This window comes from Acrocarpospora phusangensis (assembly GCF_016862995.1).
GTDB classification, from domain to species: Bacteria; Actinomycetota; Actinomycetes; order Streptosporangiales; family Streptosporangiaceae; genus Acrocarpospora; species Acrocarpospora phusangensis.
On sequence record NZ_BOOA01000028.1, the window covers coordinates 1 to 56,894 of the forward strand.

At 69.9% G+C, this 56,894-nt stretch carries 51 protein-coding genes and 1 tRNA gene (1 of these 52 running past the window's edge); 31 read left to right on the forward strand and 21 right to left on the reverse strand.

The genetic code is table 11. The features are described from left to right. Positions 1-1,337, reverse strand: a 1,337-nt coding sequence (locus Aph01nite_RS18065) for a serine/threonine-protein kinase (protein ID WP_204042082.1), incomplete at its 3' end; no start/stop codon positions are given. A gap of 153 nt (positions 1,338-1,490) precedes the next feature. On the opposite strand from Aph01nite_RS18065, the gene rsmA reads away from it, so the two are divergent. Then, the gene (gene rsmA, locus Aph01nite_RS18070) at positions 1,491-2,339 is read left to right on the forward strand and encodes a 16S rRNA (adenine(1518)-N(6)/adenine(1519)-N(6))-dimethyltransferase RsmA (protein ID WP_239161780.1); all 849 of its coding nucleotides are present in this window, start codon (positions 1,491-1,493) and stop codon (positions 2,337-2,339) included. On the opposite strand, the gene Aph01nite_RS18075 is transcribed toward rsmA, so the two are convergent. Both Aph01nite_RS18075 and Aph01nite_RS18080 read right to left on the reverse strand, forming a co-directional pair. Then, positions 2,329-3,681 carry an FG-GAP repeat protein gene (locus Aph01nite_RS18075; protein ID WP_204042084.1) on the reverse strand — a complete coding sequence of 451 codons (1,353 nt, stop codon included), beginning with the start codon at positions 3,679-3,681 and terminating at the stop codon, positions 2,329-2,331. The genes rsmA and Aph01nite_RS18075 overlap by 11 nt on opposite strands. A gap of 17 nt (positions 3,682-3,698) precedes the next feature. Further along, the gene (locus Aph01nite_RS18080; protein WP_239161781.1) at positions 3,699-5,063 is read right to left on the reverse strand and encodes a serine/threonine-protein kinase; all 1,365 of its coding nucleotides are present in this window, start codon (positions 5,061-5,063) and stop codon (positions 3,699-3,701) included. 111 nt (positions 5,064-5,174) lie between these two features. On the opposite strand from Aph01nite_RS18080, the gene Aph01nite_RS18085 reads away from it, so the two are divergent. Further along, positions 5,175-6,074 (forward strand): 4-(cytidine 5'-diphospho)-2-C-methyl-D-erythritol kinase, encoded by a 900-nt coding sequence (locus Aph01nite_RS18085; RefSeq protein ID WP_239161782.1) that lies wholly within the window; start codon positions 5,175-5,177, stop codon positions 6,072-6,074. 16 nt (positions 6,075-6,090) lie between these two features. Further along, positions 6,091-7,881: an ABC-F family ATP-binding cassette domain-containing protein gene (locus tag Aph01nite_RS18090; protein ID WP_204042085.1), complete on the forward strand. Its 1,791-nt coding sequence runs from the start codon at positions 6,091-6,093 to the stop codon at positions 7,879-7,881. A gap of 111 nt (positions 7,882-7,992) precedes the next feature. On the opposite strand, the gene Aph01nite_RS18095 is transcribed toward Aph01nite_RS18090, so the two are convergent. Further along, positions 7,993-9,495, reverse strand: coding sequence for a trypsin-like serine peptidase (locus Aph01nite_RS18095; RefSeq protein ID WP_204042086.1), 1,503 nt, complete (start codon positions 9,493-9,495; stop codon positions 7,993-7,995). A 327-nt stretch (positions 9,496-9,822) separates the two neighbouring features. Beyond that, a complete protein-coding gene (locus tag Aph01nite_RS18100) occupies positions 9,823-10,335 on the reverse strand; it encodes a MarR family winged helix-turn-helix transcriptional regulator (RefSeq protein ID WP_204042087.1) in 513 nt (170 codons plus the stop codon). Between the two features lie 84 nt (positions 10,336-10,419). Between Aph01nite_RS18100 and Aph01nite_RS18105 the strand changes: the two genes are divergently transcribed. The 3 genes from Aph01nite_RS18105 to Aph01nite_RS18115 all read left to right on the forward strand — a co-directional run bounded on the left by Aph01nite_RS18105 (position 10,420) and on the right by Aph01nite_RS18115 (position 13,035). After that, on the forward strand, positions 10,420-11,172 hold the full coding sequence (locus Aph01nite_RS18105; protein WP_204042088.1) for a trans-aconitate 2-methyltransferase: 753 nt from the start codon (positions 10,420-10,422) through the stop codon (positions 11,170-11,172). Then, positions 11,173-11,520, forward strand: a complete 348-nt coding sequence (locus Aph01nite_RS18110) for a VOC family protein (protein WP_204042089.1) — start codon at positions 11,173-11,175, stop codon at positions 11,518-11,520. Positions 11,521-11,589: 69 nt separating this feature from the next. Beyond that, entirely contained in the window at positions 11,590-13,035 is a 1,446-nt protein-coding gene (locus Aph01nite_RS18115) for a CYTH and CHAD domain-containing protein (RefSeq protein WP_204042090.1), read from the forward strand. Positions 13,036-13,191: 156 nt separating this feature from the next. On the opposite strand, the gene Aph01nite_RS18120 is transcribed toward Aph01nite_RS18115, so the two are convergent. The 4 genes from Aph01nite_RS18120 to Aph01nite_RS18135 form a co-directional block, all read right to left on the reverse strand. Further along, positions 13,192-14,052 carry an NUDIX hydrolase gene (locus Aph01nite_RS18120; protein ID WP_204042091.1) on the reverse strand — a complete coding sequence of 287 codons (861 nt, stop codon included), beginning with the start codon at positions 14,050-14,052 and terminating at the stop codon, positions 13,192-13,194. Next, a complete protein-coding gene (locus Aph01nite_RS18125) occupies positions 14,049-16,154 on the reverse strand; it encodes an RNA degradosome polyphosphate kinase (RefSeq protein WP_204042092.1) in 2,106 nt (701 codons plus the stop codon). The genes Aph01nite_RS18120 and Aph01nite_RS18125 overlap by 4 nt, the downstream gene beginning before the upstream one ends. A gap of 283 nt (positions 16,155-16,437) precedes the next feature. Next, entirely contained in the window at positions 16,438-17,439 is a 1,002-nt protein-coding gene (locus Aph01nite_RS18130) for a TetR/AcrR family transcriptional regulator (protein WP_239161783.1), read from the reverse strand. A 91-nt stretch (positions 17,440-17,530) separates the two neighbouring features. After that, on the reverse strand, positions 17,531-18,472 hold the full coding sequence (locus Aph01nite_RS18135) for an acyl-CoA desaturase (RefSeq protein WP_204042093.1): 942 nt from the start codon (positions 18,470-18,472) through the stop codon (positions 17,531-17,533). Between the two features lie 255 nt (positions 18,473-18,727). Here Aph01nite_RS18135 and Aph01nite_RS18140 point away from each other — a divergent pair. The 5 genes from Aph01nite_RS18140 to pth all read left to right on the forward strand — a co-directional run bounded on the left by Aph01nite_RS18140 (position 18,728) and on the right by pth (position 22,846). After that, positions 18,728-18,800 (forward strand) — tRNA-Gln (locus Aph01nite_RS18140). Between the two features lie 150 nt (positions 18,801-18,950). Then, on the forward strand, positions 18,951-20,399 hold the full coding sequence (glmU, locus tag Aph01nite_RS18145; RefSeq protein ID WP_204042094.1) for a bifunctional UDP-N-acetylglucosamine diphosphorylase/glucosamine-1-phosphate N-acetyltransferase GlmU: 1,449 nt from the start codon (positions 18,951-18,953) through the stop codon (positions 20,397-20,399). A 67-nt stretch (positions 20,400-20,466) separates the two neighbouring features. Then, positions 20,467-21,444 (forward strand): ribose-phosphate diphosphokinase, encoded by a 978-nt coding sequence (locus Aph01nite_RS18150; RefSeq protein WP_204042095.1) that lies wholly within the window; start codon positions 20,467-20,469, stop codon positions 21,442-21,444. A gap of 96 nt (positions 21,445-21,540) precedes the next feature. After that, positions 21,541-22,161 carry a 50S ribosomal protein L25/general stress protein Ctc gene (locus Aph01nite_RS18155; RefSeq protein ID WP_204042096.1) on the forward strand — a complete coding sequence of 207 codons (621 nt, stop codon included), beginning with the start codon at positions 21,541-21,543 and terminating at the stop codon, positions 22,159-22,161. Positions 22,162-22,255: 94 nt separating this feature from the next. Continuing rightward, a complete protein-coding gene (pth, locus tag Aph01nite_RS18160) occupies positions 22,256-22,846 on the forward strand; it encodes an aminoacyl-tRNA hydrolase (protein WP_204042097.1) in 591 nt (196 codons plus the stop codon). 2 nt (positions 22,847-22,848) lie between these two features. On the opposite strand, the gene Aph01nite_RS18165 is transcribed toward pth, so the two are convergent. Beyond that, on the reverse strand, positions 22,849-23,421 hold the full coding sequence (locus Aph01nite_RS18165) for a 3'-5' exonuclease family protein (RefSeq protein WP_239161784.1): 573 nt from the start codon (positions 23,419-23,421) through the stop codon (positions 22,849-22,851). Positions 23,422-23,501: 80 nt separating this feature from the next. On the opposite strand from Aph01nite_RS18165, the gene Aph01nite_RS18170 reads away from it, so the two are divergent. The 7 genes from Aph01nite_RS18170 (at position 23,502) to Aph01nite_RS18200 (ending at position 30,667) form a co-directional block, all read left to right on the forward strand. Continuing rightward, on the forward strand, positions 23,502-24,950 hold the full coding sequence (locus Aph01nite_RS18170) for a sugar transferase (protein ID WP_239161785.1): 1,449 nt from the start codon (positions 23,502-23,504) through the stop codon (positions 24,948-24,950). Between the two features lie 2 nt (positions 24,951-24,952). Beyond that, complete coding sequence (locus Aph01nite_RS18175) at positions 24,953-25,717, forward strand: 3'(2'),5'-bisphosphate nucleotidase CysQ (RefSeq protein WP_204042098.1); 765 nt, start codon at positions 24,953-24,955, stop codon at positions 25,715-25,717. A 26-nt stretch (positions 25,718-25,743) separates the two neighbouring features. Continuing rightward, a complete protein-coding gene (gene cysD / locus Aph01nite_RS18180; protein WP_204042099.1) occupies positions 25,744-26,658 on the forward strand; it encodes a sulfate adenylyltransferase subunit CysD in 915 nt (304 codons plus the stop codon). Next, positions 26,658-27,902 (forward strand): sulfate adenylyltransferase subunit CysN, encoded by a 1,245-nt coding sequence (gene cysN / locus Aph01nite_RS18185; protein WP_204042100.1) that lies wholly within the window; start codon positions 26,658-26,660, stop codon positions 27,900-27,902. Before cysD ends, cysN begins: the two co-directional genes overlap by 1 nt. 109 nt (positions 27,903-28,011) lie before the next feature. Further along, on the forward strand, positions 28,012-28,905 hold the full coding sequence (locus tag Aph01nite_RS18190) for a sulfotransferase family protein (RefSeq protein ID WP_239161786.1): 894 nt from the start codon (positions 28,012-28,014) through the stop codon (positions 28,903-28,905). A gap of 32 nt (positions 28,906-28,937) precedes the next feature. Further along, on the forward strand, positions 28,938-29,840 hold the full coding sequence (locus Aph01nite_RS18195) for a glycosyltransferase family 2 protein (RefSeq protein WP_204042101.1): 903 nt from the start codon (positions 28,938-28,940) through the stop codon (positions 29,838-29,840). Further along, complete coding sequence (locus Aph01nite_RS18200) at positions 29,840-30,667, forward strand: WecB/TagA/CpsF family glycosyltransferase (protein ID WP_204042102.1); 828 nt, start codon at positions 29,840-29,842, stop codon at positions 30,665-30,667. The genes Aph01nite_RS18195 and Aph01nite_RS18200 overlap by 1 nt, the downstream gene beginning before the upstream one ends. Before the next feature lie 198 nt (positions 30,668-30,865). Here Aph01nite_RS18200 and Aph01nite_RS18205 read toward each other — a convergent pair whose 3' ends face one another. The 6 genes from Aph01nite_RS18205 to Aph01nite_RS18230 all read right to left on the reverse strand — a co-directional run bounded on the left by Aph01nite_RS18205 (position 30,866) and on the right by Aph01nite_RS18230 (position 38,313). Further along, on the reverse strand, positions 30,866-31,738 hold the full coding sequence (locus Aph01nite_RS18205) for a sulfotransferase (RefSeq protein ID WP_204042103.1): 873 nt from the start codon (positions 31,736-31,738) through the stop codon (positions 30,866-30,868). Then, complete coding sequence (locus Aph01nite_RS42460) at positions 31,735-33,354, reverse strand: lipopolysaccharide biosynthesis protein (RefSeq protein WP_307836782.1); 1,620 nt, start codon at positions 33,352-33,354, stop codon at positions 31,735-31,737. The genes Aph01nite_RS18205 and Aph01nite_RS42460 overlap by 4 nt, the downstream gene beginning before the upstream one ends. A gap of 3 nt (positions 33,355-33,357) precedes the next feature. Further along, positions 33,358-34,209: a sulfotransferase family protein gene (locus Aph01nite_RS18215; protein WP_239161788.1), complete on the reverse strand. Its 852-nt coding sequence runs from the start codon at positions 34,207-34,209 to the stop codon at positions 33,358-33,360. Continuing rightward, positions 34,206-34,607: a hypothetical protein gene (locus tag Aph01nite_RS18220; protein ID WP_204042104.1), complete on the reverse strand. Its 402-nt coding sequence runs from the start codon at positions 34,605-34,607 to the stop codon at positions 34,206-34,208. Before Aph01nite_RS18220 ends, Aph01nite_RS18215 begins: the two co-directional genes overlap by 4 nt. Before the next feature lie 965 nt (positions 34,608-35,572). After that, positions 35,573-36,733 (reverse strand): O-antigen ligase family protein, encoded by a 1,161-nt coding sequence (locus tag Aph01nite_RS18225; RefSeq protein WP_239161789.1) that lies wholly within the window; start codon positions 36,731-36,733, stop codon positions 35,573-35,575. Positions 36,734-37,164: 431 nt separating this feature from the next. Next, on the reverse strand, positions 37,165-38,313 hold the full coding sequence (locus Aph01nite_RS18230) for a YveK family protein (RefSeq protein WP_204042105.1): 1,149 nt from the start codon (positions 38,311-38,313) through the stop codon (positions 37,165-37,167). A gap of 194 nt (positions 38,314-38,507) precedes the next feature. Between Aph01nite_RS18230 and Aph01nite_RS18235 the strand changes: the two genes are divergently transcribed. Continuing rightward, the gene (locus tag Aph01nite_RS18235) at positions 38,508-39,542 is read left to right on the forward strand and encodes a glycoside hydrolase family 26 protein (protein WP_239161790.1); all 1,035 of its coding nucleotides are present in this window, start codon (positions 38,508-38,510) and stop codon (positions 39,540-39,542) included. Between the two features lies 1 nt (position 39,543). Here the strand turns inward: Aph01nite_RS18235 and cysC are convergent, their stop codons facing one another. Beyond that, the gene (gene cysC, locus Aph01nite_RS18240; protein WP_204042106.1) at positions 39,544-40,761 is read right to left on the reverse strand and encodes an adenylyl-sulfate kinase; all 1,218 of its coding nucleotides are present in this window, start codon (positions 40,759-40,761) and stop codon (positions 39,544-39,546) included. A gap of 83 nt (positions 40,762-40,844) precedes the next feature. Here cysC and Aph01nite_RS18245 point away from each other — a divergent pair, with 83 nt between their 5' ends. Further along, positions 40,845-41,357, forward strand: coding sequence for a SigE family RNA polymerase sigma factor (locus Aph01nite_RS18245; RefSeq protein WP_204042107.1), 513 nt, complete (start codon positions 40,845-40,847; stop codon positions 41,355-41,357). Beyond that, a complete protein-coding gene (locus Aph01nite_RS18250) occupies positions 41,354-42,595 on the forward strand; it encodes a hypothetical protein (RefSeq protein WP_204042108.1) in 1,242 nt (413 codons plus the stop codon). Before Aph01nite_RS18245 ends, Aph01nite_RS18250 begins: the two co-directional genes overlap by 4 nt. Here Aph01nite_RS18250 and Aph01nite_RS18255 read toward each other — a convergent pair. After that, entirely contained in the window at positions 42,588-43,307 is a 720-nt protein-coding gene (locus tag Aph01nite_RS18255; protein ID WP_204042109.1) for a class I SAM-dependent methyltransferase, read from the reverse strand. The two genes, Aph01nite_RS18250 and Aph01nite_RS18255, sit on opposite strands and share 8 nt — an antisense overlap. Before the next feature lie 224 nt (positions 43,308-43,531). On the opposite strand from Aph01nite_RS18255, the gene mfd reads away from it, so the two are divergent. From mfd to Aph01nite_RS18300, 9 genes are all read left to right on the forward strand, one after another. Then, complete coding sequence (gene mfd / locus Aph01nite_RS18260; protein ID WP_204042170.1) at positions 43,532-47,029, forward strand: transcription-repair coupling factor; 3,498 nt, start codon at positions 43,532-43,534, stop codon at positions 47,027-47,029. Positions 47,030-47,095: 66 nt separating this feature from the next. Beyond that, positions 47,096-47,719, forward strand: a complete 624-nt coding sequence (locus Aph01nite_RS18265; RefSeq protein ID WP_204042110.1) for a SurA N-terminal domain-containing protein — start codon at positions 47,096-47,098, stop codon at positions 47,717-47,719. A gap of 31 nt (positions 47,720-47,750) precedes the next feature. After that, entirely contained in the window at positions 47,751-48,701 is a 951-nt protein-coding gene (locus tag Aph01nite_RS18270) for a nucleoside triphosphate pyrophosphohydrolase (protein ID WP_204042111.1), read from the forward strand. A gap of 51 nt (positions 48,702-48,752) precedes the next feature. Beyond that, on the forward strand, positions 48,753-50,030 hold the full coding sequence (eno, locus tag Aph01nite_RS18275) for a phosphopyruvate hydratase (protein ID WP_204042112.1): 1,278 nt from the start codon (positions 48,753-48,755) through the stop codon (positions 50,028-50,030). 66 nt (positions 50,031-50,096) lie between these two features. Next, positions 50,097-50,504, forward strand: a complete 408-nt coding sequence (locus Aph01nite_RS18280; RefSeq protein ID WP_204042113.1) for an FtsB family cell division protein — start codon at positions 50,097-50,099, stop codon at positions 50,502-50,504. Then, positions 50,501-50,998: a DUF501 domain-containing protein gene (locus Aph01nite_RS18285; RefSeq protein WP_204042114.1), complete on the forward strand. Its 498-nt coding sequence runs from the start codon at positions 50,501-50,503 to the stop codon at positions 50,996-50,998. The genes Aph01nite_RS18280 and Aph01nite_RS18285 overlap by 4 nt, the downstream gene beginning before the upstream one ends. A gap of 25 nt (positions 50,999-51,023) precedes the next feature. Then, complete coding sequence (locus Aph01nite_RS18290; RefSeq protein ID WP_204042115.1) at positions 51,024-51,998, forward strand: Ppx/GppA phosphatase family protein; 975 nt, start codon at positions 51,024-51,026, stop codon at positions 51,996-51,998. Positions 51,999-52,066: 68 nt separating this feature from the next. Continuing rightward, the gene (locus tag Aph01nite_RS18295; protein WP_204042116.1) at positions 52,067-52,393 is read left to right on the forward strand and encodes a PadR family transcriptional regulator; all 327 of its coding nucleotides are present in this window, start codon (positions 52,067-52,069) and stop codon (positions 52,391-52,393) included. Then, entirely contained in the window at positions 52,393-53,445 is a 1,053-nt protein-coding gene (locus Aph01nite_RS18300; RefSeq protein ID WP_373872305.1) for an HAAS signaling domain-containing protein, read from the forward strand. Before Aph01nite_RS18295 ends, Aph01nite_RS18300 begins: the two co-directional genes overlap by 1 nt. Here Aph01nite_RS18300 and Aph01nite_RS42180 read toward each other — a convergent pair. Further along, positions 53,369-54,625 carry a cytochrome P450 gene (locus tag Aph01nite_RS42180; RefSeq protein ID WP_275419252.1) on the reverse strand — a complete coding sequence of 419 codons (1,257 nt, stop codon included), beginning with the start codon at positions 54,623-54,625 and terminating at the stop codon, positions 53,369-53,371. The two genes, Aph01nite_RS18300 and Aph01nite_RS42180, sit on opposite strands and share 77 nt — an antisense overlap. A gap of 57 nt (positions 54,626-54,682) precedes the next feature. Between Aph01nite_RS42180 and Aph01nite_RS18310 the strand changes: the two genes are divergently transcribed. Then, entirely contained in the window at positions 54,683-55,459 is a 777-nt protein-coding gene (locus Aph01nite_RS18310; protein WP_204042118.1) for a uracil-DNA glycosylase, read from the forward strand. Here the strand turns inward: Aph01nite_RS18310 and Aph01nite_RS18315 are convergent. Next, positions 55,454-56,659 carry a sensor histidine kinase gene (locus Aph01nite_RS18315; RefSeq protein ID WP_204042119.1) on the reverse strand — a complete coding sequence of 402 codons (1,206 nt, stop codon included), beginning with the start codon at positions 56,657-56,659 and terminating at the stop codon, positions 55,454-55,456. The genes Aph01nite_RS18310 and Aph01nite_RS18315 overlap by 6 nt on opposite strands. Position 56,660: 1 nt before the next feature. Continuing rightward, positions 56,661-56,894, reverse strand: partial view of a two-component system response regulator CseB gene (gene cseB, locus Aph01nite_RS18320; RefSeq protein WP_204042120.1) — the 3' portion only. Its footprint extends 444 nt past the window's final position; only the last 234 of its 678 coding nucleotides appear in the window; the start codon falls outside the window, past its right edge; its stop codon occupies positions 56,661-56,663.

The following is a 56,894-nucleotide window of genomic DNA, read 5'->3' on the forward strand; positions in this document are numbered from 1 at the left end:
GAAGGGGGGTAAGGCGCAGCGCCGGGGGTGCCCGGGGTGGGTGAAGGAGGGTAGGGCGCAGCGCCGGCGGCACCCGGGGTGGGTGCGGGGGCATAGGGCGCAGGGCCGGAGGCAGCTGGCGAGGACGCCGGAGCGCTGGGCTGAGGGCCGGAAGGCGCGGGGGCGTAGGGTGCGGGACCCGAGGCAGCTGAGGAAGGCGCCGGAGCGTTGGACTGAGGGGTAGAAGGTGCCGGGCCTGGAGGAGCCGGGGAAGGTGCCGGGCCTGGAGGAGCTGGGGACGGGGTCGGCGCTGGGGGAGACTCCGGGGCTGGGGGTTCGGTTGTGGTGGGAGTGGGGGGTTCGACTGTGGGGGTGGGTGGGAGGGGGAAAGTCGCGGTCCGGGCGAGGATCTGAGTCACGTCGGGCTCGTCGGCGACGTTCGGAGGGGCTTCCCAGGATTCGCTGAGCATCTCGGTGGCGACCAGCGTGCGCTGAGTCCCCGCCGAAACAGAACTCAACGAAGAAGGCGCCGGAATCGCTCCGCCCACTAAAGCGATCAGAAGGTCCTGAGCGGTAGGGCGTTGGAAAGGATCGGGATCGGTCGCCCGGCGGGCCAGCTCGTTCAGGGGAGCCGGAAGCGCACCGAGATCGGGACGCCCACCCAGGACGCGGGCCGCGAGCGTGACCGCGTCCCCCCGCCCGTACGGATGCCGCCCACTCCCCGCATAAGCCACCAGACATCCCCAAGCGAAGATGTCCGTCCACGGACTGATCTCCTCGCCGCGCACCTGCTCAGGCGCCCACCACCCGGGACTCCCCAGCAGCTCACCCGACTGCGTGAACCCATGCGTCGCGTCCAGCGCCCGCGCGATCCCGAAATCGATCACCCGCGGCCCCGACATGGACAGGATCACATTCGCCGGCTTGAGGTCCCGATGCACCAGCCCCGCCACATGGATCGCGGCCAGCGCGGCGGCCACCCCGAGCGCCACTCCGTGCAGCGGCCCGGGATCGAGCGCCCCGAACTGCGCGATCTGCCGCGACAGCGGTATCCCCGCGATGTACTCGGTCACCATGTACGGCTGCCCGACCTCGGTGTTCCCGTTGTCCAGCACCTGCGCCGTACAGAACGAGGCCACCCGCCGGGCGTTCTCCACTTCCCCGTGGAAGCGTGCGGCGAAATCCTCGTCCATGGTGAACTGCGCCTTCACCACCTTGACCGCCACCAGCCGCCCCGTGGGTGCGACGGCGAGATACACGGTGCCCATGCCGCCCTCGCCCAGTCGCCCCAGCAGCCGGTAAGGGCCGATCGCGGCCGGGTCTTGCGGGGTGAGCGGCTCGGCGCCGGTCGGTTCCATCGCAGGATCTCCTACAGCCTGGAGTTGCGCGCCCACGTTATCCACCGTTGCCTCCCTTCGTACATGGGATGTTCGCCGCAGAGTTCAGCTTGGATGTTCTCAACCGGGGGGCAACAGGTAATTCGGCACGCTCGCATGCACGAGACTGGACGCATGAGTTTGCTCGGGCCCGTCGAAGTGCGCTCTCTCGCGGAGAGACTGAACATCCGTCCGACGAAGAAGCTCGGGCAGAACTTCGTGATCGACGGTGGCACGGTCCGCAAGATCGTCCGGGTGGCGGGGGTCACGCCGGAGGATGTGGTGATCGAGATCGGTCCCGGTCTCGGGTCGCTGACGCTGGCGCTGCTGGGCGAGGTCGCCCAGGTGGTGGCGGTGGAGATCGATCCGGTGCTGGCGGAGCAGCTGCCGTTGACGGTCGCGGAGATGGCCCCCGAGCACGCCGGCCGACTCTCCGTGGTGCCCGCGGACGCGCTCAGGATCGGCCCGGAGGACCTGCCCGCCGAGCCGACCGCGCTGGTGGCGAACCTGCCGTACAACGTGTCGGTGCCGGTGGTGCTGCATCTGCTGCAGATCCTGCCGTCCCTGCGGCGCGGGCTGGTCATGGTTCAGGCCGAGGTCGCCGACCGTCTCGCCGCCGCTCCCGGCTCCAAGATCTACGGCGTGCCCTCGGTGAAGGCCGCCTGGTATGCGGACGTCCGCCGGGCCGGTCCGGTCGGCCGGAACGTCTTCTGGCCCGCGCCCAACGTGGACTCCGGCCTGGTCTCCCTGGTCCGCCGTGACCCGCCGCCCACCTCCGCCACGCGCGAGGAGGTCTTCGCCGTCGTGGACGCCGCGTTCGCCCAGCGCCGCAAGACCCTCCGCGCCGCCCTCGCCTCCTGGGCCGGTACGGCTGCCGCCGCCGAAGAAGCCCTCACCAAAGCAGGCATCAACCCGGCGGAACGCGGCGAACAGCTCGACGTCCACGATTTCGCCAGAATCGCGGAGCACCGCCCTACCCGGTGACGGCCGCCCCGAACTCCAGCGCGTCCCCCTCCGGCGTGAGCAGCCGCGGCCGCTCCCCGAGCACCGACACCACCGCCACCGCCCCGGTCGCCCCCCGATCCGGTACGCCCACGAGCACGAACCCGTCCCCCGTCCGCGCCAGACTCCACCCGAAATGGTCGTACGGCCGTCCCTCCGCCAGCCGGATCAGCCGGCTGACCTCGGTCGAGTCGATGGGGATGGCCTGGATCGTCCCGCTCTCCGGCCGTCGCAGCTCGCTCTGCCCCGGCACCCCGACCAGCAGGGTCGGCCCCATGAACGCCAGGGCGTGCCCGAACATGTCCCCCGCCTCAGGCGTGTCCCCGATGCCCACCGCCCCTTCGTGCAGGGTCCTGATGAGCCGCGGATCCCCGGACGTCGACTCGAACAGCAACGCCAGCCCCGAATCCCGTACGCCGTCCAGGTCCGCGGCCGGTGCTCCGATGGCGAGGTACCCCTTGCCGGCGTAGGTCCCGAACGCCAGTGAATGCCCGAAATGATCGCCGGACCGGGAATCCATCCCGGCCTCCACCGTCGACATGTCCCAGCCGACACCCCGGTAGGTCCACGGCCTGGTCGCGACGTCGTACACGAGCGTGACCGACCCCGTGTCGATCTGCCCGGCCTCCTCCCGGTCCTCGAACGGCGCCCCGATCGCCAGATCCACGGCCGAGGCGTTCCCGCCCAGCCGCGTGTACGCGAGTGACCACCCGAACATGTCCCCGGCCTGCGCGTTCCCCGGCACCCCCGGCGAGTTCTGGGTGATCCGCTGCGGCTCCCCGGGCTTGCGCCCGTCGAACCGGAACACGTACGCCGCCCCGGAGTCGGCGACCTCGTCGGCGTCCTCGTGCGGAGCCCCCACCGCGACCGTCCCCGACGCGATGGCCAGCGACCAGCCGAAGTGCGCGTTGCCCCGGGGCGAGGGCGCCTTCAGCTCCAGCCGCGGCCCGCCCATCGCCCCACCCCAGTAGACGTAGGCGACCCCCGCGCCCGGCACGGTCCTTCCGTCCACCACCCCGGAGGCGTACGGATTGGAGACCACGACGTCCAGGCACCTGTCGCCGTCCAGATGGCCGGCTTTGGCGGTCCAGCCCGCGCCCTGGTCCAGCTGCTTCACCTGGGCGTTCAGCACCGGCCCGACCAGCACGTAGGAGCGTCCCTCCAGCGCGCTGCCCGACGTGACCGGATCGGTCACGAAGGCGTCGTTGACGCCGTCCCCGGTGAAGTCGGCGGGCGCCTTCGCGCAGGCGCCGGCCGGCGGCGAACCCGCCCCGAGCAACCCGAGGATCAAGGCCCCCACCAGGGCCGCCGCTCTCTTTCTCACGCGTAAGCCCGCCGCGTTCACAGGTGGACCTCCAGCTCGCCGCCGCCGGCCACCAGGGAGCCGGTCAGGGTGGCGGGAGTGCGGTCGTCGGGGAGCGCGTACTCGGCCGTGAGGGTGAGACGGTCGCCCGGCGGGAGCCGGTCCGGCGGGGGCGGGGAGGTCGCGGTGTGGCCGAAGCCCTGGTCGTCCACCAGGTGGGGGTAGGCCGACAGCTGGGCGGTGGCGCCGCCCATGTTGAGCAGGAGCCACGTGATGGCGCAGGAGGCGCCCTCGGCGGCGGGACGGCAGTCCGGCGGTTTGACGATCATGTGGACGTCTTGGACGACGATGCGGCGGCCGATGTCGTGGAGGCGCTCCGGGGCCGCCGCCTGTGGCGTGCCGCCCTCCCGTAAGCCGAGGTACAGACCCGCGCCGAGGACCAGGAGCCCGGCCAGGACGGCGTACGGCCATCTCCGCCGGCGGCGCGGGGTTGGCGGAGGAGGTGGGGGCTGCTGGATGTTCTCCGGCGGGTCCCAGGCCATGACCTCCGTACTGGGATCCTCGCGCCCGCCGACCAGGGCCAGCAGGAGCTCCTGGGCGGAGGGCCGGTGGCGGGGCTCCTTGTGCAGGGCGCGCCGGACGAGGGTGTCCAGGGGAGCGGGCAGGCCGTCCAGATCGGGTTCCGACTCCAGGACCCGGTGCGCGAGGACCATCGGGTCGCCCTCGCCGAACGGATGCCGCGCGCTGCCCGCGAAGCCGACCAGGCAGCCCCAGGTGAAGACGTCCACGGCGGGCGTGACCACCCGCCCCTGCAACTGCTCCGGCGCCCACCAGCCAGGAGACCCGACGACCTCGCCGGTCTCGGTGTGCCCGTGGGTGGCGTCCACCGCGCGGGCGATCCCGAAGTCGATCACCCGGGGCCCGGACATGGACAGGATCACGTTGGCCGGCTTGAGATCCCGGTGCACCAGCCCGGCGGCGTGGATGGCCGTCAGCGCGGCCGCCACGCCGAACGCCACCCCGTGCAGGGTGCCCGCCTCCAGCGCGCCGTACGTGGCGATCTGCCGGTCCAGCGGCGTCCCCGGAATGAACTCCGTGACCATGTACGGCCGGCCGTCCTCGGTCTTCCCCTGCGCCAGCACGAGCGCCGTGCAGAACGAGGCCACCCGCTGGGCGTGCTCCACCTCGGTCTGGAAGCGCACGCCGAAGTCCTCGTCCACCGCGTACTGCCGCTTGACGACCTTGACCGCGACCAGCCGGTCGCCATGCTCACCGGCGGACCGCCCCAGGTAGACGGTCCCCATCCCGCCCGTGCCGAGCCGTCCGAGCAGCTTGTACGGCCCGATTTGCGCCGGATCGCTCGAGGAAAGCGGCGCGCTGACCGAGTTGACGTCGATGTGCACTCCCCGTGAACCGCACGTTGCCGTTACCGTACCGTTCCGTGTACGGCTTTCGCCCCAATTTATGGTGATCGTTTGCCGGGCGTAGCAGCAGGTCAGTTAGGCTCGGATGCCGTGACGTCATCTGTGACCGTACGTGTGCCGGCCAAGGTCAACCTGCAGCTGTCGGTGGGGCCGCTGCGCGACGACGGCTACCACGACCTGGTGAACGTCTTCCATGCCGTCTCCCTGTTCGACGAGGTCACCGCGGCCGAGTCGGACCGGCTCTCGATCCGGGTGGTGGGCGACCCGGCCGGTCAGGTCCCGCTGGACGAGAGCAACCTGGCGATCAGGGCCGCCCGCGCGCTCGCCGCCCGAGCGGGCCGGTCGTACGGGGCGGAGCTGGTGATCCGCAAGTCCATCCCGGTGGCGGGTGGCATGGCCGGCGGCAGCGCGGACGCGGCGGCCGCCCTGGTGGCCTGCGACCGGCTCTGGGGTCTCGGGCTGTCCCGGGAGGACCTGTCGGACATCGCCGCCGACCTGGGCAGCGACGTGCCGTTCGCGCTGCTCGGCGGGACCGCCGTGGGCACCGGGCGCGGCGAGATGCTGACCCCGCTCCCGGTCTCCGGGACCTTCCACTGGGTGTTCGCGCTGGCCGACGCCGGCCTGTCCACGCCCGCCGTCTACCGCGAGTGCGACCGGCTCAGGGAGGCCGCCGGGGAGCGCGCCGGCTGGCCCGCGCTGAGCGAGCCGCTCGCCCACGCCCTGCGCGACGGCGACCCCAAGAGCCTCGGCCGGGCCCTGGTCAACGACCTGCAACCGGCCTCGATCATGCTGCGCCGCAGCCTGGCCCGGACCCTGGACGAGGGCCGCGAGCAGGGCGCGCTCGGCGCGCTGGTCTCCGGCTCCGGGCCGACCTGCGCGTTCCTCGCCGAATCCGCCGAGCACGCCCTGGACCTGTCGGTGTCCCTGCGCCGGGTCTGCCACCAGGTGGTCAGCGCGTACGGACCGGTCCCCGGAGCCGTGGTGGTCTAGATAGGCTTACCGGGCGATGAATCTGGTCAATCTTGAATCCGTCTCCCACGCCTACGGTCCCAAACCCCTGCTCTCCGGCGTCTCGCTCGGCGTCGAGGAGGGCGATCGCATCGGCGTCGTCGGCCGCAACGGCGGCGGCAAGACCACGCTGATCTCGATCATCGCGGGTCGGCTGAAGCCGGACAGCGGCCGGGTCACCCACACCCGCAACCTGCGGGTCGGCGTGCTGTCCCAGCGGGACGACTTCGCCGCCGACGCCACCGTCCAGGAGCTGGTGCTGAGCGGCAGGGCCGAGCACGAATGGGCCGGCGACGCCTCGATCCGGGAGATCCTGGCCAACCTGCTCGGCGACATCGAGCTGTCCGCCCGCGCGGGCGCCCTGTCCGGCGGCGAGCGGCGCAGGACCGCGCTGGCCCGGCTGCTGATCGGCGACGACGACCTGATCGTGCTCGACGAGCCCACCAACCACCTGGACATCGAGGCCATCGCCTGGCTGGCCGGGCACCTGGCGGCGCGCAAGTCGGCGCTGATCGTGGTCACCCACGACCGCTGGTTCCTGGACGCGGTCTCCACCAGGACCTGGGAGGTCGTGGACGCCTCGATCGAGCGCTACGACGGCGGCTACGCGGCCTACGTGCTGGCCAAGGCCGAGCGGGCGCGGATCGCGCAGGCCGCCGAGGACCGCCGCCAGAACCTGATGCGCAAGGAGATCGCCTGGCTGCGGCGCGGCCCGCCCGCGCGCACCTCCAAGCCCAAGTTCCGCATCAACGCCGCGGAAGCCCTGATCGCCGATGTGCCGCCGCCGCGCGAGACCGTCGAACTGCTCAAGTTCGCCTCGGCCCGCCTCGGCAGGACCGTCTACGACCTCGAGGACGTCACCCTGCACGCGGGCGGCCCCGGCGCGGGCCCGCTCGTGCTCGACCACTGCACCTGGCAGTTCGGCCCCGGCGACAGAATCGGCCTCATCGGCGTCAACGGCTCCGGCAAGTCCACCGTCCTCCGCCTGCTCTCCGGTTCGGTACGGCCCGACTCCGGCCGCCTGGTCGAGGGACGAACCGTCAAACTCGCCCACCTCTCCCAGGAGCTCACCGAACTCGACCCTGCCCGCCGCGTCCTGGAGACGGTCGAGGAGATCCGCAAGTACATCACCGTCGGCAAGAAGGAGTGGTCGGCCTCGCAGCTGCTGGAGCGGCTCGGGTTCAAGGGCGACGCCCAGTGGAAGGTGATCGGCGACCTGTCCGGCGGCGAGCGGCGGCGGCTCCAGCTGCTCCGGCTCATCATGGACGAGCCGAACGTGCTCCTGCTGGACGAGCCCACCAACGACCTCGACATCGAGACCCTCACCGAGCTGGAGGACCTGCTCGACGGCTGGCCGGGCACCCTGGTGGTGGTCAGCCACGACCGCTACTTCCTGGAGCGCGTCTCGGACCGTACGGTGGCGCTGCTCGGCGACGGCAGGCTGTCGATGCTGCCCGGGGGCGTGGACGAGTACCTGGAGCGCCGGGCGGCCGGGAACGCGCTGTCGGCGCGCGCGGCGTCCGCCACGCCGGTCCTGGTGGCCGAAGCGCCGGTCACGGTCGGGCTGTCCGCCAAGGAGCAGCGGGAACTCCAGAAGGAGCTGTCGCGGCTCGAACGGCAGCTGGACAAGCTCACCGAACGCGAAGGGAAGGTGCACGCCCAGATGGCGGCGGCGGCCAGTGACTTCGAACAGCTCGGCAAGCTCGACGCGGAACTGCGCGAGATCGCCGCATTGAAGGAGAGCACCGAGCTCGAATGGATGGACGTGGCCGACCGCCTCGGCGAATGATCGCCTGACCGTCCTACGGAGCACACAGAAAGGGCCCGGCCGAGCGTGGCCGGGCCCTTTGTTTTCTGTGCTCAGGCGAACCGGGGCACCTCCGGTTCTCCCCGATCGCTACTAGACGATCCGGCCCGACCAGAGGTTCTTGGCCGCGCTGTAGACGCCGTAGGTCTCACCGTCGAAGTACGGGGAAACCGAGGTGTCGTAACGGTTGTTCTTGTCGGTGTCGGAGACACCGATGGTGACACCGTTCAGGTAGCCAAGGCGGCGAGCGCTCTTGTAGTTCAGCAGCCAGGAGGAGCCGATGGAGCCCTCACCCGTGAAGCTGGACTTGATGCCGATGAGCTCCTCGGCCTTGATGGCCGAAGCGGAAGCCGCGAAGGTCTTGCCGTACGCCCACTTGAGGGTCTTGCCGGAGAAGGCGTAGTTGCCGTCCGGGTGCGACCCGCTCGGGTAACCGAACACGAAGACCGGCTTGCCGACCTTCTGGTTGTACGCCAGACCCTGGCCGCCGACGTTGTCGCCGAGACGACCGACGTCCTTGAGACCGATGGACAGCAGCTTGCCGACGACCTTGTAGTCCAGGTCGATGTTCACCCAGAAGGTACGCTTGAAGTAGTCGTACCCACGGCCGTCCCTCTTGGAGAAGTACAGCGTCTTCTTGTCGGGGCTGAAGTACCAGGAGCCGTCGGCCTGGTGGCCGGGGGGCGCCCGGAACTCGTCGTCCGAGATCTCCTTGGTGTCGAACCCGGTGCCGCTGACGGGGTTCTTCCAGGTGTCCTCAGGGTCGATGTACGGGTTGTACTTGTGGAACTCCGTCCAGTCGGCGGCCAGCTTCTGCGAGCCGGGCGTGCCGACCGGCTTCAGCGTGCGGACCTCCACGACCTCCAGGTTGGAGTACCCGGTGGTCTTGTCGGCCTCGAGCCTGGCCTTCTCCGCGTCAGCCAGAGCCTTGGTCGGGTAGACCTTGCTCTCGTAGTCCTTGTCGAAGGCGGCGGACGTCGGGATGACGCCGTTGTACACGGTGACGAACGCGTAGTCGCGGTCGCCGTCCTCGTACACGTCGAAGTCGTAGTGCGTGAAGCCCTGCTTACCGACGTAGATGCCCCAAGGAGTCTTGCCCTGGTAGTAGCCGGGGACGAAGACCCACTTGTCGAGGGTGGCGGCGTTGCTCTCGGTGTCGTACACGCAGTGACCGGCCGTGGCGACCAGGTTGCGGTAGGCGGACTGCACCGAGGTGCCGGTGCACCAGTGCGGGTCGCCGTCGGCGCCGATGAAGAACACCTTGCCCGAGGTCTTGGGCAGGTTGACGTTCTTCGACTTGCTGGAGCTCTTCTTCTCGTCCCCGATCGCGGGGATCACGCCGGGCTTGCTGTCCGCGGCGGGACCACCGGTCGAGATGTGCTTGGCGACGACCTTGGTCTCCACGTCGTAAGGCGTGGCGCCGATCAGGTTCGCCTTGAACTCGCCGAGCCAGAACTTGGCCACCTGCTGAGCGGCGAGGTTGGTGTTGGCCAGGATGACCGACGGAACCTCGTCGGCCGCCTGGGCCGGAGCGGAGACCAGAGCGGAGGCCAGCAGCCCCGCGCTGATGCCGCCCACGATGAATGTGCGCTTCATGGTGTAACCCCAGGTCTGTCGTGGGACGTCACTTGCGCCCCATGCGTCAGTAAAGGAACAGATAGAAGCTATAAGACGATCTACCGTTGCGAAAGTGAAACCGGCATCAGACCGGGGGTGGGGCAGCTCCTGATACATCACGTACCTGAGCGAAAGCTGTGAAAAGAAGGGTCATTTCCCCTGCTGGCAGCGGCTTCCCGAAATGATCATGCTGGACCGGTGCAAATGAGGTGTGTGACGTAAATCACATACCCCAAATGAAACCGTTAGGCGCTATCGTCCCGTCTTACTCGGGTTTCGCCTGCCTCCTGCCGGGCAGTGAGGCCCCTACGCTCCGCTGTCGGAAGCGTCAAAAGGGACAAGTAGCGTGCGCAGCAGGCCCGACAGGGCCTGCTGTTCATGCTTGCCCAGGGCGGCCAGGAGTTCCTGCTCCCGGCGGAGCAGTCCGGCGAAGGCCGCGTCCACCCGTTCCAGCCCGGCCGGGGTGAGCCGGACCAGTACGCCGCGGCGGTCCTCCGGGTCCGGATTGCGGGTCACCAGGCCGGCGTCGGCCAGCCGGTCGATGCGGTTCGTCATCGTGCCCGAGGTCACCAGCGTGGCACGCAGCAGCGCGCCCGGACTCAGCTCGTACGGCTTCCCGGACCGGCGCAGGGCCGTGAGGACGTCGAACTCCCAGGATTCCAGGTCGTGCTCGGCGAAGCTGGCCCGCCGGGCGCGCTCCAGGTGGCGGCTCAGCCGGGACACCCTGCTCAGCACCTGCAGCGGGCTGACGTCCAGGTCGGGACGCTCCTGCTTCCAAGCGGCAACGAGCCGGTCAACTTCATCCTCGGCCTGTCTCATGGACAGCAAGTCTAATCTGTCTTGACGTCGAGACATCTATCACGATATCAAGTATCTTGACATCGAGATAAATGGAGTCGCGCCATGTGGGAGCCCACCCTGTACGGCCGGTACGCCGACCAGCGTTCCCGTCCCTTCTTCGAGCTCGTGGCCAGGATCGGCGCCCAGGATCCCCGGACCGTCGTCGACCTGGGCTGCGGCACCGGCGAGCTCACCGTGCAACTGGCCCACCGCTGGCCGGACGCGGATCTGACCGGGGTGGACTCTTCCCCCGAGATGCTGGCCAAAGCCCCCGCGGGAGCCAGGTTCGAACTGCTGGACGCACGCGCCTGGAAACCCGCGGAACCGGTCGACGTGATCGTCTCCAACGCGCTCCTGCAGTGGATCCCGGAACACCGCGACCTGCTCACCCGCTGGGTGGCCGAGGACCTGGCCCCCGGCGGCTGGCTGGCCTTCCAGGTGCCCGGCAACTTCGACTTCCCCAGCCATGTGCTGATCCGCGACCTGTGCCAGAGCGCCGCCTGGCGGGACGACCTGGGCGACCTGGTGAGGCACGCGCCGGTGGGCGACCCGGTGGAGTACCTGGACCTGCTCGCGAACTGCGCGGTGGACGCCTGGGAGACCACCTACGTGCACCTGCTCCAGGGCGAGGACGCCGTGCTCACGTGGGTGCGCGCGACCGCGCTGCGGCCCATGCTGGCCCGGCTCACCCCGGACCGGCAGGCCGAGTTCCTGGCGGACGCCGCCCGGCTGCTCGGCGAGGCCTACCCACGCCGGGCGTACGGGACGCCGTTCCCGTTCCGGCGCATCTTCGTCGTCGCCAGGAAGGAGTCGTAAATGATCGTGGGATTTCATCACGTGCAGCTGGCCGCGCCCGCCGGGAGCGAGCCGGAACTGCGCGCCTTCTACGTGGGCGTGCTGGGTATGGTGGAGGTGGAGAAGCCTCCTGAGCTGGCCAAACGTGGCGGCGCCTGGTTCCGGGGCGAGGGCGTGGAACTGCACCTCGGCATCGAGGCGGACTTCCGGCCGGCCCGCAAGGCGCATCCCGCGCTCCTGGTCAGCGACCTGGACGAATTGATGGCGCGGTTGCCGGATGCCGTACCGGACGAGTCGTTGCCGGGGTATCGGCGGTGCCACGTGTTCGACCCGGTGGGGAATCGCATCGAGCTCTTGCAAATTCCTTGAGCGATTTGTTCACCTTCAGGTGGCATTATGGCCGCACATACGCGGCCGTCTGTTCACTGCGAGGTGCTAGTGGCGATCGAGATCGAAGACAAGTTCGACGTTCCCGCCGAGTACGAGATCCCGGACCTCAGCGATCTCAAAGGTTGTGCCGCGGCCGTGGGGCCGAGGACCTATTCCCTGGTAGCCCTCTACTTCGACACGCCTGACCTGCGGCTCGCCGCGCGCGGCATCACGCTGCGCCGCAGGCGCGGCGGCGACGACTCCGGCTGGCACCTCAAACTGCCGAAATCCAAGGGCGTACGGCAGGAGATCACCCACCCGCTCACCCGGAGCACCAAGGTCGTGCCCCAGGAGCTGGCCGACCTCGTCACGGTCTACACCCGCGGGAAGGAACTCGTCCCGGTCGCCCAGCTCGACACCAGACGCGGCGTCATCCGCCTGATGGACGCGCACGGCGAGCTCCTCGGCGAGGTCGCCGACGACCGGGTCAAGGGCACCGTGCTCGGCGAGCCGCCCGTCGTCAGCCGCTGGCGCGAGGTCGAGGCCGAACTGGTCAAGGGTGACGACGCGCTGCTGCGCCGGGTCGGCAAGAAGCTGCGCAAGGCCGGTGCCGTCCCGGCCGCGACGGCCAGCAAGCTCGGCCGGCTGCTCGGCGACGCCGTCCCCGTCAAGCCGGAGCCGCCCCAGGCGGGTACGGCCGGCGCGGTCGTCGTGGACTATTTCCGCAGCCAGGTCGAGCACCTCATCGCCCACGACGGGCCGGTGCGCCGCGCCGAGCACGACGCCGTGCACCAGGCCAGGGTGGCCTGCCGCCGGATGCGCAGCGCGCTCAAGGCGTTCAAGTCCCTGGTCGAGGACACCCCCGAACTCCAGGAGGAGCTGCGCTGGCTGGGCGAGGTGCTCGGCGAGGTGCGCGACCTGGAGGTCATCCGGGCCAGATTCGCCGAGCACCTGGACGGCCTGGACGAAAACATGATCGTCGGCCCGATCCGCGCGCGCCTCGGCAGCGACCTGGAGGCCAAGGAGAACCTCGCGTACGCGCGCGTCCGAGAGGCCATGAGCGGCGAACGCTACTTCGCGCTGCTGGACGCCCTGGAAGCGCCGCTGCCCCTCACCGGCAAGGCCGCCAAATCCGCTGAGGGCACCCTGGAGAAGATCGCCGGCAAGGAGTGGCTGCGGGTCGAAGGCCGGTACGCCACCGCCCAGGCCCTGGAGGACCCCGGCGAACGCGAGATCGCCATGCACGACGTGCGCAAAGCCGCCAAACGGGCTCGCTACACGGCTGAGGCGCTGGGCCTCACCAAGGAGGCGAAGCGCGCGGAATCCGTCCAGGAAGTGCTGGGCCTGCACCAGGACGGCGTCGTCGCCCAGCAGACCCTCGAGTCCGAGGCGGAGCAGGCCCGTAAGGTCGGCGAGGACACCTTCACCTACGGCGTCCTCGCCGGCATCGAACACGCCACCGCCGAGCGCGCCCACCGCAAGTTCCCCTCGGTCTGGGCCAAGGTCACTGCTTAGCCGCGCTCCCAACTTCACCCATTGCCCACGCAGATGTCCGAATGAGGGCTTGCCGGAGCTCTCCCACCCACCCACCCTCTCTGAGCCGGCGCTCGGCCCGCCGGCAATCGCCGCGCCGTTGGTCGTACGCCAGCGTCGCCGCGAACCCGGCCAGTGTCACGTTCCGTAACGTTCCACAGAGACAAGTTGGTCGCCGTTGCGGTGGACCACCGCCAGTTCGCCTTTGCGTAGGTGGGTGTCGCCGCAGCGGTGGTCGCAGATGCCGTCCAGCAGGCCGGGCGCGACCTTGCCGTGCGTGCACACCACCGCGGGTTCGTCCAGTTTGCGGATCAGGCGGAGGGTCTCGCGGGGTTCGTAGTTGTTCTCCGTGAGCAGTTTCTCCTTGCGGACGGGGAGGTCGTTCTTCGTCGCGTACGGCTTGAGGGTCTGCACGCACCGTTTGCTGGGGGAGCTGACCAGGGCCGTGGGCGCGTACGCGGTGAGGATGCCGGCCAGGGTCTCCGCCTGGGCGGCGCCGACCTGGTCCAGCGGGCGGCGGTCGTCGTCGCCCTTCCAGTCCTGGCGGGAACCGGCCTGGGCGTGCCGTACCAGGATCAGCGGGGTGGTGCGGAGGGGGGCGGCGGTGAGGGCGCGGAGCAGGCCCGCGTCCCACTCGTAGGTGAGGCGGCGGCGGGCGGCGTCCAGGGTGAGCCAGGCGACCTGGTCCACCTCGTCGACGGCTTCGAGGGCGTCCAGGTCGCCGATGCCGACGGCCTGGGCGGCCCAGTAGTCGACCCGCTTGAGGCCGCCGTCCTTCAGGTAGTGCACGGGGGGAAGCGCGCGGCCGAGGACGACCCGCAGGCCGGTCTCCTCGGCGACCTCGCGGAGGCACGCGGCGATCACGTGCTCGCCGGGTTTCAGCTTGCCCTTGGGGAAGGACCAGTCGTCGTACCGGGGGCGGTGCACCACCGCGACCTCCGGTTCGCGCTCGTCACCACGCCAGATCACGGCGCCGGCGGCGCGTACCACATCGGTCATTTGCCGTCTTCCACCGTTCGCCACCGACGCGTGCCGATGAGGTAGTGCTGAAGGTCGTTTTCGCCTCGGTGTCTTTGCCAGCGTCCGTCCGCGTTGAGCCACCATGAGTCCGTCCCATCGGAGAAGGCCCGATCGAGCAGGTCCGCGATGTACGAGCGATGTTGCGTGCCGGTCACCTTGACCAGGGCCTCCACCCGGCGGTCCAGGTTCCGGCGCATCAGATCGGCGCTGCCGATCCAGTACTCCGGACGCCTGCCCCCGCCGAACTCGAAGACCCGGGAGTGTTCAAGGAACCGGCCGAGCACGCTTCTGACCCGGATCGTCTCGGACAAACCCGGAACGCCCGGGCGGAGCGTGCAGATGCCCCGCACCCAGAGGTCGATCGGAACCCCCGCCTGCGAGGCGCGGTAGAGCGCGTCGATGATCGGCTCGTCCACCAGCGAGTTGGTCTTGATGCGGATCCTGGCCGCCCGGCCGGCCTTCTGGTGGGCGATCTCCCGCTCGATCCGGCCCAGCAGGCCCTGGCGCATCGAGTGCGGCGCGACCAGCAGGCGGCGGTAGGCCGAGTGGTTGGAGTAGCCGGTGAGGTGGATGAACAGGTCGGTGACGTCCTCGCCCATCAGCGGGTCAGCGGTCAGCAGGCCGAAGTCCTCGTACATGCGGGCGGTCTTCGGGTTGTAGTTGCCGGTCCCGATGTGGCAGTAGCGGCGCAGCTCGCCGCTCGGCTCCTGCCGTACGACCAGGGCCAGCTTGCAGTGGGTCTTCAGGCCGAGCACGCCGTAGACCACGTGACAGCCGGCGCGCTCCAGCTTGCGGGCCCAGGAGATGTTGGCGTGCTCGTCGAACCTGGCCTTGATCTCGACCACGACCACGACCTGCTTGCCCGCCTCCGCCGCGTCGATCAGGGCGTCCACGATCGGGGAGTCGCCGCTGGTCCGGTAGAGCGTCTGCTTGATCGCCAGCACGTACGGATCGGCCGCGGCCTGCTCGATGAACCGCTGCACACTCGTGGAGAACGAGTCGTACGGGTGGTGCAGCAGGATGTCCCGCTCCCGCATCAACGCGAAGATGTCATCATCCGCGTGTACGGCCTCCGCCGGCACGAACGGCCGGTAGCTCAGCTCGCCCCGGTTGTTCTGCGCCGGGCCGATGTCGGCGATCGCGTGCAGGCCGGACAGGTCCAGCGGGCCGGGCAGCCGGTAGATCTCGTGTTCGGCGACGCCCAGCTCCTCCACCAGGAGTTCGAGGACCTCGTCGGTGATGGTCTCCTCCACCTCCAGGCGGACCGGCGGCCCGAACCTGCGGCGCAGCAGTTCCCGTTCCAGAGCCTGCATAAGGTTCTCGGTGACGTCCTCGTCCACGTCCAGGTCCTCGTTCCTGGTGACGCGGAAGACGTGGTGCTGGACGACCTCCATGCCCTTGAACAGCTGGCCGAGGTGGGCGGCGATGACATCTTCCAGCGGGACGAAACGGTCCTGGGACGCGGTCACGAACCGGGGCAGCTGGCTGGGGACCTTCACCCGCGCGAAGACCGTGTTGCCCGTGGCCGGGTTTCGGACGGTGACCGCGAGATTCAGCGAAAGCCCGGATATGTACGGGAACGGGTGCGCCGGGTCCACCGCCAGCGGCGTCAGCACCGGCCGGATGCGCTCCCGGAAGAGTTTGCGCATCGCCGTGCGCTCGTCCCGCCCGAGGTCGTCCCACCGGACGATCTCGATGCCCTCGGCCGCCAGATCCGGCCCCACCAGCTTGTGGAAGCACGCGTCGTGCCGCCGCGCCAGCCCGTCCGCGATCCCCGCGATCCTGGCCAGCTCCTCGCGCGGTTTCAGCCCGCTCTTCGTCCGCAGCAGCAGGCCGGTGGCCATCCGCCGTTTCAGCCCCGCGACCCGGACCCGGAAGAACTCGTCCAGGTTGCTCGCGAAGATCGCGAGAAACCGGACCCGTTCCAGCAGCGGCGTCCTGGGGTCCTCGGCCAGCTCAAGGACTCGCTCATTGAACTGCAGCCAGCTCTCCTCCCGGTTCAGAAACCGGTCGGGCGGCAACGGCCGTTCATCCGGACTTTGATCTTCCTGCTTCGAGACGATAGAGATTTCGGCGGACATGTCCTAAATATGCCCGAACTTGTTGAACGGAACGTTAACTTCCAGGAGTGTCTCTGGGCGATCGTTCAGTCACATTGGCCGCGCCTCCGGCACGGCGGGCTTGGCCGCCGGGAAGCCTGCGTCTTCCCTCCTCCGCTCTGGTCGCCGCGCTCCCGGCGCTCCGTCAGTCCAGACACAGGCGCGGCCAAGCCGGGGGCATACGAATTACGGGGCGGCGATTGCCGAACGGGCCGAGCGCCAGCTCAAAAGGGTGGGCGGGTGGGAGAAAACGGCAACAATGTGACTATTGGGGTTCGGCATCGGCCAAGCGGGCTTGGAGTTCGGCTTGACGGGCTTCGAGCGCACGGACACGTTCCTGTTCGCGCAGTTCGCGTTCACGCTGCTTCTCGAGCTCCCGCTGCAGCTTCTCGTGCTCCTTGGCCTCACGCTCCCGCAGCTTCTCCAACTCCCGCTGCGCCTTCTCCTGCTCCCTGAGCTCCCGCTCCCGCGCTCGCTCCAACTCCTTCGCCTCACGCTCCCGCTGCTTGTCGAACTCCCGCCGCAGCTTCTCCTGCTCCCGCTGCTCCCGCTCCCGCTGCTTCTCCAGCTCCTTCCGCTCCTTCTCCGAGATCGGCGCAGGCGCCTCGAACACCCCAGGAGCGAGAATCAACCCACGAGAAGCCCCGGTCAGCCGCGGATTCGGATCGAGACTGGTCAACCCGTTCCAGCACAGATTCACCAGATGCGCGGCCACCGCCTCCCGGGACGGCTTGCGCACGTCGAGCCACCACTGCCCGGTCAACGCCACCATCCCGACCAGCATCTGCGCGTACATCGGCGCGAGTTTCGGGTCATACCCACGTTCCACGAACTCGTCCGCCAGCACATCCTCCACCTGACTCGCGATGTCGCTGATCAGGCTCGCGAAGGTCCCCGTCCCGGAGGCCGCGTGCGAATCCCGCACCAGGATCCGGAACCCCTCACTGCTCTCCTCGATGTACTGCAACAGCGCCAGCGCCGCCCGCTCCAGCTTCACCAGCGCGTGCGAAGCCGACAACGCCTGCGTGACCAGGCTCAGCAGCCGCTGCATCTCCCGGTCGATGACGACGGCGTAGATCCCCTCTTTGCCCCCGAAGTGCTCGTACACCACCGGCTTGGACACCTTCGCGGTGGCCGCGATCTCCTCGACCGAGGTCCCGTCGAAGCCCTTCTCCGCGAAGAGCGCACGACCGATCTGGATCAACTGCTCGCGCCGCTCGGCGCCGGTCATGCGTCTACGGGATCTGGGTTCGGTCACGGGTTCCATAATGGCGCTCCCCGTGGATTCCGGCCCAGCGGGGGACGGAAGACGTACGGCTACCACGATCTCCGCGGTAGCCGTACGAGAGTTGCCTGGGTCAGCCAAGGCGTTTCGCCGCCAGTCGTTCGGGGGTGGGCCAGCGCACGTCGTACACCCAGCCGAGTTTCTCGAAGACGCGGATGGTGCCGGCGCTGAGGTCGATCTGGCCCTTCAACGCGCCGTGCCGCGCGCAGGTGGGGTCAGAGTGGTGCAGATTGTGCCAGGACTCGCCGAAGGACGGGATGGCCAGCCACCAGACGTTGCGCGACTTGTCGCGGACTTCGAACGCCTCGTCGCCGAACACGTGGCAGATCGAGTTGATCGACCAGGTGACGTGGTGGAGCAGGCCGATCCGGATCACGGTGCCCCAGAAGAACGCGGTCGCCGCGCCCTGCCAGGACCAGGTGATCAGGCCGCCGAGGACGGCGGGGAGGACCAGGGAGGTGATCGCCAGAGTGGGGAAGAACTTGTGGAGCTTGATGACGTCGGGGTCTTTGACCAGGTCCGGGGCGTATTTCGCCCGGTTGGTGCGGTGTGTCTCGAAGAGCCAGCCCATGTGAGCCCAGAGCAGGCCCTTGGTGATCGCCCAGAAGCCGGTCCCGAACCGCCATGGCGAGTGCGGGTCGCCCTCCTTGTCGGAGAACTTGTGGTGCTTGCGATGGGTCGCGACCCAGTCGAGCACGGACATCTCCAGGGAGAGGCTCCCCGCGATGCCCAGCGCGATCTTCATGGGCCGCTTCGCCTTGAACGAGCCGTGGGTGAAGAACCGGTGCAGACCGACCGTCACACCCAGTCCGGAGACGACGTAGAAGACGAAGCCGATGGCGACGTCGACCCAGCTGAGCAGGCCCCAGCTCCAGGCCATCGGGACGGCGACGGCGAGCGCCACCAGGGGCGCGCCGACGACGAAACCAAAGGTGATGAGCTCGGGTAGGGTCTTCGGCTCGGGGTCGATGTCCGGTTTCGGCTGCGGAGCGGCTCGCTCCGTGGCAACGGTCATGGGCTACCTCGCGGTCGTGGGAGAGACTGGCTACGCCACCGTAACTTACGCCATCGTAAGTAAGGAAGCCCTAAGTTGTGACTGTATGGAACATGACCGTTGAACGACCATCTCGTGGCATTCCCCCGACTTGCCACCAAACCCGCTTCGTGCTACCGCGCCCGGCGCGGACACGGGCGGCGATATGTCCACGCGTCTCGATGGCGCTCCCGGTAAGGTGGGGGCTGATCGAACCCGGTGGAAAGGTTCGAGCTATCCGGCGTTGGGTAATTGGCAGCCCGCCAACCTTTGGAGTTGGTTTGTCCTGGTTCGAGTCCAGGCGCCGGAACGCGGTGGAGGGTGGCGTGCTGGCGGTGATCGGTACCCGGCCAGGTAAGCTCACGTTGTCGAGTGGGTGACCGTGCGGTGCCTTGGCGGTAGCCGTACAGCATCCTGATCTAGACCCGTCTCACCAGCGGATCCGAGGGAGCTCCCACAAGTGAGTGCGCCGCGCCCGGCCGCCGTCATCGTCCTCGCCGCCGGCGAGGGCACGCGGATGAAGTCGAAGACCCCGAAAGTTCTGCACGAGCTGTGCGGCCGTTCCCTGGTCGGCCACATGCTCGTGGTCGCCCGGGGCCTCAGCCCCGAGAAGCTGATCGTCGTCATCGGCCACGCGCGCGAACAGGTGGAGGCCCATCTGGCCCGGACCTCGCCCGACGCGCTCCAGGTCGTCCAGGAGCAGCAGAACGGCACCGGCCACGCCGTCCGCACGGTCCTGGAGACGGTCGGCACCATTGAAGGAACGGTCCTGGTGACGTACGGCGACACGCCGCTGCTGCGCACCGAGACCCTCGCCGCCCTGCTGGCCCGCCACGCCGAGGACGCCAACGCCGTCACCGTGCTCACCGCGAACGTCCCCGACCCGACCGGCTACGGAAGGATCATCCGGGACAACACCGGAGCGGTCCTGGAGATCGTCGAGGAGAAGGACGCCACGCCCGGGCAGCGCGCGATCACCGAGATGAACTCGGGGGTGTACGCGTTCGACGGCCTGCTCCTGGCCGACGCCGTGAAGCGCGTCTCCACCGCCAACGCCCAGGGCGAGGAATACCTCACCGACGTGCTGGCCATCCTGCGCGAGGACGGCCACCGCGTCGGCGCCCACGTCGCGGCCGACTACATCGAGGTCGAGGGCGTCAACAACAAGGTCCAGCTGGCCTTCGCCCGCCGGGTGCTGAACGAGCGCATCCTCCACGGGCACATGCTGAACGGCGTCACCGTGATCGATCCGGCCAGCACCTGGATCGATGCCGAGGTCACCCTGGAGGCCGACGCGGTGATCCACCCCGGCACCCAGCTCCACGGCGCGACCCGGATCGGGTCCGGCGCCGAGGTCGGCCCCGCCACCACGCTCACCGACACGATCGTGGGCGAGGAGGCGGTCGTCCGCAACGCGGTCTGCTTCAGCTCCGAGATCGGCGCGCGCGCCTCCGTGGGCCCGTTCGCGTACCTGCGGCCGGGCACCCGGCTCGGTGCGAAGGGCAAGATCGGGACGTACGTGGAGACCAAGAACGCCACCATCGGCGAGGGTTCCAAGATCCCGCACCTCAGCTACGTGGGCGACGCCACCATCGGCACCGGCACCAACATCGGCGCCGCCTGCGTCTTCGTGAACTACGACGGAGTCACGAAGAGCCACACCACGGTGGGCGACCACGTCCGGGTGGGCAGCGACAACATGCTGATCGCCCCCTTGGACATCGGCGACGGCGCGTACACGGCGGCGGGCTCGGTGCTCGTCACCGACGTGCCGCCGGGGGCGATGGCGGTGGCACGCAGCCGCCAGCGCAACGTCGAAGGCTGGGTGTTCCGCCGCCGTGCGGGCACCGCGGCGGCGGAGGCGGCGCAGCGGGCGCTCGACGAGGGGCAGGCCCAGCGTGGGCAGTAACGGATCGGATCAAGGCGCGGTCAGCCGCGTATCACCGGATTATCCCGGGCCAGGAGGAGCAAGTCGCATGAGTGGGATTCAGACGATGGGTCAGAAGAACCTGATGTTCTTCTCCGGCCGGGCATATCCGGAGCTGGCCGAGGAAGTCGCCCGGAACCTGGGGGTGGAGATCACCCCCACCGCCCTGCGGGACTTCGCGAACGGTGAGATCTACGTCCGCTACCTGGAGTCCGTACGGGGCTGCGACGCCTTCATCATCCAGAGCCACACCGCCCCCATCAACAAGTGGATCATGGAACAGCTCATCATGGTGGACGCCCTGAAGCGCGCCTCCGCCAAACGGGTGACCGTGATCATGCCGTTCTTCGGGTACGCCCGGCAGGACAAGAAGGGCCGGGGCCGCGAGCCCATCACCGCCCGCCTCATGGCCGACCTGTTCAAGCAGGCCGGCGCCGACCGCCTGATGTCCATCGACCTGCACACCTCGCAGATCCAGGGCTTCTTCGACGGCCCGGTGGACCACCTGTTCGCGATGCCGATCCTCATCGACTACCTGCGCGACAAGATCGACCCCGCCACCACCACGATCGTCTCGCCCGACACCGGCCGGGTTCGGCTGGCCGAGCGCTGGTCCGACTCGCTGCACACCCCGGTCGCCTTCATCCACAAGCGGCGCGACCTGGACGTGGCCAACCAGGTGAAGGTCAACGAGGTGGTCGGCAAGGTCCGCGGCCGCACCTGCGTGCTGATCGACGACATGATCGACACCGGCGGCTCGATCTGCAAGGCCGCCGACGCACTCTACGAGCACGGCGCCACCAACGTGGTGGTGGCCGCCACCCACGCCGTCTTCAGCGAGCCCGCCGTGGACCGGCTGAAGAACTCCCGCATCTCCGAGGTCGTGGTCACCAACACGCTGCCGATCCCGGAGGAGAAGAGGTTCGACAAGCTCACCGTGCTGTCGATCGCGCCGCTGATCGCCCGCGCCATCACCGAGGTCTTCACCGACGGCTCGGTGACGAGCTTGTTCGAAGGGGATTCCTGAGCCGATAGACTGCTCAGGTTGCGCTCGTAACGCCTTCCGCTAGGGCGGGTGAGGGGGAGCGCGTCATCCAGCCGACTCATCCCTAGGAGATGTGCCGTGTCCGAAGTCAAGATCACCAGCGAAGTCCGCGACCAGTTCGGCAAGGGCGCCGCCCGCGCCATCCGCCGCGCCAACCGCGTCCCCGCCGTCCTGTACGGTCACGGCACCGAGCCCCGCCACCTGAGCCTGCCGGGCCACGAGCTCCTGCTCGCGCTCCGCACCCCGAACGTGCTGATCAAGCTGGAGGGCGCGGTCACCGAGCTGGCCCTGCCCAAGGGCGTGCAGCGCGACCCGATCAAGGGCTTCCTGGAGCACGTGGACCTGCTCCTGGTCAAGCGCGGCGAGAAGGTCGTCGTCGAGATCCCGGTCACCGTGACCGGCGACGTCATCAGCGGCGCGCTGCTCGACCAGCAGATGATCCAGGTGCAGGTGGAGGCCGAGGCCACCCACATCCCGAGCGGCGTCGAGATCGACGTCGAGGGCAAGGAGGTCGGTTTCTCGCTGCACGCCGCCGACCTGCCGCTGCCGTCCGGCACCTCCCTGGTGAGCGACCCCGAGGCGCTGGTCCTGCACGTCGTCGCCGCCCCGGTGGCCGACCTGCCCGAGGAGCCGGTCGCCGAGGCCGCCGCCCCGGCCGAGGCCGCCGAGGAGGCTCCCGCCGAGGCCGCCGCCGAATAACGGTCTTCAGCGCAAGCCCCACCCGGCCTCGCCAGGTGGGGCTTTCGTGTGTACGGCGTTAGAGTTCGAGATCCAGGGTGAGCGGGGAGACGTGGTGGATCGCTGGCTAGTGGTCGGATTGGGCAATCCCGGCGCGGAGTACGCGGCCAACCGGCACAACGCGGGCTTCATGGTGGCCGACGAACTGGCGGCCAGGGCCGGCGGCCGGTTCAAGGCGCACCGGGCGCGGGCCGAGGTCATGGAGGGCCGCCTGGCCGGGGAATCCGTGGTCCTCGCCAAGCCGCTGTCGTTCATGAACCTGTCCGGCGGGCCGGTGAAGGCGCTGGCCGACTTCTACAAGACGACGAACCTCATCGTGGTCCACGACGAGCTGGACGTGCCGTACGGCGCGCTGCGCACGAAGCTGGGCGGCGGAGACAACGGTCACAACGGCCTGAAGTCCATCACCAAGTCGATGAACACGAAGGACTATCTGCGCCTGCGGTTCGGCATCGGACGTCCTCCCGGCCGCATGGACACGGCCGTCTACGTGCTGAAGGACTTCGCCACGGCCGAGCGTAAGGATCTGCCTTTCCTGGTGGACCGGGCGGCCGACATGGTGGAGTCGCTGATCCAGGCCGGGCTGGAGCCCACCCAGAACAAGTTCCACGCGGCGGACCTGAACCTGTCGGGCCCGCCGCGCTGACCCTACTTCCGCCAGTCCATCAGGTTCTGGAAGAGCTCCGCCTGCTCGATGGCGTCGTCGAGGGCGTGGTGGGAGTGCGGGCGCGTGGACCGGAGCTCCTGCGGCATCTGGCGTTTGGTGGCCCAGCCGATGGGGACTCCGGCCCTGGCGGCGTACAGGGTCTTGATGTCGATGCAGCGGGAATGCCCGAAAGGCGAGGAGCCCACGAAGTTCATGAAATACCAGTACATCCACATCCAGTCGTACGAGAGCGGATAAGCCGCCAGCACGGGGGTGGATTTGCCGCACGTCTCGATGAGCCACGTGGCGGCGGCCTTCATGGCCTCCTGGGGGTCGCGGCCCTCGCGGACGAGCAGGTCGCGGTCCAGGCCGCAGACGGCCATGGCTTCTGGCACGAAATCATCGCTGATCGGCCGTAATTCCGCATAAAACGTGCTCGCGGTCGGGTCGCAGCGCTCGAACTCGCGGCCCCGCATGCGCCCGGCCACGGCCATCCCAAAACTCACCATCGAATACGGCCCCGGAATGGGACCGTCCGCCTCGATATCGACGGAAATGTAGGTTTCGGCTTTCACGGAATTCTCCCCAAGGGCAGCGCTAGCATGTCCAGCGGTCGATTAACGGTGGGTATGCGTACGGTTACACGGAGGCATGCGTGGGGGACGGCGAGGTGGGGGCGGTCGTCGTCGTTCGCCCGCGGGGAGTCGTACGGCGGGGCACCGCGTCGCCCGGATGGACGGTGCGGTATCGGGTGAGCGCGGCCGTGTCCGACATCATCTGTGCCTTTCTTGCCGGGGCCGCGGCGGTGCTGCTGCGGTTCGGGGAGGTCACTCCCTATGTGGAGCCTTACGTTCTGCTGAGTGGAACGCTCCCATTGTTATGGGTGATCGTCATGGGGCTCAACCGCGTATACGAGCCCAGACTGATCGGCGTCGGCTCCGAGGAGTTCCGCCGCATCGCCCAGTCCGGCATCGCGGTGATCGCCGCCGTCGCCATCGCCGCCTACGTCACCAAGACCGACGTGGCCCGCGGCTACGTGGTGCTGGCCCTCCCGCTCATGACCATCCTCACCCTCCTCGGCCGGTACGGCCTGCGCCGCGGCCTGCACCGCAGGAGATCCCGGGGCGGCTGCATGCGCAGGGTCGTCGCCGTCGGCCACCCGGAGGCGGTCGCCGACCTGGTCCGGCTGTTCCGCCGTGAGCGCTACCACGGCATGGACATCGTCGCCGCCTGCCTGCCCAAGGAGGGTCCCGACGTCGGGGTTCCCGTGCTGGGCGACTTCTCCGACGTGCCCCTGGTGGTGAACAGCATCAACGCCGACACGGTCGCCGTGCTCGCCTGCCCGGAGTTCGACGGGGTCGCGCTGCGGCGGCTGGCGTGGCTGCTGGAGCGAAGCCGTACGGACCTGGTGGTGGCGCCCGCGCTGATGGAGGTGGCCGGGCCGCGCACCACCATCCGCCCGGTGGCCGGCCTGCCGCTGCTGCACGTGGAGCACCCGGAACTGGCCGGCGTCCGGCGGCTCATCAAGAACGGCTTCGACCGGCTGGTGGCGGGCCTGATCCTCGTGCTGCTGTCGCCGCTGCTGGCCGGCCTCGCCGTCGCGGTGAAGGCGACCAGTTCGGGCCCCGCGCTGTTCCGCCAGACCCGGATCGGCCGGGACGGCAAGGAGTTCACCATCCTCAAGTTCCGCACCATGGCGCAGGACGCCGAGCACCGGAAGATCCAGCTCGTCAGCGACGCCGACGGCGTGCTCTTCAAGATCCGGCGGGACCCCCGGATCACCCCGCTCGGCGCGCGCCTGCGGCGCTACTCGCTGGACGAGCTCCCGCAACTGATCAACGTGGTCAAGGGCCACATGTCCCTGGTCGGCCCCCGCCCGCCCCTGCCCGAGGAGGTGGCCCGCTACGGCGACGACGTACGCCGCCGCCTGCTGGTCCGCCCCGGCATGACCGGTCTCTGGCAGGTGAACGGCAGATCCGACCTCTCCTGGGAGGAATCGGTACGGTTGGACCTGCGTTATGTCGAGAACTGGTCCCTGATGTTGGATCTTCAAATCCTCTGGAAGACGTGGTCGGCCGTGGCACGCGGAGCAGGAGCGTACTGAGCATGAAGACGATTCGCGACGACCACGCCCTCGCCGAAGATCTGGCGACCGAGGCGGGCGAGAGACTTTTACGGCTCCGCGCGCGGTACGGCTTCGACGACCCCAAGGCGCTCAAGGACGCCGGCGATCGCGAGTCCCACCGTTTCCTCACCGAATCCCTGGAACGCCTGCGCCCGAGCGACAGTGTGCTGTCGGAGGAGGGCGACCGGCTGGACCCGGCCCGGTTGAAGGCGAGCCGCGTGTGGATCGTCGACCCGCTGGACGGCACCCGTGAGTTCGGCGAGGCCGGGCGGGCGGACTGGGCGGTGCACGTTGCCCTCTGGGAGGACGGCAGGCTCGCGGCGGGCGCGGTGGCGTTGCCCGCGCAGGGGCGTACCCTCGGGACGGGTAAGCCGCCGGTGTTGCCGCGCCACGAGGGGACCCGGTTCCGGATCGCGGTGAGCCGTACCAGACCGCCGGAGTTCGTGCAGAAGCTCGCCTACCTGGTCGGCGCCGACCTGGTGCCGATCGGCAGCGCGGGCGCGAAGATCTCCGCGGTGCTCACGGGCGACGTCGAGGCGTACGTGCACGCCGGCGGGCAGTATGAGTGGGATTCGGCGGCTCCGGCCGCGGTCGCGCTCGCCGCGGGAGCGCACGCGAGCCGCATCGACGGCACGCCGTTGACCTACAACCAAGCCGACCCGTCACTGCCGGATATCCTGGTCTCCCTACCGGATCTAGCGCCAACGTTGCTCGCTGGGATCCGTGACCTGCGTCGGCCGGTGTAATCACCCCCAGATCAGAGGAAGCCCCAATGCTTCAGCGCGACTACACGACGTCGCAGCTCGACGTCCTCGAAGCCGAGGCGATCCACATCATGCGTGAGGTCGCGGCCGAGTTCGAGCGTCCCTGCCTGCTCTTCTCCGGCGGCAAGGACTCGATCGTGATGCTGCGCATCGCCGAGAAGGCGTTCTGGCCGGCGCCGATCCCGTTCCCGCTCATGCACGTGGACACCGGCCACAACTTCAGCGAGGTCATCGACTTCCGGGACCGGCGGGTGGCCGAACTCGGCGCCCGGCTCGTGGTGGCCTCGGTGCAGGACTCCATCGACGCCGGCCGCGTGGTCGAGGAGACCGGCCGGCGGGCGTCGCGGAACCGGCTGCAGACCACCACGCTCCTGGACGCGATCGAGGAGCAGGAGTTCGACGCGGTCTTCGGCGGCGCGCGCCGCGACGAGGAGAAGGCGCGGGCCAAGGAGCGCGTGTTCTCCTTCCGCGACGACTTCGGCCAGTGGGACCCGAAGAACCAGCGGCCCGAGCTCTGGAACCTGTACAACGCGAAGATCCGCAAGGGCGAGCACATCCGCGTCTTCCCGCTGTCCAACTGGACCGAGCTCGACATCTGGGACTACATCCGGCGGGAGGGCATCGAGATCCCGTCGATCTACTTCGCCCACACCCGCCGCGTCTTCGAGCGCGACGGCATGCTGCTGCCCGAGTCCGACGTGCTGGAGCGCGGCGACGACGAGCCGCTGTTCGAGGCGATGGTGCGCTACCGCACGGTCGGCGACATCACCTGCACGGGCGCCGTCCCGTCCACCGCGAGCACGGTGAGCGAGATCATCGACGAGATCGCGGCGACCAGGATCACCGAGCGCGGCGCCACCCGGGCCGACGACCGGGCCTCCGAGGCGGCCATGGAAGACCGCAAGAAGGAAGGGTACTTCTGATGGACATCCTCCGGTTCGCCACCGCGGGCTCCGTGGACGACGGCAAGTCGACGCTCATCGGCCGCCTGCTCTTCGACTCCAAGGCCATCTTCGAGGACCAGCTGGAGGCCGTCGAGCGCACCAGCCGGGACCGGGGCACCGAGTACACCGACCTCTCGCTGCTCACCGACGGCCTGCGCGCCGAACGCGAGCAGGGCATCACCATCGACGTGGCCTACCGCTACTTCGCCACGCCCAAGCGCAAGTTCATCATCGCCGACACCCCCGGGCACATCCAGTACACCCGGAACATGGTCACCGGCGCCTCCACGGCCGACCTGGCCATCATCCTGATCGACGCGCGCAAGGGCGTGCTCGAACAGTCGCGACGGCACGCGTTCCTGACCACGCTGCTGCGGGTGCCGCACCTGGTGCTCGCGGTCAACAAGATGGACCTGGTCGACTACTCCGAGGAGCGGTTCGAGGAGATCCGCGAGGAGTTCACCTCGTTCGCGTCCAAGCTCAACGCCAGCGACCTGACCTTCATCCCCATCTCCGCGCTCCACGGCGACAACGTCGTCTCCCGCTCCGAGAACATGCCGTGGTACGAGGGCACCTCGCTCCTGCACCACCTGGAGCACGTGCACATCGCCTCCGACCGCAACCTGGTCGACGTGCGCTTCCCCGTGCAGTACGTCATCCGCCCCCACAAGACCGAGTTCCACGACTACCGGGGCTACGCCGGGCAGGTCGCGGGCGGCGTGCTCAAGCCGGGCGACGAGGTCGTGCACCTGCCGTCCGGGCTGTCCACCAGGATCGCCTCCATCGACACCTTCGACGGCCCGGTGGACGAGGCGTTCCCGCCGATGTCGGTGACCCTGCGCCTCGAGGACGACATCGACATCTCCCGCGGTGACATGATCTGCCGGCCGAACAACCAGCCGGCCGCCAGCCAGGAGATCGACGCGATGATCTGCTGGATGGCCGACGGCGTGAAGCTGCGCCCCCGGGCCAAGCTGACCATCAAGCACACCACCCGGACCGCGCGCGCCCTGGTCAAGGATCTGCACTACCGGCTGGACGTGAACACGCTGCACCGCGACGAGACGGCCGCGGAACTGGCGCTCAACGAGATCGGCCGGGTCTCGCTGCGCATCACCCAGCCGCTGTTCGTGGACGAGTACGCCAGGAACCGGCTGACCGGCGGCTTCATCCTGATCGACGAGGCCACCAACGGCACCGTCGGAGCCGGGATGATCCTCTGACTCTGGGTAGATCATTTAACGTTCCGTGAACATGTAGTTACTCTCCGCGCTAGCGTCGGCACGTTCCGCATCCACTTCGGGGGTCGTGCTCGTGTCAGACGCTCAGCCGGTGATCTTCGTAGGAGGCCTCGGGCGCAGCGGCACCACGCTGCTGGAGCGCCTCCTCGGAGAGCTTCCCGGGGTCGCGCCGCTCGGTGAGGTCGTGCACCTGTGGCGGCGCGGCGTGCAGGCCGACGAACCGTGCGGCTGCCGCCAGCCGTTCGCGCAGTGCCCGTTCTGGCACAAGGTGGGCGAGCGCGCCTTCGGCGGCTGGCGGCCCGCCAAGGCGGAGCGGCTCCAGGAGCTGCGCGTCAAGGTGGACCGCACCCGGCGCGTCCCGGTGTTCGCGCTCGGCCTCATCAGCCGCGAGGCCCAGCTGACCGAGTATGTCGCGTCGTACCACCGGATCTACGCCGCCGCCGCCGAGATCGTGAACGGGCGGGTGGTGGTGGACTCCAGCAAACACGCCTCGCTCGCGTACTGCCTGTCGGCGATCATGGATCTGCAGGTCGTGCACGTGGTGCGCGACCCGCGGGCCGTGGCCGCGTCCTGGCGCAAGCGGGTGGCCCGCCCGGAGGACGGCGCCCCCATGGCGCGCTGGACGCCCGTCAGGACCGCCCTGCACTGGCTGGTCCAGAACCTCGCCTTCGAGATGCTCCGGGTCAAGGGCGTGCCCGTGCTGCGGGTGCACTACGAGGACCTGGTCGAGGAGCCGACGCGGACGCTGCGCCGCCTCGCCGACCGTCTCGACCTGGCGTACGGGGAAGGCGACCTCGACTTCATCACCGGCCACGAGGCCCGGCTCGGCGTCGCCCACACCGTCTCCGGCAACCCGATGCGCTTCGCCGTCGGCCGGATCAGGTTCCGCGAGAACCACGCCCACCTGCCCCTCCCGCACCGCTGGGCGGTCACCCTGATCACCCTCCCCTTCCTCCTCCGGTACGGCTACCGCCTCACCTACTAGTCCTCGCCCATGAGTTTCGCAAGGAGAGTTCGATGAACCCGTCCGTCGGCGTTGTCATCCCCACGCGCGGCGACCGGCCGGGCCCGCTGCGCGCCGCGCTCGAAGGCGTGCTCGGCCAGGACTACCCGCGGCCCGCCCAGGTCGTGGTCGCGGTGGACGGCGGCGACCCGATCGACGTCGCCGAACAGATCGCCGACGCCGTCGCCGCCACCCGCGGCCGGGTCCGGGTGCTGCCCAACCGGCTCACCCCCGGCCTGCCCGGCGCGCGCAACACCGGCATCGCCGCCCTCGGCACCGACCTGATCGCCTTCTGCGACGACGACGACGTCTGGCTGCCCGGCAAGCTCACCGCCCAGGTCGCCCGCCTCGGCGCCGCCGACTTCGCCTCCTGCGCCATCGAGGTCGAGTACGGCTCCCGCCGCGTCCCCCGTACGGCGGGGCGCTCCGAGGTGACCGTGGCCGACCTGGTCAGGTCGCGGATGATGATGGTGCACTCCTCCACGTTCCTGTTCCGGCGCGGCGCGCTGTGGGTGGACGAGAGCGCCCCCGGCGGCCAGAACGAGGACTGGGACCTGGCCCTGCGCGCCGCCCGCCGCCAGCCCATCGTGTTCGTGGACGAGCCCCTGGTCCGGGTCCGCTGGGGGGCTTCGCAGTACGTCACCCGGTGGGCGGACCGGATCGCCGGGCTGGAGTGGATGCTGGCCAGGCATCCCGAGCTGGCCGCCGATCCGCGCGGTTCCGCCCGCGTCTACGGGCAGCTGGCGTTCCACCACGCGGCGCTTGGGCATCGCCGGGAGGCCGGACGGTGGGCGCTGCGCGCCTTCGCGGCCCGGCGTGGCGAGCCGCGCGCGCCGATCGCGCTGGCCGTGGCCATCGGGCTGGTGTCCGCGCACGCGGTGCTGGCCGCGCTGCACACCCGTGGACACGGCATCTGATGGGGAAGAAGGCGTCCCTGCTCGCCGTACCCCCGCAACGGCTCGCGCCGGAACCGCGCGCACGGCGGCGACGGCGGGTGTCCGTAGCCGGGATCGAAGTGGACCGGCTGACCGAGATCCAGGTCGTCGACCGGGTCGTCGGGGCCGTGCGGCGCGGGCGCGGCGGGCATGTGATCACCCCGAACGTGGACATCTGCCGGGCGTGCTCGCGGGACGACGACCTGCGGGCCCTGGTGTTGAAAGCCGATCTCGCGGTGGCCGACGGCATGCCGCTGGTGTGGGCCGCCCGCATGCTCGGACGGCCGGTGCCGGCGCGGATCACCGGAGCCGACCTGATCTGGTCCCTGTCGGAGGCGGCCGCGTTCTACCGGATCCCCGTCTACCTGCTCGGCGGCCCGCCGGGCGTCGCCGACCGCGCCGCCATCGCCCTCTGCGACCGCTACCCCGGCCTGATCGTCGCCGGCGTGGACGCGCCCCCGACCGGCTTCGAGACCGACCCCGAGCGGTTCGACCAGGTCCGCCGCGCCCTCCTCGACGCCGCCCCCCGGCTCGTCTTCGTCGGCCTCGGCTTCCCCAAACAGGACCTCCTGATCGAACGCCTCCGCGCCGACCTCCCCGAAACCTGGTTCATCGGCTGCGGCTCCGCCATCGCCTTCGCCGCCGGCTCCGTACGGCGTGCGCCCCACTGGATGCGCGACCACGGCCTCGAATGGCTCTACCGCCTCACCACCGAACCCAGCCGCCTGGCCCGCCGCTACCTGATCGACGACCTCCCCTTCGCCCTCCGCCTGCTCCTGGTGTGTTTCGTACGACGCCTGTTCACCTGAGTCAGGGACGAGCGAGGAAGGCTCGGACGTCGGCGGCCAGGGAGGTCAGTTGCTGCCCGGCTTCGATCCAGGTGGTCGATGAACTGCCTGTTGGTGAACCGGAGGACGGGGTCTGGGTCTCGGGAGCAGCGGACGGTCACCTCGGGGTGTTCGTGATCTTCGTCGCCCACGTGAGCAGGATAGTTCGAGACCGGGCGTTCAGCCGACGAGGGTGGTGACTCTGGAGGCGTCTTCGGGGGAGAGGCGGGTTCGGGTGGCGGCGGTGGCGCTGTCGGTGCGGCGGAACGCCGTACGGGAGAGGCCGGACCAGGTGAAGGGGCGGTCGGTGGCGGGGCCGGTGCAGGCGTGGCGGATGAGGTGGGCGGAGCGGTCCGTCCAGGTGAGGCCGGACCAGGAGTAGAGGTCGCGGAAGCCGTAGAGGGGGTCGGCGGCGAGGGATTCGTAGCTGACGACGCGGATGTTCGGGTGGGTGAGGGCGTCGGTGAAGTCGCGGGCCGCGCGCCAGAGGGCGGCGGCTTTGGCGAGGCGGTCGGTGGAGCCGACGTGTTCGCGCAGCGTGAGCAGGTGGGGGTGGTCGCGGACGAGCAGGGGTTGTTCGAGGAGTTCGTGGAAGTAGACCGTCCAGCCGAGGTACTGCCAGCTGCCGACGAACGGGACCGGGTTCCGGGTCAGGATGATGACGCGGCAGTTCAGGCGGGTGGCGAACCAGGCTGCGGAGAACAGGGCGAAGGGGTCGTCCAGGAGGGCGCGGCGGCCGAGGAGGCAGCCGAGGGTGAACGCGGTGCCGTGTTTGAGCAGCCGGGCCAGGGAGCCGGGGCGGTGGTTGCGGCGGAGTTCGGCCAGGAAGCGGTAGCGCAGGGCGGTCGTGTCGGTGAACGCGGGGAGCCAGTCGGGCTCGTTGTCTTCGCAGATGTACTGGAAACGGGCGGGGGGTGGGGCGTTGAGGACGCCGGGGTAGCGGCGTTCGGGGTTGAGGGGCTCGTTGACGTAGACGAGTTCGCCGGAATGGCAGAGCATGCGGCCGGTCCAGCTGGTGCCGCTGCGGGGGAGGCCGGTGACGAGGATGGTCATATCGCGATCCTGGGGCGGAAGGTGTGCACTTGGATCAGGGGAAGGATGTTCTTCACCAGGACGCCGGCGGACCAGCCGAGGGCCGCGCCGAGGGCGCCGAGGGCCGGGACCAGGAGCAGGTCCAGGGCGATGGTGACGGTGACGGCGACGATGACGTTGACGAGGCTCGCGGTGGTACGGCCGGAGGCGATGAGGAGCACGTCGACCATGCCGCAGGCGGTGGCGATCATCATCGTGGCGGAGAGGATCAGGGCGATGTCCACAGCCTGGGGATAACTCGGGCCGAAGAGGGCGAGCAGCCAGGGGGCGAAGACGGCGTAGCCGATCCAGATCGGCCAGGTGAGGGCGACGAGGGTTCTCGTGGTCTGGCGGTAGAGGCGTTTCGCTTCCGCGTGGTTGTTGGTGGTGATGGCTTGGATCAGGCGGGGTTGGGTGGCTTGGGCGAGGCCCTGGTTGGCCAGTTGGCCGAGGATTTTGAAGCGGGTGGCGGCGGTGTACATGGCGGCTTCGGCGGGGCCCGCCAGGAACGCGACCACGACGATGTCCAGTCGTTGGAACACGGCTTGAATCGCGGCGGCCACGGACCGGGGGCCGGTGTATCGCCAGAACTCACCCCATCCCGTCCTTCCAAACGAATCCCTCGAAACTCTCAGCCCCGCGAGCACCAGAACAGGCAACGACGGCAACGCCCACGCAAGTAGCAGAACCGGCACCGACGCGTCGGCCAACAACGCACCCCCCACCAACACAAGCTGGCCAACCGGCTGCACCAACCCCGCCAAAATCAACGTTCCCCGCATATTCCCCCGCCCTCTGGTGGCCGCCACCAACACATCCGCCACCACCACAACCGGCAGAACCACCCCCAGAACCCGACTCTCCACTGACCCCCAAACCAACCCCCCACCCACCAACACCGAAAGCACCAAAACCGGCCCAACAGCCACCCAAACCAACCGTGGCTGCTCTCCCACCCACCCACCCTTCGATTGCCCCCGGGGCTCCGCCCCGCCCCCCAACCCCAGCCCCCCGGGCTCCGCCCGGCCCACGACCCGCCGCCCTTCGGGCTCCGCCTGACCCTCCCACTCACGCCTTGCGAGTTCCGCCTGACCCTCCCACTCACGCCTTGCGAGTTCCGCCTGGCGCACGAGGCGCTTCTCGTCGTGCACCCAGGGCTGCGCGTCGCTGGTCTGGTTGAGGGTCTGGAGCCCTTCTTCACCACTCCCGAGTGCCGAGAGCTTCACCCAATCGCTACTGCGGGGTGTCTTCCCCCCGTTCACTTCCTCGCGTTTCAGGGACGTTGCTTCTGCTCCCTCGGGCGTGGCTGTCCGTGAGGAGCCCTGTTGGAGGGCTCGGACCGGGTCGGCCGTCGGATGAGGGTGGGGCTCTGTTTCGGGTTGGCGGGCGCGGAAGTAGATGAGGCCGTTGCCGGTGTCTAGGCGGAGGATGCCGGTGAGCATCAGGGCCAGGGCGGTGGTGGTGAAGAAGGTGCCGGCTGTGGTGGGGGGGAGGGAGCGGGTGATGAGGAGGACCAGGAGGAATTGGGAGAGGGCGGTGGTGGTGGCGGTGGTTAGGCCGGATAGGGAGCCGGGGGGGAGTTTGGGGAGTTTGGGCATGGGTTAGCGGCGCCAGGAGGGGGTGGTGCCTAGCCAGGGCTGGAGGAGGACGTCCCAGGGGAGGAAGTGTTCGGAGAGGCGGTGGCGGAGGTGCGGGGGCATTTCGGGGCGGGGGCGGGGGTTGTGGCGGTCGAAGATGGGGTCGGTGAGGCGGGGGAGGCCGAGGAATTCGAGGATGCGGTCGTAGGTGGGTTCGGGGTCGGTGAAGAAGGTGCCGCTGTCGAGGACGAGGACGCGGTCGCGGCCGACCAGGAGGTCCAGGGGGGCCAGTTGTTCGGCGTAGCGGCCGCGGGAGACGTAGGCGTGGTGGCGGTGGGCGTGGCTTACGTATGAGGGGTCTTGTTTGAGGTTTTCGGCGGCGCCGGCGAGGCGTTCTTCCTCCAGGTCGAGGGCTCGCTCGAAGGAGGTCTCTGTTTCGAAGCCCCGGGCCAGTTCGTGGGCGAAGGCGGAGTAGGCGCGTTCGACCGGGTCGCGGACGAGGACGATCAGTTTTACGCCGGGGAGGTCCCAGGCGATCCGAGAAACCGCCAACGGGTGGAACAAGTAATAGGGGGACGACTCGAAGGCCAAGGGGCGGTGGCCGTAGCGGTATTCGAGGCGGGCGGCGGTGGCGCGTAGCGGAAAATGGGCTCGATACCAGGACAGGCCTCGGTCGTAGGCCATGTCGAAGAAATGCACACCCTTGCGGAGCACGGGTTTCAGCATCAGAGGATGTTGCGACAGGGCGCGGTACAGCGATGTGGTGCCGCAGCGCTGGGCGCCGACGATCAGGAACGACGGGAGCATGCGGCCGCTCCCGGTCAGCCTCCCCGCGGTGATCGAAACCGCGTGAGCAGTGGTCTTCAGGGCGCTCACGGCAACACCTCCAGATGATCGAGAACGGGATTGAGCCAGTCAGAGGCGGGACCGAGCGGTTCGTGGTCGTCTCGGCGATGGCGGTCGGCCAGCGTCATCAGGTAGTGCGCGGCGGTCAGCCGAGCCTCCGCGAACGACAACCCGAACGGCTCCAGAATCCGCCCGGCCCTGCTGACACACGCCTGCGCCGCCTGACCGGGCCGCATCCGCCGCAACGCCCCATGAAAGAAGTGATGCAACGCGTCGAACCCGATCGGCACCCCAACCTCGAACCGCTCCCAGTCCCACACCAGCAACTCGCCGTCCCCACCCGCACAGACATTCCACGGCGAGAAATCCCCATGCCACGCCCCCGCCGGATCCAGTCCCGCGATTTCACTCACCGCCGCCGCCAGCAACTCCGCCCCAACCTTCCTCCGCCCACCCAGACCCCCCGGCGCCCAAGCCCCACCCCCGAACGGCAACCGCGCCCACCGCCCACCAGAGGGCCGAGCGAAAGAGGCGAAACCTGCCCCCTGCCCGAAGCCATGGGTGCCCGCCGACGAGGTCGGCCCGCCTGACCGTGTGGGGTTGATCCCGTGCGGGAGTCCGTGGGTGTTGGGCGACGAGGTCGGCCCGCTTGGGTATGCGGAGCTGGGTTCCTGCCCGAAGTCATGGGTGCTCGCCGACGAGGTCGGCCCGCTTGACCGTGTGGAGTTGGCTCCGTGCGGGAGCCCGTGGATGTCTGGGGACAAGGTTGGCCCGCTTGAGTATGCGGAGCTTGGTTCCTGTACGAAGCCGTGGGCGATCGGCGATTGGCCGGAGGGCGGCGCGATGGGGGATGCGAAGCCGGTCTCGCGTGGGACGTCGTCGATTGGCGTGGGAGACGGCGGATCGCTCCTGCGGTGGGTGCCGTTGGTTGGTAAGGGGGAGAGGAGGAGGACGTCTAAGTCTCGCCAGGTGCCGAAATGTAGGACGGTGGGTGGGGTTACGACCTTGAGGGGGCGGTCGTGGAGCATGCGGAGGGTGGCTGCTTCGTGGTGGACGAGGGCGCTTGTTCGGGGGTTGTCGCCGATTTTGACGAAGCCGAGGAGTCCGTCCGATCCGTACGCCTCCAGGATTGGTTTGCGGTTGGCTCGCCGGGCCGGGCGGACGTGGAGCACGGTGTGGATGGGTTGGCCGAGTATGTCGCTCAGGTACGTTTCGATCGTGTCGGGGCCGTCTCCGACCAGTACTCGACCACCGACGTGCCAGCGCGCACGAGGCACCAGCCGCCGGGGCACGAGCCGATGCGGGAGCAGGGTGCGGGCCGAGGTCCGGGACGACGGCGGGAACAGCATGGGGATCACCTCGTCGAGATAGCGCAGGCGGAGGTCGGCGTCGCTCATGTGGCGTTCCGCCACAGCAGCGCGAACGAGATCAGGTAGAGGCTCAGCGCGGTGACCATGCCGTCGTAGATGAACATGTAGAACAGCGCCAGCACCATCACCAGCACTCCCGCCTGCCCGATCGGGGAGCGATCAGTCCAGTACCGCCGTACGGCTCCCGCGAAGAAGCCGGCGTAGAGGCACGCCCCGACGAAGCCCTGGGAGATCATCAGCAGCCAGAGCTGGCCGTCGCTGCCGAGGGGCGGGTGGCCGCAGGTGTCGCACCAGTCGCTCTTGCCGGTGGTGATCGTACGGTGGCTGCCGAACGCGTTGCGGGTGCTGCCGTACCCGATGATCGGGGAGGTGGCGGCGGTCTGGACGGTGGCGGAGACGGTGAAGGCGCGGATGTCGTTGCTGTGGGGGCTGTCCAGGCGCTGGGCGACCATCGGAGCCAGCGGGGAGAGGACGAAGGCGGTGGCGGTGGCGGCGATGGCCGTACCGATGGAGAGGAGGCGGTGGGAGCGGACGGCCAGGTAGGCGAGGGAGAAGCCGAGGCCGATCCAGAGGCCGCGGTTGAGGGAGTAGACGATCGGGATGGCGGCGAGGGCGAGGACGACGGCGGTGAGAACTCTGCGGAGCGGGCCGCCGTAGCCCCACCAGCCGACGAGGAACCAGATGATCAGGACCGAGGCGTTGCTGCCCCAGGCGTTGGCCCATTCGAAGGGGGCCTCCGGGCGGGGGGAGGCGTGGCCGAGCACGTGCTGCATCTGGGCGGCGGTGGGGTGGATCAGGTTGGTGACGAAGGAGTTGCCGGAGATCCAGCGGGGGAGCACCAGCTCGACCGGGGACGTGAACGCGAAGTGCGGCATCAGCACGCCGAGCAGCCCGCCCGCGACCGTGGTGAGAAAAAGCGCGCCGAGCATGCGCACGAGCGCGAGCTGCGGCAGTTCCTCGCGGGTGAGGTTGCCCAAGTAGAGCACGACGACCAGCAGCGACAGATAGATGGCCAGCCGCATCACGTAGCCGGTCACCCGCCCGGCCGTGAGGTCCCCATAGGTGCCCTCAGGGGTCTCCGTCAGAGCGAAAGCACTGATCAGGTACCCCGCGATCAGCAACGCCCAAAGCCCGAACCCCTTGGGCACCTTGATCGGCCGCCGCCGGCACAGAATGACCAACATCGGAACGGCCACCACAATGACCGACAGGCCCCCGAAGCCGAGCGCCCACCACACGGGATATCCAACGAGCAACGCCCAAATCGGCCAGACAGCACCCCAGCTCACCCTCAGGCGGCTCATCAGCAGAGGACTCATGCGGCGGGGGCCCATCAAGTGAGGACCAACCGCGAAGAGACTCGCCGGCAGGCGGCAAGTCGCGAGGGAAGCCACCGGGAGAGGGCTCGCCGGCAGGCGGCCAAGTGCGAGGGAAATCACCGGTGGGCTCACGGGCAGGCTACTGCGGTGTCCGATAACGTTCACCGGCTTGGAGTCGTGCGATCGCCGAGGCTGGCGAGGCGCTTCGACCCGGCGAAGGTTTGTGGTCACGGCACTGGCCGCGAGGGGAGCCGCCGGTAGAGGGCTCTCCGGTTGGCGGTCCGACGGGTGAGGGGTCATCGGGTGGGCTCCGTTGCGACCACTACGGGGGGTACGGAGAGCACGCCGAGGACGGTGGTGCCGCGTGCGGTGAGGGAGCGGGTGGCGTGGGCGACCTCTTGGGCGCGGGTGCGGCGGAGGCCGACCAGGAGTACGGCGGACGGGGCACGGCCGTTGGTGACCAGGTCGAGGGTGGGGAACTCGGCGGCGATCAACGGGGCGGCGGTCGTGCCGACGGGTTCCAGGAGGACCGGGCCTTCGGGGAACAGGTCGGAGAGGGTTTCCGCCAGGGTGCCGATGTCCTTGGCCGGAAGCTCGGCCAGGAGGGGCAGCGCGGTCAGGCGTTCGATGTCGGCGGGGACGCGTAGCCGGGTGTCCAGGCGGTCGCGGGTGAAAGCCGACACGGCTCCCGTCAGGACGCCTAGAAAGAGACCACTGCCGAGATAGAGCGGAGGGCTGGGAGTGCTTGCGCGCAGCGGCGGGCGGGCTGGGCTGATCACTGTGCCGGGGGTGATCGCGGTGGTTTTGAGGGTGTCGTATTTCAGGGTGAGGCTGTAGGACTGCCGGCTGAGCACCGCCTGCTGGTGCGCGGTGACGGCGCGCTCCGCCGAGCCACGGGCGAGTGGCGCCAGCGTGACCGCCACCCGGCTCAGCGACACGTTGACCTGCCGGAGCTTCACCAGCAGCGCCCGCATCTGCGCGAGCAAAGTCTGTTGCGCGGCCTCCGCCCGATGCCGCAGGTACGCGTCCGCGAACGCCTGAGCCCCCGCCGCCGCCACCACCGAATCGGGCGCCGCAAACGAAATCCTGAGAATTCCGGAATTCGGCGGAACATCAACCCGAACCCGATACCGCAACGCTTCCGGATCTGTATTTTTCAGGATTTCGGCCGCCTTCGCGGCAACCACGGATGATTGGGCGATCTGCGCTTCGGTATCCAAATTGAGTGGTTCACGCTGGCGCTGGGTGACCTGATTGACCTGTTCCTGCACCCCGGTCGGCAACACCTGCACTTCCGCCGTCGCCGTGTACGCCCGAGGCGTGCCCACCAGCGCCCCCACCCCACCCGCCACCCCCGCCAGCAGGCACACCACCACCAGCCACCGGCGGCGCCGCAGCACGGAACCGTACTCGGCGAGATCCCGGCTGTGCGGGGGCAGGCTCATGGGGGACCTCGTCGTGGCGTGGGAACGGCGAAACAGAGTATGAACTATAGGCTCCCTTGAGCTTTACCCCAGCCAATTTTGAAGTTTTTCCACAGGCGAATCACGGGACAATAACAGACGTTCTTTGGACATGTCCGCCATGGGATATGAGAAAGCGCCGCACCCGTGAGCGGCGGTGATGGAATGGTGAACCCATGTTCATCGTCAAACGGGGGATCGTCGCGCTGGCTCTGGTCACCGGCTGCGCCCCCGCCTCCGGCACCGGCGCCGGCCCGGCCGCCCGTCCGGACGGCCTCCTCCGCCAGGAGACCACCTGCGTGGTCACCGACAAGCTCATCCCCACCTGCGGCGCCTGGTGGGGGATCGCGCCGGACGTCTTCACCGGCACCCCGCCCGCCCGCGCGGTCCAGCGCGCCGAACAGCGCATGGGCCGCCCGGCCGACATCGTGCACGTCTACCACCGGGGGGAGGAGCTGTTCCCCACCGACCAGGAGCGCCAGCTGGCCACCGGCCCGCGGATGCTGCTGATCAACTGGAAGCCGTCCCGGACCAGGACCTGGGCGCAGATCGCGCGCGGCGCGCTGGACGAGCGCATCGACGCCCTGGCCGCGCACATCACCCGGACCTTTCCGGGGCGCTTCTTCCTGACCATCCACCACGAACCGGAAAACGACGTGCACTCCAAGCCGGGGATGTCCGCCCAGGACTACGCGGCCATGTACCGGCATGTCGTGAACCGCCTGCGCAAGCAGGGCGTACGGAACGCGGTGACCGTCATGACGTACATGGGCGCGCCCAACTGGGCCACCAAGCCGTGGTTCGACCGGCTCTACCCCGGTGACGACGTGGTCGACTGGATCGGCCTGGATCCGTACGCGGACAACCGGGTCAGTGACTTTTCCACGCTGGTGGACAAGACGAGGCCGGATCACCCTCGCTGGCCGGGCTTCTACCGCTGGACGCAGTCACGCTTCCCCGGCAAGCCGATCATGGTGTCGGAGTGGGGGGCGTTCGAGCGCAAGACCGCTCCCCGGTTCAAGACCGACTTCTACGCCTCGGTGCGCGCCCAGATCCGCGACTACCCGCAGATCAAGGCGCTCGTCTACTTCGACTCGGCGTTCGCGCCCCGGGGGGACACCCGCTTCGACACGACGCCGGAGTCGGCGGCGGCTTTCACCCAGCTCGCCCGCGAAGCGCATTTCGCGGCGACGAAGGTCCCCGTGCAGTGAGTTAGCGGATCCAGCCGCCCGAGATGAGCCGGTTGAGCACCGTGGACACCGCGCGCTCAACCGGCATGTCGGTCGTGTCCAGTTCGAGGTCGGCGTCGTCAGGCTCCTCGTACGGCGCCGACACCCCCGTGAACTCCGGGATCAGCCCCGCCCTGGCCTTGGCGTACAGGCCCTTGCGGTCGCGGCGTTCGCACTCCTCCAGAGGCGTCGAGACGTGCACCAGCACGAAGTCGGCGCCCACGGCCTCCACCATCTCGCGCACCTCGTCGCGGGTGTCCGCGTGCGGGGCGATCGGCGCGCAGATGGCCAGCCCGCCGTGCCGGGCCACCTCGGCGGCGACGAACCCGATGCGGCGGATGTTCAGGTCGCGGTCCTCGCGGGAGAACGTCAGGCCCTTGGACAGCAGCCGCCGCACCACGTCGCCGTCCAGGTAGGTGACCGTGCGCCCGCCGCGCTCCAGCAGGGCGTCCCGCAGGCCGCGCGCGACGGTCGACTTGCCGGAGCCGGACAGTCCGGTGAAGAACACCACGAGCCCGCGCCGGTGCGGCGGCCCGGGGATGCTGACCGGGGCGGGCCCGGCGTAGTGCTCGGTGGCGCCGTAGTTCGCGGCCACGTGCTCGCGCAGCTCCAGGTCGATGGCCGGGTCCTCGCGCGGCGCCAGCGGCACGGCCACCACGGTCGAACCGGGCAGCTCCGCGGACGCCTTCAGCGCGGCACGGACCACGGCCGGCCCCGCCTCGCCGTACACGAGGGGGAGCAGCAGCACGGCGGCGTCGAGCTCCTCGGCGGTGGCCGCGATGTCCTCGACGGCGGAGGAGTCCAGCGGCCCGCGCATGGTGACGGCCAGCACGTCGTCGGGCAGCTCCTTGCGCACCTCCGCCGGGGTACGGCGCAGCCGCGCGAACGGCCCGTACACCGGCGACCCGAGCGCCTCCAGACGCCCGGCGACGTGATGCCCGTTCCGCTCAGTGATCTCCAGAACGGCCAGCGCTGCGCCCTCCGGATCGGTCAGCCTGATGTGGCCGCCGAGGTCCTCGGGGAGCGCCAGCGTGATCGCGTCCGGCCACGGCGTGCCGTCGGCGAGCTGCCCGTGCTCGGTCACGCTCGCGACGTCCGCCGCCCCCAGGAAGCCGGTCAGCGGCGCGTACGCACCCGACAACAGGAGTTCCAGGTCGGCCAGCTCCCGGGGGTCGGGAGTCCACTCGGTCGCTTCGGTCATCAGTCGGTTTTCCGATCTCAGGCATAGCGGGCGTCGCCTCAGGGCGTCTTAGAGGCTGACATTAGCTCTACGAGGAGGTGGTCGTGGACGCCGCGGACGAACGAGCATTCCGCGATTTCGTGGCCGCGCGGTCGCCCGCCCTGATGGGCCTGGCCTACCTGCTCACCGGAGGCGACCAGCACGCCGCCGAGGATCTGGTGCAGACCTCCCTCGCCAAGGCGGTGACCCGCTGGCGCGGGATCGAGGACCCGGAGGCGTACGTCAAGCGAACCATGTACCACCAGCAGATCAGCACCTGGCGGCTGGCCTGGCGGCGGCACGAGACGAGCGTGGCCGAGCCGCCGGACACGGCCGCGGCCGACGGGACCGGCGCGGTGGACCTGCGGCTGGCGCTCCGGCAGGCGCTGGCCCGGCTGACCCCCAGGCAGCGCACGGTGCTGGTGCTGCGCTACTTCGAGGACCTGCCGGAGGACGAGATCGCGCGGATCCTGGGCTGTTCCGTGGGCACCGTCCGGAGCACCGCGCACCGCTCGCTGGCCCGGCTCCGCGCCCTGGCCACCGAGCTCACGCCCGCATACGAGGAGCTGACCCGATGAACGAGGAGACCCTGCTCAGGGAGACGCTCCGGCACTGGTCGGAGCAAACCCGGGTGCCCGCTGACCTGGCCGACCGGGTGCTGGACTCGCGCCGCCGCCGTCGGCTGCCCGCGCTGGCCGTGACCGCCGTCACCGTGGCCGCCGTCCTGGTGGCCGGGATGTTCGTGCTGCCCGGCGCGTTCCGCGAGCGTCCCGCGCCCGCCGCCGACGCCACGGTCACGGCGACCGTGAGCCCGCCTCCTCCCGATGTCCAGACGGACACCGAGAACGACCCGCCGCGGACCCTCATCGCCGCCGGGCAGGTGGCCGTCTCCGCGTACTCCACCCTGAGCTGGGTGCCGACCGGCCGGGGTACCGAGACGGTCCGCTGGCACTGGTCGCTCTACAACCCGGTCTCCGGCCAGTACGAGCCGACCGACTGGTCCTGGGTGGACGTCGCGCCGGGACTGCGCTTCGCGGCGGTCATCGAGGGCGACCTGCCCGCCAGGCGGGTCGGCGTGTTCGACATGAACACCCGGCAGGTGGTGCGCTGGATCGGCGTGGAGCAGGGCGCCGGGGCCGCGTACTGGTCCCCGGACGGCACCCGCATCCTGATCACCACCTACTCCGGCCCACCCGACGAGTTGCGCTGGCTGAACGAGGAACGCACCATGTCCCGAGGCGCGTCGGCCAGCAGGACGGGATTCGCCATCGCCGACGCCAGCACCGGTCAGGTCGCCTTCCGGTCGTTCAAGGGGGGCGGCCGCCGCCCTGGCTTCCCGCCGAACGCGGACAATGCGGACAATGCGGACGGTCCCAGCGGGCGGCGGGACTTCCGCTGGAGCGAGGACGGCACGCTGATCTGGGAGCCGCAGGTCCTCGCGCCGGCCCAGGCCTTCTACGACCTGGAGGGCAACTCCCGGCCCGCGCCGCCGGACCGGATGGAGGGCAGCCAACTGGCGGGCGTCTCGCCCAACCGGAGACTCATCGCCGACCGCGGCCGCCCGCCCGGCCCGGAGACCACCGTCAAGGACCTGACCACCGGCGAGATCGTCGGCACTCAGAAGATGCTCCAGCTGATCGCCTGGGCTGACGACGGCCATCTCATCGCGCTCGGTTGCGCGGGCGCCTGCGAGAACGAGTTCAGCTCCGCGCTCATGCTGGTGAGCGTGGACGGCCGGAAGGTTGTCCAGCTGTCCTCCTACCGGAGCAACACCAACGATCCGGACGTCTGGGATCCGCTTCTCACGATCAGATGAGGCGGGCGAAGTGGTGCTGGGGTTTCCGTACGACCAGGGCGACCTCGTCGTGGTCGGTGGCCAGGCGCCCGCCCGAGAGTCGGCCGACCGCGCGGCAGAGCAGGGCCACGAGCCCGCCGCGCGGCCCCAGCCGGGCCGTGCCGCTGGTCAGCGTGTGCTCCTCGGCGATCATCAGGCCGCGCATCAGGCAGTAGGACTGGATGCCCTCCCGCGAGGACACCGGCTCGTAGACCGCGGGCAGCGGCCCGACGGCCCCCGCCGGCGCCAGCCAGCGCCACAGCCGGTTCCGGAAGGGGGCTTTCCGGTCGAGGAACCCGTAGGCGGATTTCCGGTCCCGCATGCGGATCAACAGGAGCCCGCCGGGGCGCAGGCCGTTGACGATCCGGTCCAGCACCAGCTCCGCGTGGGGGATGCGTTCGAGCAGGAACTCCACGCAGACCACGTCGTAGGAGCGGGGGGCCAGCGCGGCCGAGCGCAGGTCGCCCAGCGACCAGACGTTCAGGTCGGTCCTGGCCGCGGTGGCGGCCCGCAGGTCCGGGCGGTCCTCGTCCACGCCGGTCACCCGGGCCTCGATCCGGTCCAGGTCCAGCGGGGTGCCGCGGCCGCAGCCGGCGACCAGGATGTCGAGGCGGCGGCCGAGCTGCTCGTTCCACTGCTCGCGGATTCGCTGGCTGAAGACGCCACCCGCAGCGGTCATTCGCACGTCAGACATGTCACGAAGGGTAGTCAATCGACTACATGATCGTCACGGATTCGCTCCCGACTCGCCCGCGACGTCCTCTCCCGGGGAAGTAGCCTTGGAGGCATACCCCCGGTCCCAAACAGGTTCCGGGATGTTCGTGCTGCCCTCGAACGGGTTCCGGCGGCGCGGCGGTGCACTCTAATGGGGGCCTACAGGCGATGTCCGAAATGGCGATGTCCGATATCACGATGACGATGTCCGCGCTCTCCGGTCTGCTCGACGTGGTGGCGGCCGATCCCCGGCTGGCCGAGTGCCTCGACGACCAGGTGGGCGCCGACCTGGTCGCGCCCGCCGCGCTGCGCCCCTTCACGGTCGCCGCGCTGGCACGCTCCCGCCCGGTGCTCGCCGTCACCGCCACCGGCCGCGAGGCCGAGGACCTGGCCGCCGCCCTGACCAGCCTGCTGCCCGACACCGCCGTCGCCGTCTTTCCCGCCTGGGAGACCCTGCCGCACGAGCGCCTCTCCCCGCGCAGCGACACCGTCGGCCAGCGCCTGGCCGTGCTCCGCCGCCTGGCCCATCCGGTCGCGGGCGACCAGTCGGCCGGCCCGCTGCGGGTGGTGGTGGCCCCGGTCCGCGCGGTCCTGCAGCCCATCGTGGCCGGGCTCGGCGACCTCCAGCCCGTACGGCTTCGCCCCGGCGACGACGCCGAACTCGACGACGTGGTCGCCAAACTGGTCGAGAACGGCTACCACCGGGTCGACATGGTGGAGAAACGCGGCGAGGTGGCCGTGCGCGGCGGCCTGCTGGACGTCTTCCCGCCCACCGAGGAGCACCCGCTGCGGCTGGAGTTCTGGGGCGACACGGTGGAGGAGATCCGCTGGTTCAAGGTCGCCGACCAGCGTTCTCTGGAGGTCGCCCAGGACGGCCTGTTCGCCGCGCCCTGCCGCGAACTGCTGCTCACCCCGGAGGTCAGGGAGCGCGCCAGGGAGCTGGCCGACCAGCATCCGGCGCTGAAGGAGATCCTGGACCAGCTGGCCGAGGGTGTGCCGGTGGAGGGCATGGAGGCGTTCGCGCCGGTGCTCGCCGGGGGCATGAACCTGCTCCTCGACCACCTCGCCGCGCGTTCGGCCGTGTTCGTCTGCGATCCGGAGCGCATCCGCAGCAGGGCGGTGGAGCTCGTCCGTACCAGCCAGGAGTTCCTGGAGGCGTCGTGGATCACGGCCGCCGCCGGGGGCGAGGCGCCGATCGACCTGGACGCGGCCGCGTTCCGGACGCTGGAGGAGGTGCGCACGCACGCCGGTGAGCTGGGCCAGCCGTGGTGGAGCATCGCGCCGTTCGGCGACGGGGTGGAGCTGCCGGCGCACGACGTCGAGGCGTACCGGGGGGACACGCAGCGGGCGCTCGGCGACATCAAGGGGTGGCTCGGCTCGGGGCGCTCGGTGGTGCTGCTGAGCGAGGGCCACGGCCCGGCCGAGCGCATGGTCGAGCTGCTCAAGGGCGTGGACGTGGCCGCCAAGCTGGTGCCGTCGATCACCGAGCCGCCCGGCAGGGACGTGGTGCTGGTCACCACCGGACGGCTGGAGCACGGCTTCGTCACCGACTCGCTGGCCGTTCTCACCCATCTGGACCTGGTCGGCCAGAAGGCCTCCACCAAGGACATGCGCCGCCTGCCCAGCCGCCGCAGGAACATGGTGGACCCGCTCCAGCTCAAGATCGGCGACCACGTCGTGCACGAGCAGCACGGCGTCGGCCGCTACATCGAGATGGTCCAGCGCACCGTCCAGGGCGCCACCCGCGAATACCTCGTCATCGAGTACGCCAAGGGCGACCGCCTCTACGTCCCCACCGACCAGCTCGACGAGGTCACCCGGTACGTCGGCGGCGAGTCCCCGACCCTCAACCGCATGGGCGGCGCCGACTGGGCCAAGGCCAAGACCCGGGCCAAGAAGGCGGTCAAGGAGATCGCCGGCGAGCTGATCCGGCTCTACTCGGCCCGGATGGCCTCCCCTGGCCACCCCTTCGCGGCCGACTCTCCCTGGCAGCGCGAGATGGAGGACGCCTTCCCGTACGCGGAGACCGGCGACCAGCTGGAGGCCATCGACGAGGTCAAGCGCGACATGGAGCGCCCGATCCCGATGGACCGGCTGATCTGCGGCGACGTCGGCTACGGCAAGACCGAGATCGCGGTCCGCGCGGCCTTCAAGGCGGTCCAGGACGGCAAGCAGGTGGCCGTGCTGGTGCCCACCACGCTCCTGGTCCAGCAGCACCTGTCCACGTTCGGGGAACGATTCGCCAACTTCCCCGTCGTGGTCAAGCCGGTCTCCCGGTTCCAGACCGACGGCGAGGTGAAGGACACCCTGGACGGGCTCAAGACCGGCGGCGTGGACGTCGTGATCGGCACCCACCGGCTGTTCTCGCCCGAGGTCAGGTTCAAGGACCTCGGCCTGATCATCGTGGACGAGGAGCAGCGCTTCGGGGTCGAGCACAAGGAGCAGATGAAGCACCTGCGTACCCAGGTGGACGTGCTGGCCATGTCGGCCACGCCCATCCCGCGCACGCTGGAGATGGGCCTGACCGGCATCCGGGAGATGTCCACCATCCTGACCCCGCCGGAGGAGCGGCACCCGATCCTGACCTTCGTCGGGCCGTACGACGAGAAGCAGATCGCGGCGGCGATCCGGCGCGAGCTGATGCGCGACGGCCAGGTGTTCTTCGTGCACAACCGGGTGCGCAGCATCGACAAGGTGGCCGCGCGCCTGCACGAGCTGGTGCCGGAGGCGCGGATCGCGGTCGCGCACGGCCAGATGAACGAGCAGCAGCTGGAACGCATCATGGTCGGCTTCTGGGAGCGCGAGTACGACGTGCTCGTGTCCACCACGATCGTGGAGTCCGGTCTCGACGTGCCGAACGCGAACACGCTGATCGTGGACAGGGCCGACAACTACGGCCTGAGCCAGCTGCACCAGCTGCGCGGCCGGGTCGGGCGCGGCCGGGAACGCGGGTACGCGTACTTCCTCTATCCGCCGGAGAACCCGCTCACCGAGACCGCGCACGAGCGGCTGGCCACCATCGCCCAGCACACCGAGATGGGCGCCGGCATGTACGTGGCCATGAAGGACCTGGAGATCCGGGGCGCGGGCAACATCCTCGGCGCCGAGCAGTCCGGCCACATCCAGGGCGTCGGCTTCGACCTGTACGTGCGCATGATGGCGGAGGCCGTCCAGGAGCAGAAGCAGAAGCTCTCCGGCGAGACCGTCACCGAGCAGCAGGACGTGAAGGTCGAACTGCCCATCAACGCCCACATCCCGCACGACTACGTGACGAGTGAGCGGCTGCGGCTGGAGGCGTACAAGCGCATCGCCGCCATCGCGGCCGAGGACGACATCACCGCCGTCCGCGACGAGCTGACCGACCGGTACGGCCGGCTTCCCGTCGAGGTCGACAACCTCCTGGAGGTCGCGCGTTTCCGCATCAGGGCCAGGAAGGCCGGACTCACCGACGTGCAGCTCATGGGAACGAACATCAAGTTCGCCCCGGTTCGGCTGAAAGACTCCCAGCAGGTACGGTTGCAGCGGCTCTACCCGAAGGCGCTTGTGAAGCAGGCGACGGAGACCATGCTCGTGCCGGTGCCCAAGACCAAGCCCATCGGCGGCCAGCCGCTGCGGGACCTGGATCTGCTCCGGTGGTGCGGGGACCTGGTCGAGGCCATGTTCCTGGAACCGCTCCGGGCCCAGGCCGGGGGAGCCCGCTGAGGTAGGACCTGGAGCCGCCGTTGGTAAGGTGGCTTCGCCCAGCTCTGGTTGCCGGAGGATTCAATCGTGAAAGCACAGCGTGTTCTGCTGGCCATGGTGGTCGCCGCCGCGACCCTGACCGCGTGCGGCCCGCTCCAGGTCGGAGCCGCCGCCACCGTCGGCGACCAGCGCATCACCAGCGAACAGCTGGACAGCGGGGTGCGGGACTTCCAGGCCGCGATGACCGCCGCCAAGATCCCCGCCGACCAGGTTCAGCTGCCCGGATCCGTGCCGCAGGCGGTCCTGCTGCAGCTGGCCAACATCAACCAGTTCACCCAGGTCGCGGTGAACAACGGGGTGATCATCAGCGAGGGCGACATTGATACGTTCATCGCGCAGCAGGGCGGGAAGGCCGCGGTGGACCAGGCCCTGCTCGGCCGCGGGGTGCCCCCGTCGCTGGTGCGGGACTGGCTGCGCGCCTCCATCGGCGCCCAGCAGATGATCACCAAGCTGGGCGGCGGCAGCGACGAGGCCGCCACCGCGGCGGGGCAGCAGAAGCTCGCCGTCGAGGCCGAGAAGATCCCGGTCAAGTTCAACCCCCGCTACGGCACCTTCGACCCGACCCAGGGCTGGATCGCGAGCACCCGCTTCGGCACGGGCGCCCCGGCCGTGCCCGTGCCGGCGCCGGGCGAGGTTCCGCCCCCGAGCTAACCGGCCGCCCCCGCCCCCGTAGGGTGAGGGTATGCCGCTGATCATTGTGACGACGTCGCCGCGTGTCGCGCCCGGCCTGCTCACCGAGCGGGCCTGGGCGGTGCTCAGGAACGAGCGGGTGCTGACCGGGTCGGCCGACCACCCGGTGCTGCCCTACCTGGAGGGCGTCTCCGCCGAAGTCCGGACGGACCCGGCGGGAGTGGCGGCGGAGAGTCGCGACGGCGTCGTGGTGTGGCTGGCCGCGCAGGACGGGGACGAGGCCTTCCTCCGCGCGGTCGGGCACGCGGCGTTGGCGATGCCGGAACCGCCGGAGATCGAACTCGTCCCGGGTTCGTACGATCTGCCGGGCGCGCGCGTCCTGGACATGGTCACCGTGATGGACCGGCTGCGCCGGGAGTGCCCGTGGGACGGCAAGCAGACGCACGAGTCGCTGGTGCCGTACCTGCTGGAGGAAGCCTACGAGGTGCTGGAGACGATCGAGGCGGGCGACTACCCGGCGCTCCGGGAGGAGCTGGGGGACCTGCTGTTCCAGGTCGTCTTCCACGCCCGCGTCGCCCAGGAGCGCGAGGACGGCTTCGACATCGACGACGTGGCCGGCGCGATCGTGGACAAACTGGTCCGGCGGCATCCGCACGTGTTCGCGGGCCTGGAGGTGGCCGACGCCGACGAGGTCAACGCCAACTGGGAAGCGATCAAGAGGGCGGAGCGGGCCGCGAAGGGCGATTCCTCCCCGCTGGACGGCGTGCCGATGGGCCAGCCCGCGCTCTCCCTGGCCGCGCAGCTGCTCCGGCGCGGCGGCGACCAGGCCGATTTCACGCCGGAGGGGTCCGAGCTGGGGCTGCGGCTGTTCGCCCTCGTACGGGAGGCCCGCGCGGCCGGGCTCGATCCCGAGGCGGAGCTGCGGCAGGTGGCGCGCGCGTACAAGGCCCATGTCGAATCGGGTGTCTCGACAGGTGGACGGAATGCCAGGACCGGCGAGTAGCCCTCGGTAGGCTCTCATAGCAAACTGTCCTTCGATTTCAAGGAGTGCTTCGTGGCTGCCATCGAGGCCGTACACGCACGCGAGATCCTCGATTCACGCGGTAACCCCACCGTCGAGGTCGAAGTCCTGTTGGAAGACGGCAGCACCGGCCGGGCCGCGGTGCCCAGCGGCGCTTCCACCGGCAAGTTCGAAGCGGTCGAGCTGCGCGACGGCGGCTCCCGCTACAACGGCAAGGGCGTGGAGCGCGCCGTGCTCGCCGTCACCGACGAGATCCAGGACGTGATCGTCGGCATCGACGCCGAGGAGCAGCGCATCATCGACCAGACGATGATCGACCTGGACGGCACGGACAACAAGTCCAAGCTCGGCGCCAACGCCATCCTGGGCGTCTCGCTGGCCGTGGCCAAGGCCGCCGCCGCCAGCGCCGACCTCCAGCTGTTCCGCTACGTCGGCGGCCCCAACGCGCACGTGCTGCCGGTCCCGATGATGAACATCCTCAACGGCGGCGCGCACGCCGACTCCAACGTGGACATCCAGGAGTTCATGATCGCGCCGATCGGCGCCGAGACGTTCTCCGAGGCCGTCCGGATCGGCACCGAGACCTACCACGCGCTCAAGTCCGTGCTCAAGGAGAAGGGCTACGCGACCGGCCTCGGCGACGAGGGCGGCTTCGCGCCGAGCCTGCCGAGCAACCGGGACGCGCTCGACCTGATCCTGGTCGCCATCGAGAAGGCGGGCTTCCGCCCCGGCGAGGACATCGCGCTCGCCCTGGACGTGGCCGCCTCCGAGTTCCACAAGGACGGCGTCTACACCATCGACGGCAAGGGCCTCGCCTCGGCCGAGCTGATCGCCTTCTACGAGGACCTGGTCGGCAACTACCCGCTGGTCTCGATCGAGGACCCGCTGGACGAGTCGGACTGGGACGGCTGGCACCAGATGACCGTCTCGCTCGGCTCCCGGGTGCAGCTGGTCGGCGACGACCTGTTCGTCACCAACCCCGAGCGGCTGGCCCGCGGCATCAAGGAGGGCACCGCCAACGCCCTCCTGGTCAAGGTCAACCAGATCGGCACCCTCACCGAGACGCTGGACGCGGTCGAGCTGGCCCACCGCAGCGGCTACCGCTGCATGATGAGCCACCGTTCCGGCGAGACCGAGGACGTGACCATCGCCGACCTCGCGGTGGCCGTCAACTGCGGCCAGATCAAGACCGGCGCGCCCGCCCGTTCGGACCGGGTGGCCAAGTACAACCAGCTGCTGCGGATCGAAGAACTTCTCGACGACGCCGCCCGCTACGCGGGTCGCGCGGCTTTCCCGCGCTACCGCGGCTAGGTTTTGCGTACGGCTTGCGCCTGTTGATCCGGCGCAAGCCGTACCGAACCGGCTTTTGGGGGTCTGATGGCTAAGCGTCCGCAGCTGACCGGCCGGGCGGCGATCCTCGCGGTCGTCGTCTGCGCGATCGCGATGAGCCTGGCCTATCCGGTGCGCGAGTTCATCGCGCAGCGGCGCCAGATCGCCCAGCTGGAGCAGCAGCAGGCCAAAGCACTCGGCGACCTGAGGAAACTGGAAGAGCAGCGTAAGCGCCTGGAGGACCCGGACTACATCAAGCGCCAGGCGAAGGAGAAGCTGCACTTCTGCGAGCCGGGCGCCAAGTGCTACGGCGTCCTGAACGAGGCCGGGAAGTCGCAGGCGAAGGCCGGCAAGCAGGCGGAGGGCAAGGCGCCCTGGTATCTGACGCTCTGGGAGTCGGTCGAGGCGGCCGACAAGGGCGAAGGCACGAAGATCACGGCAACGGGGGAGAAGTGACTGATCCGGCCGATCTGGCGGCGGTGGAGCGGCAGCTGGGCCGCCCGCCCCGGGGCGTGCGCTCGGTGGCGCACCGCTGCCCGTGCGGGCTGCCGGATGTGGTGGAGACCGCGCCCCGGCTGCCGGACGGCTCGCCGTTCCCGACGTTGTTCTACCTGACGTGCCCGAAGGCGGCCTCCGCCATCGGGACGCTGGAGGCGTCGGGGCTGATGCGCGAGATGACCGCGCGCCTGGCCGACGATCCCGAGCTGGCCGCCCGGTACCGGCGGGCGCACGAGGACTACGTGGCCCGGCGGGACAAGGCGGCGGCCGAGGACGGGCTGGAGCCGCTGCCGCGGGACATGCAGACGGCCGGGGGCATGCCCGACCGGGTGAAGTGCCTGCACGCGCTGGTCGGCCACGAGCTGGCCGTGCCGGGGAGCAACCCGTTCGGGCGCGAGGCGCTGGACCTGCTGCCCGACTGGTGGGCCGACGGGCCGTGCTGCGCCGAGTGACACCCCCTTCCGACCGGAGGACCAGATGAGTCGTGTGGCCGCCATCGACTGCGGGACGAACTCGGTTCGCCTGCTGATCACGGACATCGAGGACGGCGTGCAGACCGACCTGGAGCGGCGGATGGAGATCGTCCGCCTGGGCCAGGGCGTGGACCGCACCGGGATTCTGGCACCTGAGGCGCTGGAGCGGACCTTCGCCGCGATGCGCGGCTACCGCCAGCTGATCCGGCGGCACGCGGCGCCGCACCACGCCTATCCGGTGGGGCTGGTCAACTCCGGGGCCGCGCCGGGCGGGCTGGCCTGCGCGGATCTCATGCCGGTCCGGGTGGTGGCCACCTCGGCCACCCGCGACGCCGCCAACCGGGACGACTTCGTCGCGGGCGTACGGGAGATCTTCGGGGTGGAGTCGGAGGTCGTCACCGGGCACGAGGAGGCCGAACTGTCCTTCTCGGGGGCCACGCGGTCGGTCTCCGCCATGGAGTCGCCGTATCTGGTGGTGGACATCGGCGGCGGTTCGACCGAGTTCGTGCTGGGGGACACGTCCGTGGACGCGGCGCTCTCGGTGGACATCGGGTGCGTACGGCTCACCGAACGCCACACCGGCCCCGACGGGCTGGACGTGGCGGGGGTCGTCGCCGACGTGGAGGCCGCCCTGGACCGGGTGGAGCAGGTCGTCCCGATCCGTACGGCCAGGACGCTGATCGGGCTGGCCGGTTCGGTCGCCACGGTCGCCGGGATCGCCCTCGACCTGCCCGAGTACGACTCGGAGAAGCTCCACCACTCCCGCATCCCCGCCGCGCGGGTCCACGAGATCGCAGCCATGCTGCCCGAGATGACCTCCGCCGAGCGCGCCGCGATCCCCGTCATGCACCCGGGCCGCGTGGACGTCATCAGCTCCGGGGCGATCATCCTGGACCGGGTGGTGCGCCGCTACGGCTTCGCCGAGGTCGTCGTGAGCGAGCACGACATCCTCGACGGGATCGCCTGGTCGATCGGATAAATCACCGCGCAGACCGGGATTCCTCGCCGACTTGCCGCTAGTGCGCATTGCACAGTACCGTGCAGTGCGTGGATAGCAGTCAGCTTCTCAAGGGAGTGCTCGACGTCGCCGTGCTCGCCGTGCTCCACGAGCGCGACAGTTACGGCTACGACGTGGTCAGGCGATTGCGCGAGGCCGGTCTGGAGGACGTGGGCGACGCCTCCGTCTACGGCACCCTCCGGCGGCTCTTCCGGGCGGGCTCTCTCACCTCGTACGTGGTGGCCTCGGACGAAGGGCCGCATCGCAAGTACTACGGGCTCAACAGCGTGGGGCGGGCCCAGCTGGCCGCCTCCGCGACCACCTGGACGGCATTCGCCGCGACCATGAACGACCTGCTCAAGGAGGTGCACGCGTGATGGATGCCAACGAGTACGCGCAGGCCGTACGGGACGCGCTCGCCGATCTGCCGGCGGCGGACCTGGAGGAGCTCGTCGAGGACCTGGACGACCACCTGGCCGAGGTGGCGGCGGAGTCGGACGTCCCGCTGGAGGAGCGGCTGGGGCCGCCGGAGGCGTACGCCGCGGAGCTGCGGGCCGCCTACGGGGGCAGGCCCGAACAGGAGGCCGCGACGGCCCGGCCGGGGCTGCGGGCCCGGGTGGGGTCCTGGGTGTCCGGGACGGCGGCTCGGGCGCACGCGCGGGCGTCGCGGTTCGTGCCGTACCGGCAGGCGGCGGGGTTCATGCCGGAGTTACGCCCGGCCTGGTGGGTCCTGCGGGGGTACGCGCTCGGGCTGCTGCTGGTGTCGATCTCGACGACGAGCACGCAGTTCGTGCCGGAGAGCATCGGCGCGTGGCTGTTCACGCTGGCGGCCGTCTGGGTGTCGGTGTGGGTCGGGCGGCGGGGTGGCGAGGGCCGCTGGCGGCGCACACTGCTGGTCGCGGCGAACGTGGTGGCCGGGGTCGCGGTGCTGGTGGGCATGGTGGCCGTGGCCGAGTGGAACGGCCGGGGGCCGGCCGAGTCGCGGGTGCAGATGGTCGAGGTCGGCCTGGCGGGCAGCGGGGTCTACAACATCTATCCGTACGCGAAGGACGGGACTCCGCTGCGGAATGTGCGCCTCTACGACCAGGACGGCAGACCGATCACCCTGAATCCGGAGATGAACGGATATTTCATAGATCGTCAGTGCATGCAGGAGCCGGCGCCCGCCAACGAGTACCCGCTGCCGCTGACGTCCTTCACGGACGCGTACGCGGGGCCGCCGTTCCCGGCACCCACCTCGACGGTCTGCCCGGTGCCGGCACCAGGGCCCACGGCCGTGCCCACCGGCGCGCCCATCGTCCCCAGGGCGGTTCCCACCGGGCTCGACATGCCCGTACCCGCGACGCCGGAACCTACGGTGACCCCGACCCCGGCCCCAGCCCCGTCTCCTTCGCCGTCTCCTTCGCCGTCTCCTTCGCCGTCTCGTTGAGGCGGACCGGCAGGGTGAACAGGCCCCGCATGATCGCGCTCGGCCACCAGGTGAGCTCCTCCGGCGGGGTGGCCAGCGTGAGATCGGGGAAACGGCGGAGCAGGCTTCCGATCGCGGCCTCGCCTTCGATCTTGGCCAGGGCCGCGCCGATGCAGTAGTGCGGGCCGCGTCCGAACGCCAGATGCGGTTCGCCGATCCGGCCCGGCGTGAACGCGTCCGGGTCGGGGAAGACCGCCGGGTCCCGGTTGGCGGCCAGCAGGGCGACCAGGATCGGTTCGCCGGGAAGCATCTCCTGGCCGCCGATCGTCACGGGCTCGGTGGGGAAACGCCAGGTCGCGTTCCGTACGGGGCCGTCGTAGCGGAGCATCTCGTCGATGACGTCCGGCAGCGACTCCGGATCGGCCCGTACGGCGGCCAACTGCTCCGGATGGCGCAGCAGGGCCAGCATGCCGTTGCCGATCAGGGCCACCGTGGTCTCGTGGCCTGCGATCAGCAGCAGGAACGCGGTCGAGGTCAGCTCGTCGGGGGTGATGTCCGGGCGCCGTACCAGCTCGGTCAGCAGGTCGTCGCCGGGATGGGTGCGCTTGCTCGCGACCAGGTCGGCCAGGAACAGCTCCAGCGCGTCGGTGGCCTTGCCGATCTCCTCCACCTCCGACGCGGCGGCCGAGTCGATCACCGAGGCGTGGCGGTGGAACGTGGCCCGGTCCGCCTCCGGCACCCCCAGCAGATCGCAGATGATCGCGATCGGCAGCGGGTACGCCAGGTCGGCGATCAGATCGACCTCGTCCTTCCCCGCCATCGCGGCCAGCAGCCCGTCGGTCAGCTCCTGGGCGCGCTCCCGCAGCCCCGCGATGCGCCGCGGCGTGAACGCGGCGCTGACCAGCCGCCGCAGCCGGGGATGGTCGGGCTGATCGGCGTTGATCATGTGCCGGGCCAGTGACGGCCGGTGGTCGAGCGGCAGCCCCAGGCTCGCGGCCCGCCACTCGGGCGACCCTCGCTCCGGATCCTTCGCCAGCGACGGATGCGTCAGCGCGGTCACCGCGTCCTCGTAACGGGTGACCAGCCAGGCCTCGCAGCCCGGCAGCGGGATCCGGGTCACCGGCGCGTTGCGCCGGAGCCAGTCATAGGCGGGGTACGGATCGGCGTCGAACGCGGGGCCGTACATCGGGGGGATAGACACGCCGCATTCCTACCCAACTCCACGCTGACCGGATCACGCGGCTGGCACGCTGGGGTCATGAGTTGCGTACCTCCGGGGACCGGTTGGCCCGATGATCCCGCCTCCGCGGATACGCCGGTCGCGCATGATCCGGCGGAGGTGGTGGAACTGGCGCGCGGGAGCCGTACCCTGGCGGAGCTGGTGGCGCGGGAGTCGGTCTGCCGGGCCTGTCCGCGGCTGGTGGAGTGGCGGGAGGAGGTCGCGGAGGTCAAGCGGCGGTCGTTCGCCGAGGAGACGTACTGGGGGCGGCCGGTCCCGGGGTGGGGGGACGACGATCCCCGGGTGCTGATCGTCGGGCTGGCTCCGGCGGCGCACGGGGGGAACCGCACCGGGCGGATCTTCACGGGGGATCGGAGCGGGGACTGGCTGTTCCGGGCGTTGCACCGGGTCGGGCTGGCCGCGCAGGAGACGAGCACGCACGCCGGGGACGGCCAGCGGCTGATCGGCGCCCGCGTGATCGCGACGGTCCGGTGCGCGCCGCCCGCCAACAAGCCCACGCCCGTGGAGCGGGACACCTGCGCGCCCTGGCTGGAGCGGGAGCTGGGGTTCACCCGGCCGAAAGTGATCGTGGCGCTGGGCGGGTTCGCGTGGCAGGCGATCTGGCCCGCGCTGCGGGCGGCGGGGTATCCGGTGCCGAGCCCGCGCCCGGCGTTCGGGCACGGCGTCGAGGTGCCCCTCGGGGACACGGTCCTGCTCGGCTGCTACCACCCGAGCCAGCAGAACACCTTCACCGGCCGGGTCACGGCCGAGATGCTGGAGACGATCTTCGCCAGGGCGCTCGAACTGAGCTCATGACAGGCGCAGGGTGGCGATCGCGCCGCCGTCGGGGGCGTTGCGGAAGGTCAGGTCCGCGCCGATCACCCGGGCTTGTCCGGTGGCGATGGTCAGACCCAGGCCGTGCCCGTGGCCGCGTTCAGCCGCGTTGGTGCGGAACCTTTGCGGACCATTTGTGAGCAGGAATTCGGGGAATCCGGGCCCGTGGTCGCGCACGGCGATCGTGGTGCCGGTCACGGTGATCTCGACCGGCGGGCGGCCGTGGCGGTGGGCGTTGACGACCAGGTTGGCGATGATCCGGTCCAGCCGGCGCGGATCGGTACGGACGACCGGAGCGCCGGTCACCGTGAGATCCGCCTGAAGTCCCGTCCGGCGTACGGAATCCTCGACCACCTGGTCCAACGGCACCGCGGCGGTTTCGGCGCGCTCCGCGCCCGCGTCCAGGCGGGAGATCTCCAGGAGGTTCTCCACGAGGGTTCGCAGCACCCGCACTCGGTCCCGTACCAGGTCGGACGCCTCGCCCTCCGGCAGTAGTTCGGCGGCGGTGACCAGGCCGGTCAGCGGCGTACGCAGCTCGTGGGCGACGTCGGCGGTGAAACGCTGCTCGCTGACCAGCCGCTGTTGCAGGGCGCCCGCCATCGAGTCGACGGCCACCGAGATCTCGGTGATCTCGTCACCCGGCCGGCCTCGGGGGAGGATGCGGGCGTCCAGGTCGCCGGCCGCGATGCGCCGCGCCGTCCCGGCCACCCGCCGCAGCCTCCGGTTGGGCAGTTCGGCGGCCAGCGCGGCCAGCGGCACGATCACGGCGAGGACGGCCAGCGAGGCCTTGACGATGCTGCGGTCCAGCGCCGACAGGCTGCGCACCTCGGAACCCATGTCGACCTGGACGGCGAAGACCCCGTCGTTCAGCGGCTGGGCCGCCCACATCCACGGGATCTCCGGGCGGCGTTTGTCGTAGTAGGTGCTGGCCTGTCCCGTGAGGCGTACCTGCGCGAGAAGCTGGTGCGGGATCACCCCCGGATCCTGTTCCGCCGTCGTCTCGCCGGTGAGGCGGTAACGATCCACCTCGGTCCACAGAGCGGTCAGGGCCCGGCCCTCGCCGTCGCTGATCGAACGCTGGTAGGTGCTCCGATGGACCAGCAACCCGACGGCCAGGGTCACCGCGCAGGCGGCGAGGGCCACCAGGACGGCGATCTGCCAGCGCAGCGAACGCCAGTTCATGTCAGCGCTTCAACTTGTAGCCGAAGCCGCGGACCGTCTCGATGCGATCGGGTCCGATCTTCTTGCGCAGGCGCTGCACGCAGAGGTCGACCACACGGCTGTCGCCGTCCCAGCCGTAGTCCCAGACGTCGCGCAGCAGCGCCTGGCGGTCCAGCACGATGCCCGGCTGGGCGGCGAACTCCAGGAGCAGCCGCAGTTCGGTGGGGGTCAGCGCGATCAGGTCATCCGCTCGGCG

What these genes read in the sequence shown, in the direction of transcription:
- rsmA (WP_239161780.1), top strand. Translation starts at nt 1,491, where the DNA reads ATGAGTTTGCTCGGGCCCGTCGAAGTGCGCTCTCTCGCGGAGAGACTG.
- Aph01nite_RS18090 (WP_204042085.1), top strand. Translation starts at nt 6,091, where the DNA reads ATGAATCTGGTCAATCTTGAATCCGTCTCCCACGCCTACGGTCCCAAA.
- Aph01nite_RS18095 (WP_204042086.1), bottom strand. Translation starts at nt 9,495, where the DNA reads ATGAAGCGCACATTCATCGTGGGCGGCATCAGCGCGGGGCTGCTGGCC.
- Aph01nite_RS18100 (WP_204042087.1), bottom strand. Translation starts at nt 10,335, where the DNA reads ATGAGACAGGCCGAGGATGAAGTTGACCGGCTCGTTGCCGCTTGGAAG.
- Aph01nite_RS18105 (WP_204042088.1), top strand. Translation starts at nt 10,420, where the DNA reads ATGTGGGAGCCCACCCTGTACGGCCGGTACGCCGACCAGCGTTCCCGT.
- Aph01nite_RS18110 (WP_204042089.1), top strand. Translation starts at nt 11,173, where the DNA reads ATGATCGTGGGATTTCATCACGTGCAGCTGGCCGCGCCCGCCGGGAGC.
- Aph01nite_RS18120 (WP_204042091.1), bottom strand. Translation starts at nt 14,052, where the DNA reads ATGACCGATGTGGTACGCGCCGCCGGCGCCGTGATCTGGCGTGGTGAC.
- Aph01nite_RS18125 (WP_204042092.1), bottom strand. Translation starts at nt 16,154, where the DNA reads ATGTCCGCCGAAATCTCTATCGTCTCGAAGCAGGAAGATCAAAGTCCG.
- Aph01nite_RS18130 (WP_239161783.1), bottom strand. Translation starts at nt 17,439, where the DNA reads ATGGAACCCGTGACCGAACCCAGATCCCGTAGACGCATGACCGGCGCC.
- Aph01nite_RS18135 (WP_204042093.1), bottom strand. Translation starts at nt 18,472, where the DNA reads ATGACCGTTGCCACGGAGCGAGCCGCTCCGCAGCCGAAACCGGACATC.
- Aph01nite_RS18150 (WP_204042095.1), top strand. Translation starts at nt 20,467, where the DNA reads ATGAGTGGGATTCAGACGATGGGTCAGAAGAACCTGATGTTCTTCTCC.
- Aph01nite_RS18175 (WP_204042098.1), top strand. Translation starts at nt 24,953, where the DNA reads ATGAAGACGATTCGCGACGACCACGCCCTCGCCGAAGATCTGGCGACC.
- cysD (WP_204042099.1), top strand. Translation starts at nt 25,744, where the DNA reads ATGCTTCAGCGCGACTACACGACGTCGCAGCTCGACGTCCTCGAAGCC.
- cysN (WP_204042100.1), top strand. Translation starts at nt 26,658, where the DNA reads ATGGACATCCTCCGGTTCGCCACCGCGGGCTCCGTGGACGACGGCAAG.
- Aph01nite_RS18195 (WP_204042101.1), top strand. Translation starts at nt 28,938, where the DNA reads ATGAACCCGTCCGTCGGCGTTGTCATCCCCACGCGCGGCGACCGGCCG.
- Aph01nite_RS18200 (WP_204042102.1), top strand. Translation starts at nt 29,840, where the DNA reads ATGGGGAAGAAGGCGTCCCTGCTCGCCGTACCCCCGCAACGGCTCGCG.
- Aph01nite_RS18205 (WP_204042103.1), bottom strand. Translation starts at nt 31,738, where the DNA reads ATGACCATCCTCGTCACCGGCCTCCCCCGCAGCGGCACCAGCTGGACC.
- Aph01nite_RS42460 (WP_307836782.1), bottom strand. Translation starts at nt 33,354, where the DNA reads ATGCCCAAACTCCCCAAACTCCCCCCCGGCTCCCTATCCGGCCTAACC.
- Aph01nite_RS18225 (WP_239161789.1), bottom strand. Translation starts at nt 36,733, where the DNA reads ATGTTGGTCATTCTGTGCCGGCGGCGGCCGATCAAGGTGCCCAAGGGG.
- Aph01nite_RS18230 (WP_204042105.1), bottom strand. Translation starts at nt 38,313, where the DNA reads ATGAGCCTGCCCCCGCACAGCCGGGATCTCGCCGAGTACGGTTCCGTG.
- Aph01nite_RS18235 (WP_239161790.1), top strand. Translation starts at nt 38,508, where the DNA reads ATGTTCATCGTCAAACGGGGGATCGTCGCGCTGGCTCTGGTCACCGGC.
- cysC (WP_204042106.1), bottom strand. Translation starts at nt 40,761, where the DNA reads ATGACCGAAGCGACCGAGTGGACTCCCGACCCCCGGGAGCTGGCCGAC.
- Aph01nite_RS18250 (WP_204042108.1), top strand. Translation starts at nt 41,354, where the DNA reads ATGAACGAGGAGACCCTGCTCAGGGAGACGCTCCGGCACTGGTCGGAG.
- Aph01nite_RS18255 (WP_204042109.1), bottom strand. Translation starts at nt 43,307, where the DNA reads ATGTCTGACGTGCGAATGACCGCTGCGGGTGGCGTCTTCAGCCAGCGA.
- mfd (WP_204042170.1), top strand. Translation starts at nt 43,532, where the DNA reads ATGTCCGCGCTCTCCGGTCTGCTCGACGTGGTGGCGGCCGATCCCCGG.
- Aph01nite_RS18270 (WP_204042111.1), top strand. Translation starts at nt 47,751, where the DNA reads ATGCCGCTGATCATTGTGACGACGTCGCCGCGTGTCGCGCCCGGCCTG.
- Aph01nite_RS18280 (WP_204042113.1), top strand. Translation starts at nt 50,097, where the DNA reads ATGGCTAAGCGTCCGCAGCTGACCGGCCGGGCGGCGATCCTCGCGGTC.
- Aph01nite_RS18290 (WP_204042115.1), top strand. Translation starts at nt 51,024, where the DNA reads ATGAGTCGTGTGGCCGCCATCGACTGCGGGACGAACTCGGTTCGCCTG.
- Aph01nite_RS18300 (WP_373872305.1), top strand. Translation starts at nt 52,393, where the DNA reads ATGGATGCCAACGAGTACGCGCAGGCCGTACGGGACGCGCTCGCCGAT.
- Aph01nite_RS18310 (WP_204042118.1), top strand. Translation starts at nt 54,683, where the DNA reads ATGAGTTGCGTACCTCCGGGGACCGGTTGGCCCGATGATCCCGCCTCC.
- Aph01nite_RS18315 (WP_204042119.1), bottom strand. Translation starts at nt 56,659, where the DNA reads ATGAACTGGCGTTCGCTGCGCTGGCAGATCGCCGTCCTGGTGGCCCTC.